General features: G+C 62.3%; 62 protein-coding genes and 1 tRNA gene (1 of these 63 cut by a window edge). 40 read left to right on the plus strand and 23 right to left on the minus strand.

From position 1 onward, the window contains the following. Both RJ527_04395 and RJ527_04400 read right to left on the minus strand, forming a co-directional pair. Positions 1-424: the start of a dipeptidase gene (locus tag RJ527_04395; GenBank protein ID WND76990.1), read on the minus strand. 596 nt of this gene lie to the left of the window's left edge; 424 of the gene's 1,020 nt are visible here — the first part of the coding sequence; its start codon is at positions 422-424; its stop codon lies off the left edge, out of view. Beyond that, positions 414-896 (minus strand): dCMP deaminase family protein, encoded by a 483-nt coding sequence (locus RJ527_04400; GenBank protein ID WND76991.1) that lies wholly within the window; start codon positions 894-896, stop codon positions 414-416. The genes RJ527_04395 and RJ527_04400 overlap by 11 nt, the downstream gene beginning before the upstream one ends. Before the next feature lie 250 nt (positions 897-1,146). On the opposite strand from RJ527_04400, the gene RJ527_04405 reads away from it, so the two are divergent. Both RJ527_04405 and RJ527_04410 read left to right on the plus strand, forming a co-directional pair. Further along, positions 1,147-2,022 (plus strand): GNAT family N-acyltransferase, encoded by an 876-nt coding sequence (locus tag RJ527_04405; protein WND76992.1) that lies wholly within the window; start codon positions 1,147-1,149, stop codon positions 2,020-2,022. After that, positions 1,950-2,867 (plus strand): lysophospholipid acyltransferase family protein, encoded by a 918-nt coding sequence (locus RJ527_04410; GenBank protein WND76993.1) that lies wholly within the window; start codon positions 1,950-1,952, stop codon positions 2,865-2,867. Before RJ527_04405 ends, RJ527_04410 begins: the two co-directional genes overlap by 73 nt. On the opposite strand, the gene RJ527_04415 is transcribed toward RJ527_04410, so the two are convergent. The 4 genes from RJ527_04415 to RJ527_04430 form a co-directional block, all read right to left on the minus strand. Next, entirely contained in the window at positions 2,847-3,872 is a 1,026-nt protein-coding gene (locus tag RJ527_04415) for a site-specific DNA-methyltransferase (protein WND78013.1), read from the minus strand. The two genes, RJ527_04410 and RJ527_04415, sit on opposite strands and share 21 nt — an antisense overlap. A gap of 232 nt (positions 3,873-4,104) precedes the next feature. Then, positions 4,105-4,743: a ribonuclease HII gene (locus RJ527_04420; GenBank protein ID WND76994.1), complete on the minus strand. Its 639-nt coding sequence runs from the start codon at positions 4,741-4,743 to the stop codon at positions 4,105-4,107. A 12-nt stretch (positions 4,744-4,755) separates the two neighbouring features. Further along, positions 4,756-6,342, minus strand: a complete 1,587-nt coding sequence (locus RJ527_04425; GenBank protein ID WND76995.1) for a cation:proton antiporter — start codon at positions 6,340-6,342, stop codon at positions 4,756-4,758. A 56-nt stretch (positions 6,343-6,398) separates the two neighbouring features. Beyond that, positions 6,399-7,487, minus strand: coding sequence for a PA0069 family radical SAM protein (locus RJ527_04430; protein ID WND76996.1), 1,089 nt, complete (start codon positions 7,485-7,487; stop codon positions 6,399-6,401). A 145-nt stretch (positions 7,488-7,632) separates the two neighbouring features. On the opposite strand from RJ527_04430, the gene RJ527_04435 reads away from it, so the two are divergent. The 4 genes from RJ527_04435 to RJ527_04450 all read left to right on the plus strand — a co-directional run bounded on the left by RJ527_04435 (position 7,633) and on the right by RJ527_04450 (position 9,596). After that, positions 7,633-7,854 carry a hypothetical protein gene (locus RJ527_04435; GenBank protein WND76997.1) on the plus strand — a complete coding sequence of 74 codons (222 nt, stop codon included), beginning with the start codon at positions 7,633-7,635 and terminating at the stop codon, positions 7,852-7,854. 161 nt (positions 7,855-8,015) lie between these two features. Beyond that, positions 8,016-8,138 (plus strand): hypothetical protein, encoded by a 123-nt coding sequence (locus RJ527_04440; GenBank protein WND76998.1) that lies wholly within the window; start codon positions 8,016-8,018, stop codon positions 8,136-8,138. Positions 8,139-8,205: 67 nt separating this feature from the next. After that, positions 8,206-8,988 carry a TIGR04283 family arsenosugar biosynthesis glycosyltransferase gene (locus RJ527_04445; GenBank protein ID WND76999.1) on the plus strand — a complete coding sequence of 261 codons (783 nt, stop codon included), beginning with the start codon at positions 8,206-8,208 and terminating at the stop codon, positions 8,986-8,988. Continuing rightward, positions 8,985-9,596: a TIGR04282 family arsenosugar biosynthesis glycosyltransferase gene (locus tag RJ527_04450; protein WND77000.1), complete on the plus strand. Its 612-nt coding sequence runs from the start codon at positions 8,985-8,987 to the stop codon at positions 9,594-9,596. Before RJ527_04445 ends, RJ527_04450 begins: the two co-directional genes overlap by 4 nt. A gap of 75 nt (positions 9,597-9,671) precedes the next feature. On the opposite strand, the gene RJ527_04455 is transcribed toward RJ527_04450, so the two are convergent. Continuing rightward, a complete protein-coding gene (locus RJ527_04455) occupies positions 9,672-10,103 on the minus strand; it encodes a DoxX family protein (GenBank protein WND77001.1) in 432 nt (143 codons plus the stop codon). 168 nt (positions 10,104-10,271) lie between these two features. On the opposite strand from RJ527_04455, the gene RJ527_04460 reads away from it, so the two are divergent. Continuing rightward, complete coding sequence (locus tag RJ527_04460) at positions 10,272-11,159, plus strand: LysR family transcriptional regulator (GenBank protein WND77002.1); 888 nt, start codon at positions 10,272-10,274, stop codon at positions 11,157-11,159. 2 nt (positions 11,160-11,161) lie between these two features. On the opposite strand, the gene RJ527_04465 is transcribed toward RJ527_04460, so the two are convergent. The 6 genes from RJ527_04465 to RJ527_04490 form a co-directional block, all read right to left on the minus strand. Next, entirely contained in the window at positions 11,162-11,650 is a 489-nt protein-coding gene (locus RJ527_04465; GenBank protein WND77003.1) for a hypothetical protein, read from the minus strand. A 186-nt stretch (positions 11,651-11,836) separates the two neighbouring features. Beyond that, on the minus strand, positions 11,837-12,331 hold the full coding sequence (locus tag RJ527_04470; protein ID WND77004.1) for a hypothetical protein: 495 nt from the start codon (positions 12,329-12,331) through the stop codon (positions 11,837-11,839). Between the two features lie 307 nt (positions 12,332-12,638). Continuing rightward, entirely contained in the window at positions 12,639-12,917 is a 279-nt protein-coding gene (locus RJ527_04475; GenBank protein WND77005.1) for a hypothetical protein, read from the minus strand. A gap of 155 nt (positions 12,918-13,072) precedes the next feature. Next, on the minus strand, positions 13,073-13,600 hold the full coding sequence (moaB, locus tag RJ527_04480; protein WND77006.1) for a molybdenum cofactor biosynthesis protein B: 528 nt from the start codon (positions 13,598-13,600) through the stop codon (positions 13,073-13,075). Then, on the minus strand, positions 13,569-15,452 hold the full coding sequence (locus tag RJ527_04485) for a transglycosylase SLT domain-containing protein (protein ID WND77007.1): 1,884 nt from the start codon (positions 15,450-15,452) through the stop codon (positions 13,569-13,571). The genes moaB and RJ527_04485 overlap by 32 nt, the downstream gene beginning before the upstream one ends. A 289-nt stretch (positions 15,453-15,741) precedes the next feature. Continuing rightward, the gene (locus tag RJ527_04490) at positions 15,742-16,641 is read right to left on the minus strand and encodes a uracil-DNA glycosylase (protein ID WND77008.1); all 900 of its coding nucleotides are present in this window, start codon (positions 16,639-16,641) and stop codon (positions 15,742-15,744) included. 145 nt (positions 16,642-16,786) lie between these two features. Here RJ527_04490 and RJ527_04495 point away from each other — a divergent pair, with 145 nt between their 5' ends. The 3 genes from RJ527_04495 (at position 16,787) to RJ527_04505 (ending at position 20,218) form a co-directional block, all read left to right on the plus strand. After that, entirely contained in the window at positions 16,787-18,424 is a 1,638-nt protein-coding gene (locus RJ527_04495; GenBank protein WND77009.1) for an electron transfer flavoprotein-ubiquinone oxidoreductase, read from the plus strand. 194 nt (positions 18,425-18,618) lie between these two features. Beyond that, a complete protein-coding gene (locus tag RJ527_04500) occupies positions 18,619-18,825 on the plus strand; it encodes a hypothetical protein (GenBank protein ID WND77010.1) in 207 nt (68 codons plus the stop codon). 271 nt (positions 18,826-19,096) lie between these two features. Further along, entirely contained in the window at positions 19,097-20,218 is a 1,122-nt protein-coding gene (locus RJ527_04505) for a hypothetical protein (protein WND77011.1), read from the plus strand. Between the two features lie 111 nt (positions 20,219-20,329). On the opposite strand, the gene sthA is transcribed toward RJ527_04505, so the two are convergent. The 4 genes from sthA to RJ527_04525 all read right to left on the minus strand — a co-directional run bounded on the left by sthA (position 20,330) and on the right by RJ527_04525 (position 23,426). After that, complete coding sequence (gene sthA / locus RJ527_04510; protein ID WND77012.1) at positions 20,330-21,733, minus strand: Si-specific NAD(P)(+) transhydrogenase; 1,404 nt, start codon at positions 21,731-21,733, stop codon at positions 20,330-20,332. Positions 21,734-21,835: 102 nt separating this feature from the next. After that, entirely contained in the window at positions 21,836-22,561 is a 726-nt protein-coding gene (locus RJ527_04515; protein WND77013.1) for a sulfite exporter TauE/SafE family protein, read from the minus strand. A 199-nt stretch (positions 22,562-22,760) separates the two neighbouring features. Beyond that, entirely contained in the window at positions 22,761-22,964 is a 204-nt protein-coding gene (locus RJ527_04520) for a cold-shock protein (GenBank protein ID WND77014.1), read from the minus strand. 210 nt (positions 22,965-23,174) lie between these two features. Continuing rightward, on the minus strand, positions 23,175-23,426 hold the full coding sequence (locus tag RJ527_04525) for a hypothetical protein (GenBank protein ID WND77015.1): 252 nt from the start codon (positions 23,424-23,426) through the stop codon (positions 23,175-23,177). Between the two features lie 149 nt (positions 23,427-23,575). Here RJ527_04525 and RJ527_04530 point away from each other — a divergent pair, with 149 nt between their 5' ends. The 8 genes from RJ527_04530 to RJ527_04565 all read left to right on the plus strand — a co-directional run bounded on the left by RJ527_04530 (position 23,576) and on the right by RJ527_04565 (position 29,882). Beyond that, positions 23,576-25,273 (plus strand): tetratricopeptide repeat protein, encoded by a 1,698-nt coding sequence (locus RJ527_04530; protein ID WND77016.1) that lies wholly within the window; start codon positions 23,576-23,578, stop codon positions 25,271-25,273. Continuing rightward, complete coding sequence (locus tag RJ527_04535; GenBank protein WND77017.1) at positions 25,274-26,164, plus strand: 4-(cytidine 5'-diphospho)-2-C-methyl-D-erythritol kinase; 891 nt, start codon at positions 25,274-25,276, stop codon at positions 26,162-26,164. Between the two features lie 100 nt (positions 26,165-26,264). Next, a tRNA-Gln gene (locus RJ527_04540) sits at positions 26,265-26,341 on the plus strand. 405 nt (positions 26,342-26,746) lie between these two features. Next, positions 26,747-27,472: a hypothetical protein gene (locus RJ527_04545; GenBank protein WND77018.1), complete on the plus strand. Its 726-nt coding sequence runs from the start codon at positions 26,747-26,749 to the stop codon at positions 27,470-27,472. A gap of 362 nt (positions 27,473-27,834) precedes the next feature. Further along, on the plus strand, positions 27,835-28,233 hold the full coding sequence (locus RJ527_04550; protein WND77019.1) for a hypothetical protein: 399 nt from the start codon (positions 27,835-27,837) through the stop codon (positions 28,231-28,233). A gap of 2 nt (positions 28,234-28,235) precedes the next feature. After that, a complete protein-coding gene (locus RJ527_04555; GenBank protein WND77020.1) occupies positions 28,236-28,475 on the plus strand; it encodes a hypothetical protein in 240 nt (79 codons plus the stop codon). A 20-nt stretch (positions 28,476-28,495) separates the two neighbouring features. Then, on the plus strand, positions 28,496-28,798 hold the full coding sequence (locus tag RJ527_04560; protein ID WND77021.1) for a hypothetical protein: 303 nt from the start codon (positions 28,496-28,498) through the stop codon (positions 28,796-28,798). Between the two features lie 358 nt (positions 28,799-29,156). Beyond that, complete coding sequence (locus RJ527_04565) at positions 29,157-29,882, plus strand: hypothetical protein (GenBank protein ID WND77022.1); 726 nt, start codon at positions 29,157-29,159, stop codon at positions 29,880-29,882. Positions 29,883-29,969: 87 nt separating this feature from the next. Here the strand turns inward: RJ527_04565 and RJ527_04570 are convergent, their stop codons facing one another. The 4 genes from RJ527_04570 to RJ527_04585 form a co-directional block, all read right to left on the minus strand. Next, positions 29,970-30,407, minus strand: coding sequence for a hypothetical protein (locus RJ527_04570; GenBank protein WND77023.1), 438 nt, complete (start codon positions 30,405-30,407; stop codon positions 29,970-29,972). A 50-nt stretch (positions 30,408-30,457) separates the two neighbouring features. Then, complete coding sequence (locus RJ527_04575) at positions 30,458-30,811, minus strand: Rap1a/Tai family immunity protein (GenBank protein ID WND77024.1); 354 nt, start codon at positions 30,809-30,811, stop codon at positions 30,458-30,460. A 62-nt stretch (positions 30,812-30,873) separates the two neighbouring features. Continuing rightward, positions 30,874-31,551 (minus strand): transmembrane anchor protein, encoded by a 678-nt coding sequence (locus RJ527_04580; GenBank protein WND77025.1) that lies wholly within the window; start codon positions 31,549-31,551, stop codon positions 30,874-30,876. A gap of 17 nt (positions 31,552-31,568) precedes the next feature. Continuing rightward, on the minus strand, positions 31,569-32,261 hold the full coding sequence (locus RJ527_04585; protein WND77026.1) for a HupE/UreJ family protein: 693 nt from the start codon (positions 32,259-32,261) through the stop codon (positions 31,569-31,571). 80 nt (positions 32,262-32,341) lie between these two features. Between RJ527_04585 and RJ527_04590 the strand changes: the two genes are divergently transcribed. The 19 genes from RJ527_04590 (at position 32,342) to RJ527_04680 (ending at position 51,749) form a co-directional block, all read left to right on the plus strand. Then, positions 32,342-32,620, plus strand: coding sequence for a metal-sensing transcriptional repressor (locus RJ527_04590; protein ID WND77027.1), 279 nt, complete (start codon positions 32,342-32,344; stop codon positions 32,618-32,620). A 23-nt stretch (positions 32,621-32,643) separates the two neighbouring features. After that, entirely contained in the window at positions 32,644-33,963 is a 1,320-nt protein-coding gene (locus RJ527_04595) for an MFS transporter (GenBank protein WND77028.1), read from the plus strand. Beyond that, a complete protein-coding gene (locus RJ527_04600; protein ID WND77029.1) occupies positions 33,953-34,393 on the plus strand; it encodes a YqaA family protein in 441 nt (146 codons plus the stop codon). Before RJ527_04595 ends, RJ527_04600 begins: the two co-directional genes overlap by 11 nt. Positions 34,394-34,407: 14 nt before the next feature. After that, positions 34,408-35,661, plus strand: coding sequence for an efflux RND transporter periplasmic adaptor subunit (locus tag RJ527_04605; protein ID WND77030.1), 1,254 nt, complete (start codon positions 34,408-34,410; stop codon positions 35,659-35,661). Continuing rightward, positions 35,658-36,791 (plus strand): ABC transporter permease, encoded by a 1,134-nt coding sequence (locus RJ527_04610; GenBank protein WND77031.1) that lies wholly within the window; start codon positions 35,658-35,660, stop codon positions 36,789-36,791. Before RJ527_04605 ends, RJ527_04610 begins: the two co-directional genes overlap by 4 nt. Positions 36,792-36,793: 2 nt before the next feature. Then, entirely contained in the window at positions 36,794-37,519 is a 726-nt protein-coding gene (locus RJ527_04615) for an ABC transporter ATP-binding protein (protein WND77032.1), read from the plus strand. A 72-nt stretch (positions 37,520-37,591) separates the two neighbouring features. Continuing rightward, positions 37,592-38,545, plus strand: a complete 954-nt coding sequence (locus RJ527_04620) for an MBL fold metallo-hydrolase (GenBank protein WND77033.1) — start codon at positions 37,592-37,594, stop codon at positions 38,543-38,545. Between the two features lie 36 nt (positions 38,546-38,581). Further along, a complete protein-coding gene (locus RJ527_04625) occupies positions 38,582-39,613 on the plus strand; it encodes a Cj0069 family protein (GenBank protein ID WND77034.1) in 1,032 nt (343 codons plus the stop codon). Positions 39,614-39,830: 217 nt separating this feature from the next. Next, entirely contained in the window at positions 39,831-41,105 is a 1,275-nt protein-coding gene (locus RJ527_04630; protein WND77035.1) for a TniQ family protein, read from the plus strand. A gap of 60 nt (positions 41,106-41,165) precedes the next feature. After that, complete coding sequence (locus RJ527_04635) at positions 41,166-41,807, plus strand: TnsA endonuclease N-terminal domain-containing protein (GenBank protein WND77036.1); 642 nt, start codon at positions 41,166-41,168, stop codon at positions 41,805-41,807. Continuing rightward, positions 41,804-43,672 carry a Mu transposase C-terminal domain-containing protein gene (locus RJ527_04640; protein WND77037.1) on the plus strand — a complete coding sequence of 623 codons (1,869 nt, stop codon included), beginning with the start codon at positions 41,804-41,806 and terminating at the stop codon, positions 43,670-43,672. The genes RJ527_04635 and RJ527_04640 overlap by 4 nt, the downstream gene beginning before the upstream one ends. Beyond that, on the plus strand, positions 43,669-43,848 hold the full coding sequence (locus tag RJ527_04645; protein ID WND77038.1) for a hypothetical protein: 180 nt from the start codon (positions 43,669-43,671) through the stop codon (positions 43,846-43,848). Before RJ527_04640 ends, RJ527_04645 begins: the two co-directional genes overlap by 4 nt. Positions 43,849-43,896: 48 nt before the next feature. Continuing rightward, the gene (locus RJ527_04650; protein ID WND77039.1) at positions 43,897-45,249 is read left to right on the plus strand and encodes an IS1380 family transposase; all 1,353 of its coding nucleotides are present in this window, start codon (positions 43,897-43,899) and stop codon (positions 45,247-45,249) included. A 301-nt stretch (positions 45,250-45,550) separates the two neighbouring features. Next, positions 45,551-46,540, plus strand: coding sequence for an efflux RND transporter periplasmic adaptor subunit (locus RJ527_04655; GenBank protein WND77040.1), 990 nt, complete (start codon positions 45,551-45,553; stop codon positions 46,538-46,540). 16 nt (positions 46,541-46,556) lie between these two features. Further along, positions 46,557-48,287, plus strand: coding sequence for an ATP-binding cassette domain-containing protein (locus RJ527_04660; GenBank protein ID WND77041.1), 1,731 nt, complete (start codon positions 46,557-46,559; stop codon positions 48,285-48,287). Continuing rightward, the gene (locus RJ527_04665) at positions 48,284-49,429 is read left to right on the plus strand and encodes an ABC transporter permease (GenBank protein WND77042.1); all 1,146 of its coding nucleotides are present in this window, start codon (positions 48,284-48,286) and stop codon (positions 49,427-49,429) included. The genes RJ527_04660 and RJ527_04665 overlap by 4 nt, the downstream gene beginning before the upstream one ends. Positions 49,430-49,432: 3 nt before the next feature. Next, a complete protein-coding gene (locus RJ527_04670; GenBank protein ID WND77043.1) occupies positions 49,433-50,539 on the plus strand; it encodes an ABC transporter permease in 1,107 nt (368 codons plus the stop codon). A gap of 115 nt (positions 50,540-50,654) precedes the next feature. Then, positions 50,655-50,990, plus strand: a complete 336-nt coding sequence (locus tag RJ527_04675) for a hypothetical protein (GenBank protein ID WND77044.1) — start codon at positions 50,655-50,657, stop codon at positions 50,988-50,990. Between the two features lie 54 nt (positions 50,991-51,044). After that, positions 51,045-51,749, plus strand: coding sequence for a TniB family NTP-binding protein (locus RJ527_04680; protein WND78014.1), 705 nt, complete (start codon positions 51,045-51,047; stop codon positions 51,747-51,749). A 128-nt stretch (positions 51,750-51,877) separates the two neighbouring features. On the opposite strand, the gene RJ527_04685 is transcribed toward RJ527_04680, so the two are convergent. Beyond that, positions 51,878-52,189: a helix-turn-helix transcriptional regulator gene (locus RJ527_04685; GenBank protein ID WND77045.1), complete on the minus strand. Its 312-nt coding sequence runs from the start codon at positions 52,187-52,189 to the stop codon at positions 51,878-51,880. 55 nt (positions 52,190-52,244) lie between these two features. On the opposite strand from RJ527_04685, the gene RJ527_04690 reads away from it, so the two are divergent. From RJ527_04690 to RJ527_04700, 3 genes are all read left to right on the plus strand, one after another. Continuing rightward, positions 52,245-53,102: a hypothetical protein gene (locus RJ527_04690; GenBank protein WND77046.1), complete on the plus strand. Its 858-nt coding sequence runs from the start codon at positions 52,245-52,247 to the stop codon at positions 53,100-53,102. A gap of 283 nt (positions 53,103-53,385) precedes the next feature. Further along, positions 53,386-54,594, plus strand: coding sequence for a PfkB family carbohydrate kinase (locus tag RJ527_04695; GenBank protein ID WND77047.1), 1,209 nt, complete (start codon positions 53,386-53,388; stop codon positions 54,592-54,594). Continuing rightward, complete coding sequence (locus RJ527_04700; protein ID WND77048.1) at positions 54,591-55,184, plus strand: 7-cyano-7-deazaguanine synthase; 594 nt, start codon at positions 54,591-54,593, stop codon at positions 55,182-55,184. Before RJ527_04695 ends, RJ527_04700 begins: the two co-directional genes overlap by 4 nt. Before the next feature lie 799 nt (positions 55,185-55,983). Here RJ527_04700 and RJ527_04705 read toward each other — a convergent pair. Further along, positions 55,984-56,226 carry a hypothetical protein gene (locus RJ527_04705; GenBank protein WND77049.1) on the minus strand — a complete coding sequence of 81 codons (243 nt, stop codon included), beginning with the start codon at positions 56,224-56,226 and terminating at the stop codon, positions 55,984-55,986. Between the last annotated feature and the right edge of the window lie 43 nt (positions 56,227-56,269).

Below are 56,269 nucleotides of genomic sequence, written 5' to 3' on the forward strand. Positions count from 1 at the left end.
CCGCATCCGTGCGTTCCAGCGCCCCGTCGCCGACCCGGCATTTCACGTTGTAGGTCAACTGCACCATGCCGAGGCCGAGCGCCTTGTAGGCATCCAGCAGGTCAAGATCGTCCTCGACCGCGTCGGTGCCCTGGAAATGGAACACGATGGCCATGTCGCCGGCCTGCTTGGCGGCCTCGATGTCGGCGGCCCGGCGGGCCAGACGCAGACGGTCGTGGCCTTCGATGAAGCGGTGCCAGCGCCCGAAGATGCGCAGCGCCTGTTCCGCCGTTTCGCGGATCGCGATGGTCGGGACGGCGGCGGTCAGGCCGCCGTCCATGTAATAGGTGACGTTGGCCGGATCCATCAGCAGCGGGCAGACACCGTCGATGACGACGGCGTCGCGGTGCAGGGTCCGGGCGTGTTCGGCGGCGTCAGTCATCATCGCCGGCAGCCGGCTTGTCCGCCGAGACCAACCCCAGTTCGACCCCGGCCTCGTCCAGCATGTCCTTGGTGATGCGCTCGTCCTCGGACCAGCGTTCGGCGAAACCGGCGTCCGACAGGCTGCCGGCATCGACCACCACGCGCTTGATCCCGACCTGGACGATGGCCCGCGTGCAGTCGGCGCAGGGAAGGTGCGTGACGTAGATCGTACAGCCCTTCAGCGACATGCCGATGCGCGCCGCGTTGTAGATCGCGTTGCGTTCCGCGTGCTCGGTCCATTTGTACTTCAGGGGGCGGGAATGGCGGTTCTCGACCTCGTCGTCGATCGTGCGGGGAAAGCCGTTGAAACCATACGGTCCCGGCGTTTTATCATCCCCGACAATAACGGCGCCGACCTGGGTCGAGCGGTCCTTGGACCAGGTCGCGACCTCCTTGGCCAGGCGCAGGAATCGAATATCCCATTTCTCGCTCATCGGCTGATCCCCAATTCATCCCCGTTGCAGGCTCCCGTACCGCCGAAGGTTGCCATATCACGGACGGATGGGCCACGACAAAGGCGTTGCAACGGGTTCCCCCTGTCATCGAACCGTCACGCCGCCGTTAACAAAGCTTCTTTTGTCTTCGCCTGAACCGTCTGTCATCAGATGTGAAATTGTCCCTGGGCGATGAATGCGTACCCGACCACTCAAGATATGCCGTACCGGCAATAGGGACCGCGATATCATGAACATGCTTGCCAAACTGGCCGTTCCCATTCGGGCGCTGCCCAAGTTCGCACACTCCCGGCGCGCCCCGGCGCCCCCCGCCGCCCCCCGCCCGGTCGACGTGCATGCACGCAACCTGGAAATCCGCCTGGCGGAAACGCCGGAGGAGATCGAGGCCGCGCAGCGCCTGCGCTACAACGTGTTCTACCGCGAGATGGGGGCCATCCCGACCGTCGACGCCGCCCGCCACGAACGGGACGCCGACCCCTTCGACGATGTCTGCGACCATCTGTTGGTGCTCGACACGGACCGCTCGCAGCCCGGCCGCCCCTTCGTCTGCGGCACCTACCGGCTGATCCGGGGCGCCGTGGCCAAGGCGAACGGCGGGTTCTATTCGGCCCATGAATACGACCTGACGGCTTTGCTCCGCCACGAGGGCGAGCTGGTCGAACTCGGCCGTTCCTGCGTCCATGAAGATTACCGCACGGGGGCCGTCATGCAGCTTCTGTGGCGCGGCATCGCGGAATACCTCGCCGCCTACGACATCAAGCTGATGTTCGGCTGCGGCTCGCTGCCCGGCACGGACGCGGAAGCCCTCATGCCGGCCCTCAGCTATCTGCACCATTTCCACATGGCGCCCAGCGACATCCGTGCCCGGGCGCTCGACGACCTTTACGTGAAGATCGACCGGGTGCCCCTGACCCGGCTGGATCAGAGAGCGGCCCGCGCCATGCTGCCGCCGCTTATCAAGGGATACATGCGTGTCGGCGGCTTCATCGGCGACGGCGCGGTTATCGACAACCAGTTCAACACGACGGACGTATGCATCATCGTACCTACGGACCACATCACCGAGAAATACCTGCGCCACTACAAGCCCTGTGGGACGCGCTAGGCGACGCCGGTCCCGTCGCCGCCTCGGGCCTTAGGTCCGCGGGCCGTATTTCGCTTTTCCTGGCCCTGACGGGCGCCCTGCTGCCGCTCGCGGTGGCGGCCTATCCGTTCGGCGCCGCCGCCGTCCGTCGCGTCGCCCTGATCTGGTTCCGGGGCGTGGCGCGGCTGGCCAGCCTGCGCGTCAAGGTCAACGGCGCGCCGCTCGGACAGACGGGCACGCTCTATGTCTGCAACCATGTGTCCTATCTGGACATCCCGGTCCTGGCCCTGCTGACCGATGCCGCCTTCGTCGCCAAGGATGACGTCAAGGACTGGCCCCTGTTCGGGCTGTGCTCCAAGCTTTACCGCACCCTGTTCATCCGCCGCGACGCGCGCGAAGCCTTGGGCCAGCGCGCCGAGATGGCGGATCGTCTCGCCGGCGGCGACAGCCTGATGCTGTTTCCCGAGGGCACCTCGTCGGACGGCATCCATGTGCTGCCGTTCAAAAGTGCGCTGTTCGCCGTGGCCGACGCGGCGCCGGGGGCGGATCAGCCCCGCGTGCAGCCCGTGTCCATCGCCTATACCCGCTATGCCGACGGCCGGCCGCTCGACCAAGGCCTGCGCGCGCTTTACGCCTGGTACGGCGACATGACGTTGCTGCCGCACTTGATTTCCGTGTTCGGGCTGCGCGGCGCGATGGTCGAGGTCACGTTCCACGCGCCGGTGCAGGCCCGCGATTTCAGGGGCCGCAAGGCGCTGGCCGCCCATTGCCATGACAAGGTGAGCATGGGCGTGACCCGCGCCCATTGGCGCCGGGTCTACGACATTCCCATGGAATCCGGAAAGCTAGTGGAGTTCCGCCCGTAGCTTCTGGCGGAACAGGTCGATGGGCACCAGTTCGTTGCCCAGCTCCACATGCCAGAATTGCCAGCCGTTGCAGGCCGGCGCCTTCTGCACATGGGCGCCCACCTGATGGATGGAGCCGCGGAATTCGGCCGAGCTCAGCGTGCCGTCGGCGCGCACCCGCGCCGTGTGGCGGCGCTGATGGTCGGTCAGGGTCTGACCCGCCTTGAGCAATCCGCGTTCGACCACCCAGCCGAAGGGAATGCGCGGCTGTTCGCGCTTGGCCGGCGTGGTCAGCAGCGACGGTTCGGCCAAGGGCTCGATCCCGGCCAGGCGTTCCTTGGCCAGGGCGGCGTATTCCTGATCCCGCTCCAGCCCGACATAGCGCCGGTCGAGCATGCGCGCCACGGCCCCCGTGGTTCCCGTGCCGAAGAACGGGTCCAGGATCATGTCACCCACGTCCGTCGAGGACAGGATGGTGCGGTAGAGCAGCGCCTCCGGCTTTTGCGTCGGATGGGCCTTCTTGCCCTGGGCGTTCTTCAGGCGCTCCGCCCCCGTGCACAGCGGAATGGTCCAGTCGGAACGCATCTGCAAGTCGTCGTTCAGCGTCTTCATGGCTTCGTAGTTGAAGCGGTACTTGGCATCCTTGTCCCGCGCCGCCCAGATCATGGTTTCGTGGGCGTTGGTGAAGCGCCGGCCCCGGAAATTCGGCATCGGATTGGATTTGCGCCACACGATGTCGTTGAGGATCCAGTATCCCAAATCCTGCAAGATCGCGCCGACGCGGAAGATGTTGTGATAGCTGCCGATCACCCACAGCGTGCCGTTGGGTTGCAGCACCCGGCGCGCGGCGGACAGCCAGGCATGGGTGAACTCGTCATAGCTTTTGAAGCCCGAGAACCGGTCCCAGTCGGCGTCGACGCCGTCGACCCGCGAATTGTCGGGGCGGTGCAGTTCGCCTTCCAATTGCAGGTTGTAGGGCGGGTCGGCGAAGACCATGTCGACGCTGCCTTCCGGCATGGCGTTCATCAACTCGACACAGTCCCCGACATGAATGGTGTCGGCGTAGGCTTCCGCGGCCAGGGTGGCGGACTCACGTTCGGCGGCGGCCGCCTTGCGGCGCGCGGTGGCAGGCTTTCTCGTCATTGTCAGACTTTCCCAGGTCCCCAGTATTCGGGGAGCATGGCCAGGGCCGGAGTCCCGGTCAAGAAGTATTTGGATTCAAATACTTAGGAGAGAGTCCTGACGGCATATATGGGAGTCACGACTCCTCATCGCCCAAGATGTTGCGGATCGGCTTGTAACTTTTCCGATGCTCCGGCGTCACGCCCAGACGCTCCAGGGCCGCCTTGTGCGCGGCCGTGCCGTAACCCGCGTTGCGTTCCCAGCCGTATCCGGGAAACCGATCCGCGAGACCGGCCATGAGGCCGTCGCGGGTCACCTTGGCGGCGATGGAGGCGGCGGCGATGGACAGCGACCGCCCGTCGCCGCCGATCAAGCATTCGACGATACAGCCCGGCGCAGACGGCAGGGGCGGCGGCCGGTTGCCGTCGACCAGGGCCATGGCCGGCATTTGGCCGAGGGCCTGAACCGCCCGGTCCATGGCCAGAAACGTCGCCCGCAGGATGTTGAGGGTGTCGATTTCCGCCGCCGAGGCCTGGCCGATGCCGATCACCGCATGAGGGGCGAGTTCGATCAGCAGGCGCTCCCGCGCCGCGGCCTTCAGGCGTTTGGAATCGTCCAGTTCCGCCGCCAGGGACAGGGGCAGACCCGCGCGGTCGAGGATCGCCGCCGCCGCGACCACGGGCCCGGCCCAGGGGCCGCGCCCGGCCTCGTCGATGCCGCAGACCACGCCGTGCCCGGCGGCCAGGGCCCGGTCTTCATGGGTAAAATCAGGCACGGCCGGACACCGTCACCTGTCCTTCGCCTTGGCCTTGGATTTGGCGGCGGGCTTGGCCTTCGCAGCCGGTTTTTCCGCAGCCTTGGGCGATGATGTGGGCTTTTCGTCATCCGACGGCGTTTCGGCCGCGGCCGGCACGGCCGCAGGCTTGACGGCGACCGCGTCGGCCTTCTTGCGCCGTGCCCGGCGCAGGCGCTGGCGGCGCAGCAGCAGGGCGCCCTTGCGCAGCTGGCGCATGGTACGCGAGCGCGCGGTGCCGATGGTCTCCGACAGGATTTCCGTCTCCGGCGCATAGACCAGGCGGACCAGTTCGCTGCCGGACGACACCCCTTCATGGGCGAGGGCCTGAATGCGCCGGGCCGTGACGACCCACAGCGGCGACAGCGCCAACGACATCACCGTGACCGAGACGACAAGCCGGGAGTCGTCGGCGTTCAGCACCCCGGCGGACACGCCGACCACGGACAGCAGGAACGAGAATTCACCGATCTGCGCCAGCATGACGCCGGACAGGAACGCGCGTTCCCAGGGCTGGCCGAGCGCACGCAGAAAGCCCACGTTGATCACCGTCTTGAACACGCTGACCAGGAAGAACAGCAGCAGCACCCGGCCCAGATTGTCCCAGATGAAACTCATGTCGAGCAGCAGCCCGATGGACAGGAAGAACACCATCATCAGGATGCTTTGGATCGGCACCACCGTGTCCGTGATGGCCTGGCGCAGGGTCGAATTGCCGACGATCAGCCCGGCGATGAAGGCGCCGTAGGCCGCCGACAGGCCCATGACGCCGGCGATCGACGCCCAGCCGAAACAAAAGGCCAGCGCCGCCAGCGGGCGCAGGTCGACGTTGGGCAGGATGCGGTCGGTAAACGGCAGGACGACCTTGCGTCCGCGCGACAGGTACCAGATGAGCCAGGCCAGGAAGCCGATCGACAGCACGATCTTGGGGATCGTCGTCCATTCGAAATCGCCGCCCCTCATGGCGTCGACCCACAACAGCATGGGCACCACGGCCAGATCCTGGGCGATCAGGATTCCGACCGTGACCCGCCCCGTGCGGGTGCGCAGTTCGCCCAGGTCCTCCAGCATCTTGACCACCACCGCCGTCGACGACAGGGCGACCATGAAGCCCAGCAGCACGGCAAGCGGCGTGGACCAGCCGAACACCTGCGAGCACAACAGCGTCACCGCGACCGAGGCCGTGATCTGGAATGCCACCGTGAACACGGCGAGCCGCCACATGCGGCGGAACGAACGCAGCGACAGTTCGAGCCCGACCAGGAACAGCAGCAGCAACACGCCCATTTCGGCGAGCAGTTCGAGGGAGCCGCGATCCTTCACCACGCTGAGCCCCGACGGCCCCAGGATCACCCCGGCCAGGATATAGCCGACGATGGCCGGTTGGCGCAGGCGGGTCATCAGCATGCCGCACAGCAATGCCGCCAGGACGACGAGGGCAATGCCGGTCAGGTCGTTGCCGTGGGCGGCGTCCGACGCGGTCATGGCCTTTTCCGTGACCTCGGCCACCGCGTCGACGGCGGCGGCGCCGATCTCGGCGATCTTTTCCGGAAGCTCTTTCGGGGGCGCCTGGGGTTCCATCGGGACAGGGTAACATTTCCGTGCAACTGCGCCAGATGGTGATTGTGCCGCCCCCCTTAGAACAGGGACATCTGCGCCGACGGCGGCGTCGGCGGGCGGAACAGGTCACAGCGCAGCGGCCGGCTGCCGGACCGTGCCCGGTCCAGGCCCGCGCGCTTGAGCGCCGCCTTGAAGCGCGCCGCGAGCAACTGCGCCTCGACCCCCGTGCCGGTATAGCGGGTTCCCCATTCGGCGCGGTAGAGGGCGCCGTCGCGACTTGCCCGCACGCGGTTCAGAACCCGCTCCGCCCGGTCGGGGAAATGGGTTTCCAGCCATTCCCGGAACAGGTCCGCGACCTCGCCCGGCAGGCGCAACAGGGTATAGCCCGCCGCCGTCGCCCCGGCGGCGGCGGCCTCGGCGATGATGGCGTCCAGTTCCATGTCGTTGAGGGCCGGAATCATGGGGGCGGCCAGCACGGTCACCGGCACGCCCGCCCCGGCCAGGCCGGCGATGGCGCCGAGCCGCTTGGCCGCCGTCGGCGCGCGCGGTTCAAGCCGCCGCGCCAGCCCCCGGTCCAGGGTCGTCACCGAAACCGCGACCGACGCCAGCCCCTTCGCCGCCATGGGCGCCAGGATGTCGATATCCCGCAGCACCAGATCCGATTTGGTGGTGATGGAAACGGGATGATTACAGGCGGCCAGAACCTCGAGCACGCCGCGGGTGATGCCGAACCGCCGTTCGATCGGCTGATAGGGGTCCGTGTTGGCCCCCAGTTGCAGGGTCTGGCAACGGTAGGACTTGGCCGCCAGTTCGCGGCGCAGCAATGCCGCCGCGTCATGCTTGGCGAACAACCTGGTTTCGAAATCAAGCCCCGCGGACAGGCCCAGATAGGCATGGCTTGGCCGCGCGAAACAGTACACGCAGCCGTGCTCGCACCCCCGATAGGGGTTGAGCGAGCGGTCGAAGGGAATGTCGGGCGACGTATTGCGCGCGATCACCTTGCGCGCCGCATCGGGAAGGACCTGAGTGCGCAGCGGCGGCAGGTCCCCGTCATCGCCCCAGCCGTCGTCCACGGCTTCCCGCGTCAGGCGCTCGAAACGGCCGTCCTGGTTGGAAACGGCGCCCCGCCCCTTCATGGCAGAGCCGAATTTAGGCGATCCGGACATGGGATGAGGATATCGCGACAAAAGAACAATACAAGAACATTTATACTGATGTTGACTGAATGCGATATCGCGCGCCGACCGCCGAGTTCCCTCGCTTGCGCCTGCCAACTCCTATATGCTCGTCACTGGCAGCAAGGAGATCGAATTGCCCAATTTCCACATCTATCCCGTCGCCGACGGTGATTCGTTCTGGGTCAAGGCGTCAAGCAGCGAAGAAGCCCGCAAGCTGATCACCCTGAACGTGCCGGACGCCCCCAACGCAACGGAAGCGTCGCAATACCGTTGCGAGGAGGACGACCAGAAATCTCCTCCCCATGGGCTGATCTATCATCAGCAGGGCCGCCCGATCACCATCACCAAGCGCTAAACCGCCGACCTCCCCACACGGCGGACCGGCGGGCCGTCGCCCCGCGCACCTGGACAAGAGTCCCGGTGACAGAACCGTCATGGTTTGTTAGAGTTTCATTCAGGTTACGGGCCGGGCGTTTTCCGGCCCGCCGTGGAATAACGTGGTCTGGGCATGGGTACATGAGCAAGATCAAGGACATCATCGACGGCATCCTCGACGGCCTGGCCGAACTGCTGGCTCCGCCGCCGGCGCCCGTGCCGATCCCCGTGCGCAACCGCCCGCAGCAGCGCCCCCGGCGCTGACACCCGGCCTTTCCGACGCCTGTCATGAACCCCCGCCGATGACGCGCCGCCATCGGAGCCCGACGCCGTGAGCGACCTGCCCCCCGATCACCCGCCGACGGAAGGCCCGGCGCCGGACAATCCGGCCGACAGTGCGCCGGACGCCCCGCCCGCCGCCGAACGCGTCGCCGTGCCGCCGACCCTCAGCGTCATCATCCCGACCTTGAACGCGGCCACGGATTTGGGCCGCGCCCTGGACAGCCTGTCCGGCGCCGGCATCGATTTCGAGGTCATCGTCGCCGACGGCGGCTCCACCGACGGAACCCAGCGCATCGCCCGCGCCTTCGACGCCAAGGTCGTCGCGGCCCCGCGCGGACGGGGACCGCAGTTGGCCGCGGGGGCGGCGGCGGCGGCGGGATCGTGGCTGTTGTTCCTGCATGCGGACAGCGCCCTTCAGCGCGGCTGGCAGATCATCCTGCGCGGCTTCACCGGCAACCGGGACAACCATTTCCGGGCCGGATATTTCCAATTGATCCTGGACGACCCGGCGCCGCAGGCGCGACGGGTCGAAGATCTGGCCAACTGGCGGGCCAAACATCTGGGCCTGCCTTACGGCGATCAGGGGCTGGTGATCTCGCGGCCGTTCTACGATTTCCTAGAGGGCTACAAACCCCTGCCGCTGATGGAGGATGTGGATCTGGTGCGCCGCATCGGCAACAAACGCCTGACCCCCCTGCCCTCGGCCGTCACGACCTCGGCCGTGCGCTATCGCAAGGGCGGCTGGTGGCTGCGCCCGCTGCGCAACCTGTTGTGCCTGGGCCTGCATTATGCGGGCCTGCCGCCGCGCTGGATCGAGCGTCTGTACCGGTGACGCGCAAGACCCTGCAAAACCATCTGGTCATCTTCGCCAAGGCGCCGCGCCTGGGCCGCGTGAAGACACGCCTGGCGCGGCATATCGGCGGCGTCGGCGCCTGGGCCTTCTACCGGGGCATGCTGGCGGGGCTGACACGGCGGCTGGGCCGGGATCCGCGCTGGCGTTGCTGGCTGGCCGTGTCGCCGGACCAGAGCATTTTCGACCGGGGCCTGTGGCATGCCGCCGCGCCGGGATGCCGCTCCTTCCTCAGCCAGGGCGGCGGGGATCTGGGCGCGCGCATGGCCCGGGTCATGGCGCTGCTGCCGCCGGGGCCCGTGGTGCTGATCGGATCGGACATTCCGGGTATCCAGCCCAAGATGATCGCCCGCGCGTTCAAGCGGCTGGGCCGCCACGACGCCGTGTTCGGCCCGGCCCCCGACGGCGGCTATTGGCTGGTCGGGCTGCGTCGCCGGCCGCGCTTCATCGATCCCTTCGGCGGCGTGCGCTGGTCCACGGACCAGGCCCTGGCCGACAGCCGGGCCAACCTCGCGGGCCTCAGCATCGCCCTGATCGACGAACTGGAAGATGTCGACGACGGCCCGTCCTTCGCCCGCCGCAAAACCTGAGCGACCCGGTACACAGGAAAAAGGCCCGGCATCGTTGCCGGGCCTTTCCCGTTGGGGCGCGGATGTGGATGGGGATTACGCGGCCACCAACTGTTTGATCCGCTCCAGGCTCGGGCTTTTGGCCAGGGCCAGGGCACCATCGCCGATCAGGGCCTGGACCAGGGCGGCAATGGTCAGAAACAAGGGATATTCCCAGCCCCCGCCCTGGGCGGTGAACAGCCAGCCGTTGCCGGCATGCACCCACAAGGCCCCGGCCAGAACCGGCACCAGGGCCAGCGCCACGACACGGGTCTGGATACCCAGGATCAGGGCGATCCCGCCCAGGCTTTCGGCGGCGATGGTGGCATAGGCGGTGAAACCGGGCAGGCCCAGGCTTTCGAAGAACTGCACGGTGCCTGGAATGGTGAACACCACGACCTTGAGATACAGGCTGTGGGCGATGAACATGACGCCGAGCGAAACACGAAGCAGCAGGGCGGCATAGGGGGCGGTTTTCTGATCAATCATCGGAATGACTCCTGGTCAATTCGGTTAAAGGTTCGGTGGTCCTTGTGGGGGGACGCGGCCCCATCGCCGCGTCGGTGGCGGAACCCTATGCCTTGCTTGAGTGCAAATAAATTCTCAGAAATTGCCAACTTTATTTGCAAAAATGCAAAATTACGCCAAACTTCACCCATGCGCGATTGGGACGACCTGCGGTTCTTCCTGGCCGTCGCCCGGACCGGCAGCCTGTCGGGGGCGGCGAAGGCGCTGGGCGTCAATCATTCGACGGCGTTCCGCCGCATCGAGGCCTTGGAGGGCCGATTGGGCGTGCGCCTGTTCGAACGCCACCGCGAAGGCTACGCCCTGACCCTGGCCGGCGACGAGATGCGCGACGCGGCGGAGCGGGTCGATGCCGAGATCGACGCCATGGAACGGCGGGTGACCGGCCGCGACCTGCGTCTGAGCGGCCCCCTGAGCGTAACCACCACGGATGACCTCGCGACCTGTCTGCTCGGCCCACCGCTGGCCGCGTTCCAGGCCACCTTCCCGGGCATCGCGTTGAGCGTCATTCTAGACAACCAGTTCTTCAATCTGTCGAAACGCCAGGCCGATGTCGCCCTGCGCCCGACCAATGAGCCGCCCGACACCCTGGTCGGCCGCCGGGTCTCTGCCCTGGCCTTTGCCGTCTATGCGACCCGGGGACAGGCGCCGAAGGGGCGCGGACAGAAAGCCCTGGCAGCCCGGCCCTGGATGGCCTTCGACGATTCACTGAGCCATCTGGCGGCGGCGCAATGGATGGCGCGGGAATACGGAGAAGCCCCGGTGGCGCTGCGTTCCAACAATTTTCTGACGCTGATGACCGGGGCAGTCCAAGGCATGGGGCTGGCCTTGCTGCCCTGCTTCATGGCCGATCCCGAGACCGCCCTGGAACGGGTCACGAAGCCGATCGACGACGCGCAATCCGCGCTATGGCTGTTAACCCACGCGGACCTGCGCAACACACAGCGAGTGCGCGCCTTCATGGAGCATATGGGCGACGCCTTGGCGGCCCAGCGGGCGTTGCTGGAAGGCCGGGGCTGAGGTCAGGCAGCGGCGGCGCAGGTCGGCGGTGGGGCCTCGGCCTTGCTGCCATGGGCCTGCAAGCGGACGTCGTTGATCAGGGTGCGGCCCAGGGCCCGGTTGAAACGCCCCGTCAGGCGCTGACCCAGGCTGCCGGTCAGGGCTTCCTTCCAGGTGTCCTGATACAGCACGTTGCGCGAAACCTCGCCGTTGACCGCCGAAACCAGCCTCGGCATGAGCCGGCAGACGGCGTCCCGCGCGTCGCCGTTCGGCACGTCGATGGCGATCGATACGATTACCACCTTGTCCTCGTTCTTTTTCTTTTTGAGCGTCCAGCCGCCGATATGGACCGCGATCGGCGCCATGCGGACCACGGACGGCCCCCGGTCGGAAGCACGTTCCCCGCCCCCCGGGAGAGAGACGTCGAACCCCGTCCCGATGGCGGCAACCGAGCCCACCGTGCCCGCCGCGACGGTGCTGGCGATCAGAACGCTTTTGATGAAACCGGGCATCCTTCCCTCTCCGAAATGCCTTCGGAAGTTCGGCCGCACCCTCGATATGGTTTTTTTGATGGACCGCGCGGGCCTTCATTTACCCAACGTGGTCTTGAGAATACTTCGCTCAGCCCTACTGACAAGCACGCCAAAGGTCTAGGTCCGGCAGGGAAAACCCGCCCACCCGGCATCGGCGGGCGACCGTCAGGTCGCGTCCGGACAGGTGGTCGGCGGGATGTCCTTCTTGTCCTGATAAGCGGTCAGGAACACGTCATCGACCACGCGCTCCCCCAGTGCCTTATTGAAGCGCTGCTGCAATTGGCTGGTCAGATTTTTGGGAATCGCATCCTGGGCGTTACCGGAATAGTTGACCAGATTGGCGAAGGTCGTGTTCAGGGAGGACACGAGGCGCGGCATCAACTGGCACACCTTGGCCGCGTTGTGCCCGCCGGTCACCCGCATCCCGACGGACACCAGCAGCAGCTTGGCCTTTTCTTTGCTTTTCAGGCTGTAGCCGCCGACCTGCACGGCCTGTGGGCGCATGCGCACCGTATGCAGTTTGTCGTCCTTGACCATGGCGGCGGACGAGGTCGCGGCGCTCGGCTCCGAACTGACCCAGATACCGATCCCGGCGATGCCGCCGATCACCACGATCGACGCAGCAACGCCGATCAACAGGCTTTTCATGAACTTGTCCATCGGGCCCCCTTAGACGCGGCAAATCCAGCGCGGGAATGATACCAAAACGATAGTGACGTGGGCGGGCAAAAACGCCGGTTCCACCGCGATCGGAAGGATACGCGATAAAACTTTCAGGAAACTGACGTTTTCAGGATTCGTGGATCCGGGTTGTCCACAGCACGCGCCGGGGCCTGTGGATAACCGAACGGGGGAAAAGGGGGCGAATCGGCCTTCCGCGCCGCGACAAACGGCCGCCGGCGGAGCATGCCCCCGCCGGCCGGCGTTTCGGTTCACGCAGCCCGCGGGACCAGCGTCCCGCGGGGCCTTATTTGCTCGGCGCCAGGAAGCCCACGGCCTTCGCCACGCTGTCGCAGGCGACGTCGTTGATCTTCGTCTTGGCGGCCATCTTGGCCTTGTCGATGTTCTTGTTGAAGCCCCTCACCGCCGCCTTGTCGAGACCACCCTTGGCCTTCTTGAAGTCCGCTTCCGCGGTCTTGATGGCGGCCATGGGATCGGCCATGCAGTCATTGGCGCGGGCAGCCGTGGTGACGGCGGCAGACGACAGCATCACGGCAACCGCCGCGACCGGCAATGCGACACGCATCTCTTGAAAACTCCGATGGATCGTTGCGGCCCGTGTTGGCCCTGCCGTCCCGGCACCGGGCGCGCGGCCGCTTTCAGACGCGGATTTGGCGCCGGATCGGACCTTTCGTCAATATGGATTTTTTGCGCTGGGCCGATGCAAAAAGCGCATGAAACCTAGGCCATATGCTCTTTCAGGCGCGGCATCAGTTCGACGAAATTGCAGGGCTTGTGGCGGATGTCCAACTGATGCACCAGGATCTCGTCCCAGCCGTCCTTGCAGGCCCCGGTCGAGCCCGGCAGCACGAAAATGTAGGTGCCGTTCGCCACGCCCGCGCAGGCCCGCGATTGGATGGTCGAGGACTTGATCTTCTGAAAGCTGATCCAGCGGAACATCTCGCCGAAGCCGGGGATGATCTTTTCCGCAACGGCCTCAAGGGCTTCCGGGGTGACGTCGCGGCCCGTGACCCCGGTGCCGCCGGTCGAGATGATGCAGTCGACGGCGGGATCGTTGATCCATTGGCGGAACTGGTCGGCGATCACGGCGGCATCGTCCTTGACGATGGCGCGGGCGGCCAAGTTGTGCCCGGCCCCGGTCAGCCGCTCGACCAGAGTGTCGCCCGATCGGTCGTCGGCCAGGGTGCGCGTGTCCGATACGGTCAGGACCGCAATGTTAACGGGCAGAAATTCCGTCTGTTGGCTCATCGAAAATCGCGACCTCCACCTTGCCGTGGCCTAGGGCTTTGTAGACCGGCCATTGGCCGGCGGCAAGGGCGTCGAGGGACGGTTTGTCCTGGCCCAGGCGGTCGCGGTAGATCCACAGGTTGGCCAGCACCCGTTCGACGAAGTGGCGGGTTTCGAAGGCCGGAATGGTTTCGATGAACAGCAGCGGATCGTTCGTATATTCGATGCGCCGCCGCCATTTGTTCAGGTTGCCGGGTCCGCCGTTCCAGGCCGCCGCCAGCAGCAGCAGGTCGCCCTGGATATGCGGTTCGGCAAGCAGCATGCCGATGTATTTCTGGCCGAGCCGCAGGTTGAGGTCAGGGTCATAGAGCTTGGGCAGGCGGTGGCGGTGGAGCGATGAATCCTGCGCCACGAAGCTGGCCGTGCGCGGCATCAACTGCATCAGGCCGCGGGCCCCGGCCCAGCTTTTGGCCTTGGGGTTGAACTTGCTTTCCTGGCGGATGACCGCATAGACCAGCGCCCGGTCGACCGTGAAGCCGCCCGACGGCAGCCACGCGGGCACCGGATAGGCGGCGCCGTCGAACCCGCCGCCGTCCGGGAACAGGCGGTCGGACAGGCGCACGGCCAATCCGGCCATGCCGCCGGCGTCGGCCAGGGCCAGGATGGCGAGGGCCTGGTTCTTGTCGGAAATGCGGGCCAGGTTGCGCAGTTCTCGCTCCGCCCCCAGGTCCTGACCGGCCTGCACCAGGGCCATGGCCCGGCGGCCGCGCGGGGATTCGACGATGCGCCCGATGGCCTCTGCGACGACGGGCGGCGACGACCATTCGTAGGCGACCTCTTGGCCCAGGATACGGGCGGCAAGCAGGCCGTAGAACGTGCGCGCGTGGCGGGCGGCGCCGTTAAGATAGTGCGTAACCTGTTCCGGCTTGCGGGTGACCAGAAGCCCCCGCGCGGCCCAGAAGTTGGCCGCCCCGTCCATCCATTCATCGTCGAAGCCGATGTCGGCGGCGGCGCGGAAATGGGTCGTGGCCTTGACGTAATTGCCGGCCTGCCAGGCAATCAGCCCCAGGGTCCAATGGCCGTCGGGCAGATACTTGCCCGACCGCTGCAAGGCGCCGTCCAACCATCGGGCGGCCCAATCCGTGCGTCGATCGAAGAAGTAGCGCGTCCCCAACTGTACCTTGGCCTGGTCCATCTCGGCAGTGGAGAACAGGTGCCGGGCGTCCGGCGATTCGATCAGGCGCTTGGCGATCAGGGTGTGGCCGCGGCGCAGGGCCTTGGTGATGCGGTACTTCAGGGCCCGCGAGCGGCGGGCGTCGGCGCGGCTCAGCCGCTTGGTCGGCAGCACCTTGGCCGCCTTTTCCTCGTCGTCCTGTTCGGACTGTTCGGCCTCGGCGGCGGCCACGGCCTCTTCCTCGAGGAACGTGGGCTGGCTCGGCAAGACGTCGGGCTTGTCCGGCAGGCGCCAGTTCTTCGGCCGGCGGCGCAGCGACAACTGATAGATGCGCCCGGCCTGGGGATGGTCGGCGTACTCGGCCATCCAGGCCTTCAATTCCTTGTAGCTGGAGCGGTACTTGCGCGGGTGCAGGTAGCGCTGGGCCAGGACATGCCCCATCAGCAGCTTGTCGGACAGCTTGGCGATCAGGCGGTCGGCCTCTTTCCAGTCGCCGCCTTCCTGAACCTCGAAGATGCGCTGATAAAGCTGCGTGTCGGCATCCGAAAGAACCCGGGGAACCGCCGCATTGGGCGTCGCGGGAACGGGCGCCATGGTCGCGGCGTCACCGCCGTCGATGGAAGCGAGGCTCCCGGCGACGGCAGGCATCGAGCAAGCCATGAATTGGATGGCGAGAGCGGCCAGAACGGACGCACCCACAGATTTAACCCCGGCCATGAAGTCCCTAACTTAATCGGCCCGCCTATGGTGGCGGTTTCGCGTTACTCCCCGATGAGCCGCGACGTTATAGCGTCCTGTCCCCGGCGCCTCAACCTTCCGGCGGCCCTACGCGGCCTCGTCATCCCGCGCAACGCCCCCGCCGGCATCCAAGTTCAGGCCTTGGCGCCGCCCCGTGACAATCTGCATTGTCCCACATTTTGTGGGGCCATGAAAGCATGACCACACATCTTGAAATTATGGTTAACGCAAGGACGTCATGCCGCCCGGTTCAACCGCCGCCGAGGTCCGCGATTTTTTGTTTCAGCATCAACAGATCGCGCCAGGCGTCCCGCTTCATGGCCGGCGAGCGCAGCAGATAGGCCGGATGGTACAGCGCCATGGCCGGGATCGGGCCCGCCATCTTGGGCGTGGCGTAGTCGAACCACTTGCCGCGCAGCCGCGTGATGCCCTGGGTCTGGGCCAACAGGGTCTTGGCCGAGGGGCCGCCGACGCAGACCACCACGCGGGGGCCGACGATCTCGATCAGGCGTTCGACGAAGGGCAGGCAGATCGCCGCTTCCGACGGCGTCGGCGTGCGGTTGCCGGGCGGCCGCCAGAACACGGTGTTGGAAATCAGCACCGCCCCCTCCTCGTCCGCGCCGTGGCGGTCGAGGCCGATGGAGGCCAGCATGGCATCGAGCAATTTGCCCGAGGGCCCCACGAAGGGCAGGCCCTGGCGGTCTTCCTCGGCCCCCGGGGCCTCGCCGACCAGGAGCACCCGGGCCTTGGGGTTGCCGTCGAAAAAGCACAGGTTGGACGCCGTGGTCTTGAGCGCGCAGCCATCGAACCCTTCGAGCGCCGCCCGCAATTCGTCCAGGGTCTCGGCCTTGGCCGCCTGGGCGACCGCGTCCTTGACCGCCGCCTGGTCGGACACCTGGGCCGGGGCCGACGGCCTGGTCAGCGGCCCGCGCGCCGGGGACGCCACGCCGCGTGCCGGGCCGGGCGACATGGGCCCGTCGCTCAACCCCGGCCGGACGGCCGCTGGCGCCGCGGCCTTGGCGGCCAGCATCCGCGCCTGCTCGGCGAAGCGGTCCTGGGGGGCGTCGGCGATGGCTTCGTCGACACCGGCCTCCAGATACCACTGCAACAGCGCCTTCAAGGCGACGGGATCGGTTGCGGTCTGGGTCATGGCGAAAGCCTACCACAAGCTTGCGGGCGCGTTATCCCCTTTGAATCCACAAGGCGAGTTGCAGCGGACGCCCAAGGAATGCCATAACCAGCGTTCGCAGACGCACATTGCGAGCAACATCAATTAAGACGCGAGGACGACGAGGATGGAACGGGAATCCATGGAATTCGATGTGGTGATCGTGGGCGCGGGGCCGTCGGGCCTGGCCGCCGCCATCCGCATCTGTCAGCTGGACCCGGAGGTTTCCGTCTGCGTCGTCGAGAAAGGCTCCGAGGTCGGCGCCCATATCCTGTCCGGCGCGGTGCTGGAGCCACGGGCCCTGAACGAGCTGATCCCCGACTGGAAGGAAAAGGGCGCGCCGCTGAACACGCCGGCCGGCAAGGACAAGTTCATGCTGCTGGGCCCGGCGGGGGCGCTGCGCCTGCCGACGCCGCCGCAGATGAAGAACCACGGCAATTACATCGTCTCCCTCGGCCTTGTCTGCCGCTGGCTGGGTGAACAGGCGGAAGCCCTGGGCGCCGAGGTTTATCCCGGCTTCGCCGCCGCCGAGGTGCTGTATCACGACGACGGCACGGTGAAGGGCATCGCCACGGGCGACATGGGCCTGATGCGGGACGGCACCCCCGGCCCCAACCACCAGCCGGGCATGGAACTGCACGCCAAGTACACCCTGTTCGCCGAGGGCTGCCGGGGGCATCTGACCAAGACGCTCGAACAGAAATTCGATCTGCGGTCCAAGGGCCCGGAAGGCACGCCCGCCGACCCGCAGACCTACGGCATCGGCCTGAAGGAGCTGTGGGAGGTCAAACCCGAGAACCACAGGCCCGGCGAGATCCTGCACACCATCGGCTGGCCGCTGGATTCCAAGACCTACGGCGGCTCGTTCCTCTATCACCTGGAAAACAACCAGGTGGCGCTCGGCTTCGTGGTCGGCCTGGACTACCAGAACCCCTACCTCTCGCCCTATGACGAATTGCAGCGCTACAAGACCCATCCGTCGATCGCGCCGATCCTGGAAGGCGGCCGGCGTATTTCCTACGGGGCCCGCGCGCTCAACGAAGGCGGCTATCAGTCCGTGCCGGGGCTGAGCTTTCCCGGCGGCTGCCTGATCGGCTGCACCGCGGGCTTCCTCAACACGCCCAAGATCAAGGGCAGCCACACGGCCATGAAGACGGGCATGCTGGCCGCCGAGGCGGTGGTCGCGGCGCTCAAGTCCGGCGCCAATCCGGCCGACGGCCTGCCGGCCTATACCCAGGCGGTGCGGGACAGCTGGGTGTGGAAGGAACTGTACAAGGCGCGCAACATGCGGCCCAACTTCCACTGGGGCATGTGGGCCGGCCTGATCCTGGGCGCCATCGACACCTTCCTGTTCTTCGGCCACGCGCCCTGGACCCTGAAGAACCGGGCGGATCATTCGGCGCTGAAGAAGGCGAAGGACTGCAAGCCCATCGACTATCCGAAGCCCGACGGCAAACTGACGTTCGACAAGCTGTCGTCCGTGCAGCTGGCCGGCACCTTCCACGAGGAAGAACAGCCCTGCCATCTGACGCTCAAGGACGACGCCGTGCCCATGGCCGTCAACTGGGCCGAATACGCCGGGCCCGAGGCCCGGTTCTGCCCCGCCGGGGTGTATGAGTATGTCGAGGTCGACGGCAAGACGCAGTTCCAGATCAACGGCCAGAACTGCATCCACTGCAAGACCTGCGACATCAAGGACCCGACCCAGAACATCAACTGGGTCACCCCCCAGGGCGGCGAAGGGCCGAACTACCCGAACATGTAGGCCGCAAAAGCCGCCGGTCCCGCACCACCACCGACCCGCGTTATGTGACCCGGGTCACTGCCGCCGCCGTCGCGGCGGCGTACATAGCTCTACAGAGCAAGCCCCTCCTAAAATCCGGCCCAGACCGGACCCGATATGGCGCTGATGCACCGACTGGGAAGAAGGGCTGTCCACGAGATGGATGAGATCGGTACATGCCTATGTTTGAATTTGAAATCTATAACAGCGACGTTCTCGACGCCCTGAAAGCCGGCGGCCGCCATAAGGTATTCAAGGACGAATGGGCGGACACCCATTTCATCGAGTTCTCGGGCACTGACGAGACCGACGCCCGCCGCCGCGCGGAACGCCGCTATCCGGCCAGCCAGGGCTTCGTCATCGCCGGGGTCAAGGAAGTCTGACCCGCCGCCCCCGGCCCAGCCCTGCCGGTTGTTTTACGCAAATTTAGATTTGGAGCCTCGTGACGGGCTGTTGGCGCATGTCTGCTTCTAGCCAGGAGGGGACTTGCCATCGCATAAATTGCCAAGTTGCCAACGCGTTGCGGACGTTCGCGACGTCCGCTGTTAGAATTGCCGATATTATCGGTCCCGTGTGACTGTTGATCCTGTGGCAATCGGGAGTGAGCTCCAGAACGTTCCTCAACAATCGGATTTTCGGGATAAACTTTGGTCGATGACAGAGCCTGAGCCCACAGCCCTGACAGAGGATGACCTAGCGAAACGGCGCGTTCCGTGCCTTATCGCCTATCTCCATCCGTTCCGCATAATCGAAAGCGACGCCCTCTCCCCATGGAACGTCACGATTGAACAAGTGAACCGCCAATCTTGGGACTATGCAGCTCTGCACGAGATCGCTGGCGGGATAGATGTTGGCCTACCTGCTCCCTATCACCTCGTACTGGCGCGGGATGGTGCACTGGCACTACCGCCAATAAAAGATCTCTGGCCCGATCAAGCCGCTGTTGAATTCTTTAATCGGTGCTTGGCCGGCCTCCTCATCGGCGGCATTTATTGTGAGGCTATTACGCCCGATGGCCTCGACACGGGCTCAATCATCGACTGGCGATACGTACGCAGTCACAAGTCCGGTCCGGCAGCCCCAAACCGATTTCACGAACAGATCCGATACGGTCATGCCAGCACCTTGGAAGCCATCGCGCTGCATCGCCCGCGCACAATTTCTATGACCATTCTGACGGCCGCGATGAAGACCGGGCTCGATGTGCTGGGTCGAGTGAGCAGCATGCGCGGAGAGTACCTCTTGAAGGGCGCAACGGGGATAGCTCGGAGAGACTGGGGCGCTGCGCTCGCAAACCTTTGGATTGTCGCGGAACAGCTCACGTCAGAGCTTTGGTCGAGGGAAGTTGTAAACCCCACGCTTTCCGAGGATCCTAGCAAATCACGACGGGACCAGCTTGGCGACACTCGAACGTGGACCGCATCGGCACGCATTGAACTGCTTTTCCAAAAGCGACTGCTGACGTTGGACACCTTCAAGGCGCTAAGCGTTGCGAGGAAGGCTCGCAATGACCTCTCTCATGAGGGCAAGCACCCCTCAGAGGATGACGCTCGAAGTGCCTACGAGGGCGTCTGCGGGCTCCTGTCTGTCGCATTGACCGGAGAACGTCCACCCTTACTCGACCTCGACCTTGCCGATCACGCCCTCTCCGATCCATTTGCTCCGCCGGAGCCCTTAAAGGGCGCCCCTGAGTTCTGGATGGAGATACCCAAGCTACCGGGCGAACTGGAATTGGAAAAGGCCGAGGCATCGTTGCGGGCGCGAAAGCGTCAGTAGTGATGATCTTCGTGTGTGCGGTATCCACCCTACGACGACATTCCGCCCGGCGACTTAAACGCCCGCTCTGGGTCAAAAGCCGACCTAACCCGTTCCCCCCCAGCGCCCTGCTCACCCGATCCGATTGATCCCGTCGAAGGCCGCCGTCTTGTAGCATTCGGCGAAGGTCGGGTAGTTGAACACCGTGTCGATCAGGTAGTCCATGGTGCCGCCCAGCGACATCACCGCCTGGCCGATGTGGATCATCTCGCACGCCCCGTCGCCGATGATGTGCACCCCCAGAAGTTTCCGCGACTGCGGATCGAACAAGAGTTTCAGCAGGCCCGCCTGATCGCCGACGATCTGGCCGCGGGCGATTTCCTTGTAGGCGGCGCGGCCGACCTCGTAGGGGATTTCCGCCTCGGTCAGTTCCTGTTCGTTCTTCCCGACCACGGAAATTTCCGGGATCGTGTAGATGCCGTAGGGCAGCAGGTCGGGGAAGCTGCGCGCCTGGACGCCGAAGGCATGGCAGGCGGCGAGGCGGCCCTGCTCCATGGAAGTTGAGGCGAGCGAAGGAAAGCCGATGACGTCGCCGACCGCGTAGATGTGATCGACCCCGGTCTGGTAGTTGGCGTTGACGGCGATACGCCCGCGGCTGTCGGCGGCGACGCCGGCCGCGTCCAGGTTGAGGTTGTCCGTCGCGCCGGTGCGGCCGATGGAATAGAGCACGGTCTCGCAATTGATGTGCTTGCCGCTTTTCAGCGCGATATGAACCTTCTGGCCCTGGTCGCCGTCGACCAGGTCGATGCCCGAGACTTCCTCGCCCATGCGCAGGGTCACCCGTTCCTGGCGCATCAGGTGGACCAGGGTGTCGATGATTTCCTCGTCCACGAAGGGCAGGATGCGGAGCCGCTTGTCGATCACCGTGACACGGACGCCCAGCGTCGCGAAGATGGTCGCGTATTCGATGCCGATGACCCCGGCGCCGATCACGGTCAGGCTTTTCGGCAGGGTCTCGAGCTCAAGAATATCGTCCGAGGTGAAGATGTGTTTGCCGTCGAAGGCGATGTTGTCGTCGCGCGTGGTCGTCGTGCCGACGGCGATGGCGACCTTTTCGGCCGTGACCTGGGACGGCGGGCCACCGGCGCAGGGGGTCAGTTCGATGCGATGCGGGTCGAGGAACGCGGCCGTGGCCTCGATGATCTTGATGCCGTTGCGCTGCATCTGGTGACGGGTCACGTCGATGCCGATCTGGCGCACATGGTCGGCGCGGCCCAGCAGGTCGGCCATGGTGACTTCCTGCTTCACCTTGTAGGACGAGCCGTAGACGCTGCGTTCGTTGTAGCCGGAAAAATGCATGGTCGCGGCGCGCAGCGTCTTCGACGGGATCGTGCCGGTGTTAAGGCAAACCCCGCCGACCACGGTCTGACGTTCAGCCAGCGCCACCCGCTTGCCCAGCTTGGCCGCCTGCACCGCCGCGCGCTGGCCCGCCGGGCCGGAGCCGATGACGAACAGGTCGTAGTCGTAGCCGCTCATGAAATCCCCCGAGGCAGACATCCACGAAATGCAGGTTAAGTGGCGGGAACCCCTTGAGTCCATTGGATTTCGTGGCTTGCGCATCCTGAGATGCGCGGGATGCTATTTAATCGCCGTCCACAGCAGCGCCAGACCGGAGCAGAACAGCATGACATCCATCACGTATTCGAAGGTCTTCAGGCTGAGATGCGCCATCACCCGCTTGCCCAGATAGGCGCCGACCATCATCGATCCGCCGACGATCAGCCCCTGCACGATCATCGGCCCCGGCAGGGCCCCTGCCTGCTGGAACGTCGCGACCTTGGCGACCATCAATGCCAGGGATGCCGCCGCCTCCGTCGAAATAAGCGCCCCCTTGGTCAGGCCGACCGCGAGAAACGCCGGAATGCTGAGCGGCCCGGTCGACAGCACGATGCCGCTGAGATAGCCGATCACCCCGCCAATAACGGCCAACTGCCAATAGCGGATGCGGATATCGCGGGCCTGCATCCAGCGCCGCCCGGGAATCATCAACAGGAAGAATCCGCCCAGCACCACTTCGACCACCGCCGGCGGCAACACCAGCAGGGTCCGCGCCCCCAGGGCCGCCCCCGGCACGCCGAGCACGGCATAGGCCCAGAAGGCCCGCCAATCGACCTCGCGCCACCAGGCCACGGCCTTGCCGATGTTGCCCAGCACGGCGGCGATGGCCATGATCGGCACCGCCTGCTGCGGGCCGAACTGATAGACCAGGATCGGCATCAGCACGATGGAGCCGCCGGTGCCGACGACGCCGCTGAGCGTTCCCGCGGCGACACCCGCCAGCAGCAAGAAGATATAGCCGGTCAATCGATGGTCCCCCGCCGTCCCCTGAATTCGGGCCGGATGGTAACCGACGGACGGCTGTCACAAAAATGCAAAGAACGGGCAGCGCGCGGTTTCCGCGAAATCGGCCGCAAAAGGAAAGGGTCATCCCCCTTGCGGAGGATGACCCTGGAACCGTACTTCAACCCAGTTGAAGCTTGGATCTAGTCTGGATCCTTTCGGATCAAGCTTCCTGCAGGTTCACGGCCTTGGGGCCGCGGGCTTCGTTCTGGACTTCGAAGCTCACCTTCTGGCCTTCGGCCAGACCGGACATGCCGGACTGTTCGACAGCGGTGATGTGGACGAAAACGTCCTTCGAGCCATCTTCCGGCGTGATGAAGCCGTAGCCCTTCTGCTGGTTGAAGAATTTAACCGTTCCAGTGGTCATGTACTTACAGTCCTGTACTAGTTGCCGGGCGGATGGCGCCACGACATGGTGAGATACCGGAACAGCAACCGCGCTTTCCGGGTGATCGACGCTTCCTGGGGCTGGTGGGGTTTTTGGATCCGAAGGGTCCGGTCACCGCCTGCCAAAACCGGCTGGGGCATAATCACGTCAGGATTCGTACTTTCGAACGCTCTTAAACACAAGCGAATTTTAACCGTTAACCGCGGCGGACAGCCATTTAACGGCCAATTCGGCGGCACTTCGCGCGGTGCCTTCGTCGGCGAAAACGCGTTCCCCGAAACCGGCGGCGCCGGACCAGCCGCGGGGGTCTTCCGGGTCGCGGCGGTACTCCTCGAAGCCATGAGTGCCGTCGGCGCGGCGGAACAGATCGACGCAGCGCGTGCCGTCGCCGTTTTCCAGGGACGCAAGAACCAGGGGCCGGATGGATCGGGGATCGGTCATGGGCTTATTATGCGCGACTGCCCTTTTTTCGCCAAAGGATACAGCGACAAGGTATAAGGCCGCGAGATATGGCGGCCCGGACCGGTGTCGGCTAGACTGATTTCCGGTTACCGCCCGTCCCCATTTGATCCCGAGGTTCGAGACCGCCCGTGACCCCATCCCGCCGCCTTCGCCGTTCCCTTGCCGCCGGCGTGATCTGCGCCGCCGCCCTGGCCGTCTCAACCGGCGCCGCGAACGCCAAGCCGGACGCCAAGGAGGCCTTAAGCGCCAACACCTTCATCGGCAACTATCTCGCCGGCCGCCAGGCCCAGCGCGAGGGCGACCTGGGCGCCGCCGCCGAGTTCTACGGCGCCGCCCTGATCCAGCGCCCGGCCACCCCCGGCCTGCTGCGTCAGACCTTCATCGTCAACCTGATCGAAGGCCGCGTGGCGACGGCCGTCACCCTGGCCCGCGACTATCTGAAGGAAGACCCGGACCAGACCATCGCCCAGTTGGCCGTCGCCGTCGATCACATGAAGTACAAGCGCTTCAAGGACGCGCAAGCGTTGTTGAGCAAACTGCCGGATGAAGGGCTTTCCGTGTTCACCAAGCCGCTTCTCATCGCCTGGTGCCTGTACGGCCAAGGCAAGGCCGAGGACGCGCTGGCCGCCCTGAAGCCGCTGGAGGACAAGAAGGGGATCGAGAACCTGGTGGAAATCCACGAGGCGCTGATCCTGCAACTGACCGGCAAGACCGAGGACGCGGCCAAGCTTTTGACCGGCGTCATCGAGCGGCAATCGCCGCCGTCATCCCGCGTCACCCATCTTCTCGGCGCGCTTCTGGAACGCGCCGGCGACACCGAGCGGGCCAAGGCGATCTATAACCTCTATCTCGGCGAACATCCCGTTTCGCGGCTCATGGACACGGCCATGACACGCATGGAGGCGGGCAAGAAACCGCCGCTCGCCATCAAGAACGCCCGCGATGGCGCTGCCGAGGCGCTGTACGACATCGGCTCGTCCCTGCGCCGGCAGAACGCGCATGAAACCGCCATTGCTTTGATTCAGCTGTCGCTTTACCTGAAACCCGATTTCCCCGTGGCGCGCTTCATCCTGGCCGACATCCTACAGTCGGACCAGCGCCTGGAACAGGCGGTGAAGGAATACGACGGCGTGGATGGGGCCTCGCCCTACGGCTGGAGCGCCCAACTCCAGGCCGCCGCCCTGCTGGGCGACCTGGGCCGCTCCGACGCGGCGGTCAAGCGCCTGGACAAACTGGCCAAGCTGCGCCCCGACCTGCCGGACCCGCATCTGCATTTGGGCGATGTCTACCGGCGCATGGAAAAGTATCCGCAGGCGGCCAAGGCCTATTCGGCGGCGATCGAGCGCGTGAAGACCCCGCAGACCCATCACTGGAGCCTGTATTACGCGCGCGGCATCGCTTTCGAGCGGGCCAAGCGGTGGAAGGATTCGGAAAAGGACCTGCTGAAGGCGCTCGACCTGCGCCCGGACCAGCCTTATGTGCTGAACTATCTGGGCTATACCTGGATCGACCAGGGCGAACAACTCGACCGCGCCACGGACATGATCAAGAAGGCCGTGTCGCTGGCCCCCAACGACGGCTTCATCGCCGACAGTCTGGGCTGGGCCTATTACCGCCAGAACCAATACGACAAGGCGGTGGTCGAACTGGAACGCGCCGTGGAACTGCGGCCTCAGGACCCGGTGATCAACGACCACCTGGGCGACGCCTACTGGAAGGTGGGGCGCAAGCTGGAAGCGCAATTCCAATGGAAACGCTCGCTCTCCCTCGCCCCGGACAAGGACCTGATCCCCAAGATTCAGGCCAAGCTGGACAAAGGTCTGTAGGTGGCTGACGCCATCGTTAGCGTCGCGGCGCCGGCCAAGCTGAACCTGTACCTGCATGTCACGGGGCGGCGGGACGACGGCTATCACCTGCTCGACAGTCTGATCGCCTTCGCCGACGTGGGCGACGAGATCAAGGCACGGGCCGCCGCCGACGGCTCGCTGACCCTGACCGTGCGCGGCCCCTTCGCCAAGGACCTGGCCGACGAAACCGATAACCTCGTGCTGCGCACGGCCAGGCGCCTGCGCGAGGCGGCGGGGATCGACGCCGGCGCCCATCTGGTTCTGGAAAAGCGCCTGCCCGTGGCGTCGGGCATCGGCGGCGGATCGGCCGACGCGGCGGCGGCGCTGAAGGCGTTGTGCCGCCTGTGGGGCGTCGAGATGGCGGACGCCGAGATGCGCGCCCTGGCCCTGGAGCTGGGGGCCGACGTCCCCGTGTGCTGGGTCGGGAAACCCGCCTTTATCGGCGGCATCGGCGACGAGATCACGGCCGCCCCGCCCCTGCCCGCGGCCCCTTTGATCCTGGTCAACGCCAAGGTGCCGGTCTCGACCCCGGCCGTGTTCAAGGCCCGGACCGGCGGCTTTCAGGGCCCGGACCGATTCCGGGAAACACCCATCGACGCGGCTCATCTGGCCTATCTTCTGAAGGCCCGCAGCAACGGTTTGACCGAGGCCGCCTGCGCCTTTTGCCCGCCCGTGGCCAAGGTACTGGCCGCTCTCGACGCGACGGAGGCACCGCTTCTGACGCGCATGTCCGGGTCGGGCGGGACCTGCTTCGCGCTGTACGAAACGACGGAGGCGGCGCTTGCCGCCGCCGCACGGCTTTATGACGCGGAACCGGACTGGTGGGTCGCCGTCGGCCGCCTGGCGCCGCCCGCCGACGGGCTGAACTGAGCCGAACTCACCGTCGTTTCAGCCCCCCGCATCCCTTGCCCAGGGCCAACAGATGGTCTAAGAAGTCGGCCCGTCCCTGTAGGGACGGACACCCGGCGATTGGGGCGTGGTGAAGTGGCTTAACACACCGGTTTTTGGTACCGGCATTCCCAGGTTCGAATCCTGGCGCCCCAGCCATTTTTCTGACAAGCAATTCAATAGCTTATGTTGTCGGAAACATTTTAGTTTGTCCAATCACAGCTTAGATTGTCCAAATGACAATTTAACTTGTCCGCTTCCGCACCAAAATTCCTTCATATAGAAAACGGTAGAAAGCGCCGGAGGCGTCCGGATTTTCCGTCGATTTTTTTTGCCTTCCAACCGTTTCCCGGAAATTTAGAAGCCGAGCAATGCTAAATCCGTTCCGGATTTGTCCGCGCTTGAAATCGGGCGCCGCATCCAGTATCTAAGGCGCAAGCGACAACCATACCTCACATAGCCGCGGCCACCCGCGGACATCAAAGCGCGACAGCGAAGCTGGCCCGCGCTTTTTGTGCTTGTCGTTTGCTCTCAAAAACCCAAATCAATCGGGAGGCAGAAGTCATGCGCAATGACATTGCCAAAGTCATCGTCGAGCGCCCACGCCAGGGCGGTCACGGCGCGCGCAAGGGGCGCGCCTTGCGTAACCTCGAACTGGCGCGGAACGTGGTCGGCATGAAGCGTGCGGCGTCCGAGTCCGGCGACCGTAAGACGCTCAACGAGAACCTCGCACCGCTCCGGCGTTATTTCGGCCGTCAGGTCGGGCGCCCCTGGAACAAGGTGTGGTCGGAGGTCTGCGCCAACCTCCGGGTCACATCGACCGTGCAACAACATGTCCGCGACCACATTTGCGACTTCGTCGCACACGAAGGTGTTTCGCGGCGCGACGGCCAAGTGTACGTGCACTCGTACTGGGGCGGCAAAAGACCACTGGAAAACTCCATATTTGAGTTCTGGGTCGACCCGGCAACCGGGATCCTTCGCCGAAACAAGAGACAGCAAACCTACCGCATGAAGCAGAAGGCGCGCCAAGCAGCATGGGTCGCGGAATTGCGCAAACGGATGGTCGAACGCGACACCTGGCATCAGTTCCACCTTTTGGACGATGGCGCTTGGTGGGAAGTTGCGCTGGAACAGGAACCCCCGAAACCGCCGGTAGTCGATGTTGTCTTGAGCGCGGGTTTGTCCGCCCTCTCGCCTGGGCGACTGTACGGCCGTTCAGGCGTCTACGCCGTCGGCAAGCGGCAGCTTTCAAAGAAAGAGATCAAACGCCTGAAGCTACCTCGCTAGTCCAGAGCCTGAGGCGCGATAAGTTAGGCTTCAACAAGGTTCTGCATTTGGACGAATAGCGGACTAATGAACTTTGACCTTCCCCTGTCTGCAATTGACCCTACGCGGACACATCCGTCGGGCGTCCCCAGGCCCGCAATCGCTGTTACGATGGCGCTTCGAACGAAGACCGTTCCCTTCGTCCCGCGCATGGACGACAATGCCCGGGCGAGCCAGGGAGGACAACAAGGGTGCGGACCGTTCGGATCGATGGCGTCCGGCGCGGCGGCAGAGCGACAACGGTTCTTGCTTGGGGACTGTTTCTCGCCGCAGCCGCATATGTCGCGACGGTTCCCGGTCAAGGTAAGTTTCAATCCGTTCCGGTGATTGCTGTTGTCGCCGGGTTGCTGGCCCTGGCCATCGCGGCTTCCGTGAACGCCTGGGCGATCGCGCGCGGGCGCGGGGGCCTGTCGATTGAGCCTGACGGGCTTCGGTGCTTCACCTGGTGGGGCGGGGCGCGGTTCCATCCGTGGGATGCTATCGAGCGGTTCGACGTTCTGTTCGTCGATCCCAACGACGGCCAGTCCAGGGAACAGGTGGGGTTCTTCCGGAAATCGGATAACGCCCCCGGCCGGTTCGTGCCATTTTCCGGTGCGCTGGACCTTCCGAACCGCGATGCGGTCGCCATCCTGGAGCATGTGCGGCAACTGCCGCCGGAAGCCCGCGCGGCCTTGCCCGACAACCTGGAGACCCTGCGTGCCCAGGCGCGGGCGGCGGCCTGAGCTTGCGCGCATTCTTTGCCATTGTCGCCGTCCTGTTCGCGGCACTACCGGGCGCCTGCGCCATGTCGGCGGTCGATGCGCCCCACGGCACACCGTCATGGCGCGAGGGCTGGGCCGACGGGTGCAACTTCGCGCGCGGGATGTCCGGCTGGGGCACGGGCTGGACCGTCGATGTCACACGCCGCCAGTCGGACGCCGACTATGCGGCGGGGCTCAACGCCGGGGCGCGGTATTGCGGATAATGATGTAAAAGGAACGGACAATGCACAGACATTCGATCCTAGTCGCCACCTCCGGCGCGCTTCTTCTCCTTGCGGCCTCCGTCGCCGATGTCGACGCAGGCAGCGGCGGCACGGACGATCCTCTGGCCGTCCTGAAACGCATCTACGTCCTGCCGAATCCCTATTTCGACGCCTTCCATGACCGGGAAGAGCGTCCAAAGTTCTATACCCGCCGCATTCATGAACAGGCCCTCAGGATGGAGGCCTGCGTCTACCGCCAGTTCAAGATGGAGCATCTGGACTACGACTTCATCGTGCCGGGCCAGGTGTCGGAAACATCTTAGTTTGTCCAATCACAGCTTAGATTGTCCAAATGACAATTTAACTTGTCCGCTTCCGCACCAAAATTCCTTCATATAGAACACGATAGAAAGCGCCGGAGATGTCCGGATCTTCCGTCGAGGTTTTTTTGCCTTCCGACCGATGCCCGGAAATTTAGAAACCGAGCAATGCTAAATCCGCTCCGGATTTGTACGCGCTTGAAATCGGGCGCCGCATCCAGTATCTAAGGCACAAGCGACAACCATACCTCACATAGCCGCGGCCACCCGCGGACATCGAAGCGCGACAGCGAAGCTGGCCCGCGCTTTTTGTGTTTGTCGTTTGCTCTCAAAAACTCAAATCAATCGGGAGGCAGAAGTCATGCGCAATGACATTGCCAAAGTCATCGTCGAGCGCCCACGCCAAGGCGGTCACGGCGCGCGCAAGGGGCGCGCCTCGCGTGACCTTGAACTTGCGCGGTACGCGGTCGGCATGAAGCGTGCAGCGTCCGAGTCCGGCGACCGCAAGATGCTCAACGAGAACCTCGCGCCGCTCCGGCGCTACTTTGGCCGCCAGGTCGGGCGCCCTTGGAACAAGGTGTGGTCGGAGGTCTGCGCCAACCTTCGTGTCACCTCGACCGTGCAACAGCATGTCCGCGATCACATCAGCGACTTCGTCGCGTACGAAGGTGTTTCGCGGCGCAACGGCCAGGTGTACGTCCACTCGTACTGGGGCGGCGCAAGACCACTGGAAATCTCCTTGTTTGAGTTCTGGGTCGATCCGGCAACCGGGATCCTCCGCCGGAACAAGAGACAGCAAACCTACCGTATGAAGCAGAAGGCTCGCCAAGCAGCATGGATCTCGGAACTGGGCAAACGGATGGTCGAACGCGACGCCTGGCATCAGTTCCATCTTTTGGACGACGGAGCTTGGTGGGAAGTTGCGCTGGAACAGGAACCCCCGAAACCGCCGGTCGTCGACGTTGTCTTGAGCGCCGGGTTGTCCGCCCTCTCGCCGGGCCGACTGTACGGCCGTTCAGGCGTCTATGCGATCGGCAAACGGCAACTCTCTAAGAAAGAGATCAAACGCTTGAAGCTGTCCCGTTAACCAGCTAATGCGCCGCATGATCGAAGGGCGGGACAGAAACAGAACCATGGCAGCGCGAATTTCGGCGCCCCGACCTGTTGAATGATATTAGATCATTCGCTTAATCTCGACGTACTCGCCGCGAACGCGAAGCGTGACCGTAACGTCCTGGCGCCCGCGATTGCGCCAGAACCAGCCGTGGTTGCCGTCGAAAGCGGCCTCCAGGGTGCCGCTGTGGTTCTTAACCTTGCGGTCTTTCTTGTAGCTGATGTTCTTGCCGCCGCCGTCGCCGTGCAGGTCGTAGTTCACCGCGCCGTTTTTGACCGTCCACGAAAACTCCGCCTTTCCTCCCTTGGCCATGGTCAATTTGACCTCGGCCCCCTGGCCGGGCTTCAGCGTGATCGACACTTCATCCTTCCAGGCCGCTTCATTGCTTTGTGCCTGAGCCTGCCCGATTGCACCCGGGATACCGACATGGTGAGGCAGGGACAGGGCTGAGCCGATCAGCAGGGCCGCGGTCAGGCCGTGAAGAAGACGAGATTTCATGATTTAAGTTTCTCCGTTCGATAAAGGGCGCGGACAATGGATCCGCCAATCTAAGGACAGGGCCAACGCTGGGCATAGGCCCGCGCGAGGCTGACATGGGCTTCTTCTTCAGGGGGCGTCGGGTTCTTTTCAAGCCAGGCCATTCCAACGATCACCAAATAGACGGATGACGCATTCTCCGGAATACAGGCCCGCATGCCATGAATATCACCCGTTTTCAGTTTACCGCGAACATGGGCGATGAGCTTCTCGCATTTGTCGAACCGGCGGGACGCGTCATGATCTGCGCTCGTCACAAGGCATATCGATTCGAGTTGATCGACACCGATGCTTTCGGCTGCCTTCGCATCGGCGAAAGACACCATCATTGCGAAGACGATCCCGGCTCCGAGGTGTCGCAACATCGTCCTTTTCCCAGTCTGTTGGCCGCCGGGCGGCGCGGGCCGTGTAGTGGCCTGCATCGCCGTTAGATCAGTCGTTTGAGCTCCAAGTAGTCGCCCCGAACCCGGAGCGTGACCTTGATGGGCTGATTTTCCCGGTTGCGCCAGAACCAGCCGTGGTTGCCGGTAAAGGCCGCCTCCAGCCTCCCTTCATGGCCCGGCACGCCCCGGCCTTTCTGATAAGCAATGGACTTGCCGCCGCCGTCGCCGTGCAGGTCGTAATTGGCAACGCCGCCGTCGACACTCCAATGGAACTCCGCCACGGCCCCTTCGTCCATCACCAGTTTGACCTCGGCGCCCTGACCGGGCACCAGCGTGAAGGAGATTTCCTCCTTCCATGTCGGGGCCTGGGCCTCCGCCGTCTTTTGCGGCTCAGCCGGTTTCGCCGAATCGGCGGAAGGTGCTGCGACTTGCGCGGGCGCCGACGGTTTCGGCGGCTCCGCGGCCGGCGTCATGGGCTGCTGCTCCATGGCGGCGGTCTGCTCCTGATCCGCCTTGGCTTCCGCTTCCAGTTGCGTCTTGATTTCGCCCATCTCGGTCAGCCCCAGGACACGGCCGATGCCGGTGGGGTCGATGGCATATTCGGCGGGCAGGACGATCGTGACCAGAATGACGGCCGCCGAAACCAGGGCATAGAACGTCGAACGCAGAAGCCTGCCGGTCGTCGGCAATTCGCTCTGAGAAGGGATTTCGGAATTGAACATGGATTGACCTTTCGGGATTAGGAAACGAAGTAACCGGTGAGCTGGTAGCCGATGAGAATGAACCCGGCGCTCATCATCGCGACGTTCACCGTATAGGCGCGGCGGATGAAGCTGTCGGTGCGCCGCCACCAACCCATCAGCACGAGGATCGCAGCGAGCGCCGTCAGCTGGCCCAGTTCGACGCCGACGTTGAAGGCCAACAGATTGGGGATCAGGCCGTCTTCGGCAATGTCATAGTCGATGATCTTCGAAGCCAGACCGAAGCCATGGCAGAACCCGAAGATCAGGGTCGCCCATTTGGTGTTGGGCTGGAAGCCGAACCAGCGCTGATAGGCGCCCAAGTTGTCGAGCGCCTTGTAGACGATGGAAAAACCGATGATGGCGTCGATGATGTAGCTGTTGATGCCGAAGTCGAACAGCACGCCGAGCAGCATGGTCGTCGAATGGCCGAGCGCGAACAGGCTGACGTAGATGGCGATGTGCTTCATCCGGTAGAGGAAGAAGATCACCCCGAACAGGAACAGAATGTGGTCGTAGCCCGTCACCATGTGCTTGGCGCCCAGGTACGAAAACGGCAGGAGCAAAACACCCGAGACTTCGAGGATATAGCCCTTGTCGCCCTGGGCGACGGCGTGGGCCTGCGCGGCATCAATGCTTGCGAGGCAAAGGAAAAGGGCGCCCAAGGCCGCCCCGGCGAGTGTTCTGATCATTGTGGCCCTATCTGCGGTTTGCATCGTTAGCGGTACATCATTGGCTTGACCATAACCTATCCAGGGGGATAGGATCAAGCATGGACGGAACGCACAGACATCAAAGTCACCCGGTTGTGATCAACCGCCTGAAACGGGCGCACGGCCACCTTCGCAAGGTCATTGAAATGATCGAGGCCGGGCGGCCGTGCCTGGACGTTGCGCAACAACTTCATGCGGTCGAGAGCGCAGTGGCGAATGCAAAGACCACGCTGATCGAAGACCACCTGGACCACTGCCTGGACACCGTCGTCGGCCCCATGGACGCCGACCAGCGCCAGGAGATCGCCGATTTCAAGGCGATCGCCAAATACCTCTAGTTACGGATCGAACGGGCGCGGCCATGCTGGGCGTCCTTGCCAACAGAACCTATCGCAACCTTTTCCTCGCCCAGGTGATCTCGCTTGTTGGGACCGGGCTGGGCACGGTTGCGCTGGCCCTGCTGGCTTTCAATATCGCGGGCGACAAGGCGGGTGCAGTCCTGGGCACGGCGTTATTCATCAAGATGGCCGCCTATGTGGGGCTGTCGCCCATTGCGGGCGCGCTCGCGGGCCTGCTGCCCCGGCGGGCGTTCCTGGTGTCGCTCGATGCCGTGCGCACGGGCATCGCACTGATGCTGCCTTTCGTGACCCAGACCTGGCAGATCTACCTGTTGATCTTTTTCCTGCAGGCGGCCTCGGCGGCCTTCACCCCGACCTTCCAGGCCACCATTCCGGACGTCCTGCCGGACGAAGGCGAGTACACCAAGGCACTGTCCCTATCGCGTCTGGCTTATGATCTGGAAAACCTGCTCAGCCCGGCGATCGCGGGCGCGCTGCTTACCGTGATGACCTTCCACGATCTCTTCGTCGGGACGGCCTTGGGTTTCGTCGCTTCCGCGCTTTTCGTCCTGTCGGTTTCCCTGCCGTCGCCGAAGACGGCTCAACTCCGCAGCTTCCGCGACCGCCTGTTCCGGGGAACGCGGATTTTCTTCGCCACGCCCCGGCTGCGCGGGCTGATGGCGGTCAACCTCGCGGTTGCCGCGGGCGGTGCCTTCGTGATCGTCAACACTGTCGTTTTCGTGCAGTCCCGGTTCGGGCTGACGGAGCAGCAGACGGCCCTGGCCCTGGCGTCGTTCGGCGGCGGGTCCATGCTGGTCGCACTTGCCCTGCCGCGCCTGCTGGCCCGCGCGCCGGACCGATTGGCGATGCTGACCGGCGTTGCGGTCCTGGCCGCCGGCACTGGCTTGGCCTCGATGGCAGGAGACTTCGAACTTTTGCTCGGCCTGTGGTTTGTCCTCGGCGGCGGATACTCCCTGGCCCTCACGCCGTCCGGACGGTTGCTCCGGCGCTCCACGCATCCTGAGGACCGCCCGGCGGTGTTCGCAGCGCAGTTCGCCCTGTCCCATGCCTGCTGGCTGATCACCTATCCCCTGGCGGGATGGGTGGGTGCCGCGTTCGGCCTGCCGGTCAGCGCCTCGGTCTTGGCCGGTGTCGCCTTCGCCGGCGTCGTCGGGGCGGCCCTGTTGTGGCCCAGGACCGACCGGGAAGTCGTCGAGCACGACCATCCCGACCTGCCCGACGGCCATCCGCATCTGGCCGAGGGCGACCACCGAGGCGATCACCGCCACGCCCACGCCTACGTCATCGACGACCTGCACTACATGTGGCCCCATGGCCGGTGACCTTGCGGCCTACGGCGGGCTGTTCCTGGTCGCCTTCCTGGCGGCGACGATCCTGCCCGCCCAATCGGAGATCGGCCTCGCCGGCTTGATCCTGTCGGGCGATTACAGCATCGGCCTGCTGATTGCCGTGGCGAGTCTTGGCAACACCCTCGGCGCCGTCGTCAACTGGGCGCTCGGGCGCTGGGTCGAACACTTCCGGGACCGCAAATGGTTCCCGGCCAAGCCGCAGCAGTTGGACAAGGCCGTCGGCTGGTATCACCGATATGGACGGTGGAGCCTGCTCTTGAGCTGGATGCCGTTCATCGGCGATCCGCTGACCCTGGCGGCGGGCGTGCTGCGGGAGCCGTTCTGGAGTTTTCTCGCAATCGTCGCCTTCGCGAAAACGGCCCGCTATATCGTCGTCGCCGGAATCACGTTGGGCAGCGTATAATCAAGAGACTGATCTTGACGTCGATCAATGTGCCTTACGACCAATCGTGGAATATCTACGCGCGTAAATCGCGAAGGGCCAAGACCCGCAGCCATTCAGGAATCATCATGAAACGTGCTCTCAAATTAGGTTTGGTCGTTCTCGCGCTGGTCGCAATAGGTGCGGCAACGGCCGCCTATATCCGCTCCCGTCCATTCACCGTTGCCGTGGCCGCCATAGAGCAAGACGTCCCCGTTCAGGTCTTCGGCCTCGGGACCGTTGAAGCGCGGATCATCTCGCACATCGGTTTCGAAGCGGGCGGCGCTCTGGTTGAAATCAACGCAGATCACGGCGACCGGGTCGAACGCGGCACCATTCTTGCCCGGCTCGCCGATGCGGAAGCGAAGGCTCGTGTTGCGAAAGCAGAAGCCGCACTCGCCCAAGCCAAAGCCAATCTAGAGCGCGCCCTGGCTCGGGTACGAAGTGCTGAAGCCACCTTGGTACAGAAACGCAGCATAAAGGAACGGCGCCAGGCATTGGTCGGCAGCGGCACGACCTCGAAGGAGGCTGCCGAGGACGCTCGTGCCGCCGCGGATGTCGCCGCCGCCGAATTGGCCGTCGCCCAGAGCGACGCAACCGTTGCGGAAGCAGCCATCAAGGACGCGGAAGCGCAGGTTCAACTCGAGACCGCAGTGCTTGGCAACCACGTTCTGTCGGCACCCTACGACGCGCTGGTAATAGGCAGGCGCATGGAATTGGGCGCCGTTGTCGCGCCGGGTGAAGCCATCTTCTCGCTGATCGACCCAAATTCTGTTTGGACCCGAGCCTTCGTCGACGAATCCCAGGCTGGCGACCTGAAACTCGGGCAGCCTGCGGAAGTTCGCCTGCGGTCTCTGCCGCGCCAAGTATTCACAGCGCATGTCGACCGTATCGAAATCGAAAGCGATCGCGTCACCGAGGAACGCCGCGTCTACCTGAAGTGCGACCAGTGCCCCCCCAACGTCTTCCTGGGGGAACAAGCCGAGGTCTACATCACGGTGACACGGCTCGAGACCGCCATGCCGGTGCCGGAGACGGCCATCGACCGGTTCGATGGAGTACACGGGATCGTATGGACCGTGATTGACGGCGCACTGCGCCGCCAGCGGGTCACTTTTAGCCATCGCTTGCTCGATGGCCGGGTAGTGCTAACCGACGGCTTGCCAGCCGGCGCCGAAGTGGTGATCAATCCAAGAACGAAATTCCGCGAGGGACGTGCAGCCCAGATTTCCAAGGCGGCCACGCCATGAACCTAGCCGCCCGTGATCTATGGCACAATTTCAGCCGTTTTCTGCTGACCTGTATTGGGCTTGGACTGTTGTTGGGCGTTGTGCAGTCCATGGTCGGCATCTACCGCGGGATTGTGGTCGAAGGCGCGACCATGGCCAGAGCCGCGGGCGCTGACTTATGGGTCGTGGAAGCCGGATCTAGAGGACCGTTCGCAGCATCATCGCGGATTCCGGGTGACACGCGCGAGGCCGTGGCACGAATGCATGGCGTCGAGGCGGCCGGAAGTCTCACTTACCAATCGGTCGAGGGATTCCACGCAGGGAAAAAGGTTCGTTTGTACTTGGTCGGGTATGAGCTCGGCCGTCCCGGCGGACCGGCGGCGATTGCCGCTGGCCGGAACATAGCACGTAGTCACTACGAACTTGTCTTGGACCGCCGTGCAGGCATTGGTCTGGGCGAGCGCATACAACTCGGCCGCAACAGCTTCACCGTTGTCGGACTGACCGAAAACTTGGTCAGTTCAGGTGGCGATCCTGCCGCTTTCATTACCTTGCTGGACTCCCAGGAATTACAGTTCGAACTCGCCCCGCCGGCGGCACGCCGAGAAATTGCCCGCGGCACCGGAACGGGAAGCACAGACACGGTGAACGCCGTTGTGGCACGCGTTCACGCCAATGTCCCGGCGGATGAGGTCGCGACAACGGTAAAGCGTTGGAAGCACCTGGCGGCATTGACCGAGGCGGAACAGGAAGATGTCCTGACGCGCTCCGTGGTCGAGCGGGCCGCCCGCCAGATCGGCCTGTTCACAGTCATCCTGATGCTGGTGTCGACGGTGATCATTTCGCTCATCGTCTACACGATGACGCTGGACAAAAGGCGCGAGATCGCGACGCTTAAGCTGATCGGCGCCCCGGACCGGCGCATCGTCGGGATGATCATCCAGCAGGCTCTGGCGATGGGTTTGGTCGGCCTTCTGTTTGGCGCCACGATGGTCAATCTCATCGTCGATTTTTTCCCTCGGCGCGTCGTCCTGTTGCTGCCCGACGGGCTCGCCCTGGCAGGCATCGTCGTTTTGGTCTGCTTGCTGGCAAGCACGATCAGCGTGCGGTATGCCCTGAAGATCGACCCCGCGACGGCACTGGCGGGCTGACGATGGATCAAGCCGTCCCACCGCTTGTCGAGCTCCACCAAGTGTCGAAGCATTTCGGAGAAGGCGACACACGTGTAGACGCGCTCCGCGAGATCGATTTGAACGTCGCTCCCGGCGAACTGATCGGTCTCGTCGGACCGAGCGGATCAGGAAAAAGTACGCTGCTCAACGTGATCGGCTGTATTCTGGAACCAAGCAGCGGATCGATGCATCTCGACGGCGACTTGGTCTATGACGGCCGTTGGCTGCGCGGAGACCTGCGCCGCCTCCGCCTCGACAAGATCGGTTTCATTTTCCAGTGGCATAATCTGCTGCCCTTCCTCAATGCCGTAGACAACGTCGCGGTCGTTCTCGATCTTATCGGCGCAGAACGAGATACGGCCCGAGGGCGAGCAGAGGAATTGCTGGAATACCTGGATATCGGAAAGCGGCGCGACGCCATGCCCGCGAATCTCTCCGGCGGCGAGGCGCAGCGTGTGGCAATTGCCAGGGCCCTGGCCAACGAACCTCGCATTATCCTGGCCGACGAACCCACGGCGGCACTGGATTCCGAACGCGCCGCCATCGTCATGGACCTGTTGCACCGGGTCGCACGCGAGCGTCAGGCAGCGATCATCGTGGTGACGCACGACGAGAAGGTGTTCAATCGCTTCGACCGCATCGTCCGCCTACGCGACGGGCGATTGGAGAGTGAAGCCACTCCAGCTGCTTCTACAGCGGACGATTGACCTGGAACCCCCAAGACGAAGCCGAACGCCAACAACGAATAATGGGCACCAATCGAGTTGCGGAGGAAGTGTGTGAATACAGCGTCTATCAAATGCTTTGCGCTGGCGGTCCTTGCCATCCTAACGAGCGGCGCTGTATCGGCGCAGGCCGCTGACATCCTGCCGCCCCCGGAACGCGTTTCGGAAAACGTCTATGCCTGGATCGGCCCCCTCGACGGCCCCAACACGCAAAACCAAGGCTACCGCATGAACCTCGCCTTCGTCGTCGGCACGGATGCCGTCGCCGTGTTCGACACGGGCTACACGCGGGAAATGGGCGATGAGATGATCGCTCATATCAAACGCGTGACTGCGCTGCCGATCCGCTACGCGATCAATTCCAACTCGCAGCCGCATCGATATTTCGGCAACGATGCGTTCCATGCCATCGGCGCGGAGATCATGGCGACGCCAGAGGAACTGGCCCGCATGGAAGGCATGGGTGGCATGTTCGCCATGTTCAGCGCTCAGGCCCTGGGTCTCAAGGACGGTGCGGTCCCCGCACCAATAGCGCCTGTACAAAAAGTAACAAGCTCCCGGACGCTCGACCTCGGCGGTGGAATCACCTTGCGCATTCTGCCGGCAGGTGGGAACCACACGCCCAACTCGCTGATCGCCGATGTTCCCTCCGACAAGGTCCTTCTGGCCGGCGACGTTCTGTATGGAGAACGGTTGCTGGCAGTCCTGGATGTCAGTCAGCCGAAGGAATGGATCGATACCTTCGACGGCTTGCGTCGGTTCAAGGACTATCTGTTCGTCCCGGGCCATGGCCGGCCCGGACCACTCGCCATTTTCGAGGGGCCGACCTACCGCTATCTCTCCAACATATGGGACTACATGTGCAAAGCGGTGGGCGCCGGCGTCGACTTGGATTCGGCGGTCAAGTCCTACGACCAATCCGCCTATTCCGGACTTGTGAACTTCGATAATCTCAGTGGACGGAACGCCAGCTGGACCTATCAGAAGGCCGAGTTCGCCTGTTTCTGATGACCTGTTGCCGCGTACCTTTGAGGAAAGCCGAACATGCGGAAGCGCGTCGCCATCCTGTTTCCCGCCCCGGAGGGATCTCGGAACGTTGTCCTGGAAGATACGCGGTTCGCTGAAACTGCGGCGGCGTTACGTGCGACGGGTTTGGACGTTGAAGCGGCACCCTATGCGGATCAATTCATCGACGATGCCCGCGACCAACTTCTGGGCGTAGACGGCGTCTTGGTCTGGGTCAATCCGGTTGAAGGAGAGCAAAATCGAGCGCTGCTTAACGGATTATTGTCGGACATCGCCGAACGGGGGGTATTCGTCAGCGCCCATCCCGACGTCATTCGAAAGATGGGCACCAAGGCAATCCTCTATCAGACCCGCTCCATGCCCTGGGGCTGCGACACGCGCCATTACACTTCCCTTGAACAGATGCAGGCGGAACTGCCGGAGCGCCTGAGCCGGCACGGCGCGGTCGTCTTGAAACGAGTGCGCGGGAACGGCGGCAATGGCGTCTGGCGGGTGGCGCCCGCAGATCCCGCCGCCACCGTTACGCTAACCTCCCGGCTCCACGTGCGCCACGCCAAGCGGGGCAGCACCGAGGAGGAAATGGCGCCCGAGGAGCTATATGCCATCTGCGCGTCCTATTTCGAAGACGGAGACGGAATGATCGACCAGCCCTATCAGGCGCGCCTGGCCGACGGCATGGTGCGCTGTTACATGGTCCACGACCGTGTCGCGGGGTTCGGCGAACAACTGATCAACGCGCTGCATCCGGCGGTGCCGGACCCGGGCGAGCGCCTCTATTTCCCGCCGACGCGACCGGATTTTCAGCCGCTGAAGACGATGCTGGAAACGGACTGGCTGCCCGAACTGTGCCGCCGCCTTGACCTCCAACCGCATGATCTCCCGATCATCTGGGATGCCGATTTTCTTTACGGCCCGAAAGATGCGGCGGGCGCCGACACGTTCGTTCTATGTGAGATCAACGTCAGTTCCGTCTATCCGTTTCCCGACGACGCGCTGAAGCCGATCGCCGAAGCGGCATCCGCCAGATTGGCAGTTCCGCCGAAAACTTAATCCTCTTGCTGGTGATTTCATCCACTTCCGGCAAAAAGCGGACACCACACCAAAGTCGTCGCAATAACTCCTATTCGAGAAAGCAGACGTCTGATTCTTCAGATAAGCCCGTTCCAAATTTCCCTTGCACACGAACCTTCGCATCACTAAATACCCGCCGCTTTAAATTGTCCTGACTTGGGCAAAGGCTGCCGCCCATGTTTGCGGCTTAACCACATTGAACGGCCCCTGGCCATTCCGACCGCGACCGGTCGATGATGAGACGTTCTCGTCTTGGTTCTCGCGCCTGGCTTGGGCCAACGGGCTGGAACCTGGCGAGCTGTATCGCATCGCACTACCCGGCGGACGGATGCATCGAGCCGATCTGGACAGGCTCGCCTGCGAAGACCTGATCGCCGGTTTATCGGCCCACACGGGTATCGAGCGAGGTGACTTGCTCAAGCGGACGCTGAAAGCCTGGTCCGGCCGGTTGTATGGAGAAGACGACGGCCGCAACAAGCTGCTTTGGCTGCCCGCCGCCGGCGTGCATCAAAAGTCGAAGTCGTTCGGTCAACAGGCCTGCCCCGCATGCCTACAGGATGACGCTGTGTCACACCTCCGCTCGGTGCACCGATTGGCATTCGTCACCAGCTGCCCCCATCACAGCCGCCTGCTGATCGATAAATGCCCTGAATGCACCGCGCCAATTCAACCGCTCTACGGATCACCTCACCTAGGATCAGTTTGTCTTTGTTGGAATTGCGGTTTCGATCTTCGGCGCGCGGAGCCGCCGGAGGTCCATACGCATCGCGCCCAAGAAGAGCTGGTCCGCATTGCACAAGGCGATTGGGGCGAGCTGGGTGGGTTCGGCCGCGTCTATCCGCTCGCCTATTTCCGAATTCTCTGGATCGTTTATCGCCTACTGGCAACAGGCCGGTTTGCCTACCCGCTACGTGAGTGGACACGCCGAAACCTCGGCACGCCTGACGTACCACCATCTGCCATACCGCGCATCAAAGAGATAGAACGATTGCCGGCCCACAGCCGCCATGTCCTTACTCAGCAAGCCTACGCATTGCTCGGCGATTGGCCGTTCCGGTTCGTCGCCGCTTGCAAAGGTGTCGGCATCACGTCGCGTGTGCTCCTGAAAAACCCTGCGCAGGTACCCTTCGCATTATGGGCGCCAGCGTCGAGCGAGCTTCAAGACGGCAACTATCAACCGGCACCATCCGAAGTCGCGGCGGCGAGGGCATTCTTGCAAAGGCAAGACACGCTACCGACACGCGGCGCCTTGAGCCAAGTCCTCGGCTGCAAATCCAAGCACATCGATGAACTCGCCGTTCCCGCCGGCGACCACTGCGCCTACGGGACGAACCGCTATTGGAAACTGGACGGCGTCAGTCCCGAGGTTCGCGCGGCCGCACGCGCAGCCGCCATACATGAAGGACATAACGTCGGCCCCTGGGTCGATCAGATATTACGCGAGGCGCTCAAAAGGCGAGGCTTAGTATAAAAATACATGTTGGGGATTGCAGCCCGGAAAAATCACTACATATAGTATTTAGGAGGAGAGATGCCGGTTAGAAAAATTCCCATCAGCAGCCGGAGTCTGACGGGTCGCCACGCATACGGGCGCGGCAAAGATGCTGTTGGATTTGAATCGTCTCTCGAGCGGGATTTCATCTCGCTGATGCGTTTCGATATCAATGTCACGGACATCGAAGAGCAGCCCGTCCGGATTGCGTTCCAGGACAGTGCCGGCAATCATCGCCACTACACACCGGACTTCCTGGTTCATCGACGTTCCGGCACCTCGATGCTCGCCGAGATCAAACCTGCCAAGTTCGTGACGGCCGACCTCGACGACAAATTCAATGCCGCCAGGAATTTCGCCCGCAGGCGGGGTTGGATGTTCGAGGTATGGACGGAACAGCAGATCCGCATTCCCCGGTTGGAGAACGCCAAATTCCTCGTCCCCTACCAGCAAGCGGAGCCGCCGGCAGGGGCGCGCGACCGCTTACTGACCGCACTAGGTGAAACAGGTCGGACGACGGTTACCCGCCTTCTCGATGCGACATGCCGCCAAGAAGATGACCGTGCGGAGACGCTATTTGCTCTGTGGCATTTGGTCGCGACAGGAACGGTCGCCGCGGGCATGGACGATCCCCTAACTCCGGCAAGCGAAATTCATTTGAATGAAGGCAATCAACGATGAGCACGCCGCTGAGTTTCGACGTCGGCAGCGAAGTCCAGTTTCTTGGACGTGCCGCCGTTATCACTTCCCAGCCCAGCTTCGACGAGGTCATGGTGCAGTTCGTCGATACAGGCGAAATCAAATCAGCGAATGTCGGACAGCTCAAAAGCAAAGAAGCATCTGTGATCGACAAGCCCCGGGTCCTGGACGCCATACCGGAGAGCGACCTGGATACGGCGCGAGAACGATACGAGGCGATCAAACCGCTGCTCGATGTTACCCACGGAAAAGGCGAAGCCTTCAAGGCCCGCGCCGAGGAAATCGGCGTCAACGAGAAGACACTGCGCCGCTGGTGCGCTGACTATCAGGCGAGGGGTTTGCTATCCGATCTAGCACCCAACCGCCGGGGCAAACGGAAGCGGCGTTTGCCAAAAAAGGTCGAGACCATCATCCAGGACGTGATCGAGAACGTCTATCTCACCAAACAGAAGGTGACGGCGAAGAAAGCCATCGACGAGGTCGTTCGCCGATGCAAGGCGGCCCGATTGAAAGCACCGCACCCGAACACGATCCGCGCTCGCATAAAGGCGGTTAAAGAAAGCGAGCGGGTCAAACGCCGTCAAGGCGCCAAGGCCGCCCGCGACCAATTCGCCGCAGTAAAGGGTGAGTTTCCGGACGGGAACTTCCCGCTGGAAACCGTTCAGATCGACCACACGAAGCTGGACATCATCCTGGTCGATGACGATACCCGTTTGCCGATCGGCCGTCCGTGGCTCACCGTCGCCATCGACGTCTTCAGTCGAATGATCACCGGGTATTACATCTCTCTCGACGCGCCGAGTTCATTCTCCGTGGGAATGTGCATCCGTCATTCAGCGCTGCCCAAAGACGCCGAGATTGAAAAGCTGGGGATCGACGGCAAGTGGCCGGTATGGGGTCTGATGCGGACCCTCCATGCCGACAACGGCAAGGATTTTCACAGCAACCTGATCAAAAAATCCTGCGACGAATATGGGATCAACATCGCCTGGCGGCCGGTAAGGCAGCCGCACTTCGGCGGGCATGTCGAACGGTTGATGGGGACAATCGCCAAGGAAATCCACGCCCTGCCAGGTACGACCTTCTCCAACATCCAGGAGAAGGGTGAATACAACTCGGCGAAACAGGCATCAATGACGCTGGATGAACTGCACGCCTGGTTCGTCACCTATGTGGTCGGTGTCTATCACCAGCGCGTCCACAAAGGCATCGGCATGAGCCCGATTGAAAAGTGGCGAGAAGGCGTCCTAGGAACCGGCCGGCGGAAAGGCACCGGGCTCAACGCGCCAATCAGCGATCCGGAGCGGTTCGCCATCGACTTCCTCCCGCTCGAAACCCGCACGGTTCAACGCGAAGGAATTGCTTGGGACGGCGTCAAATACCGCGCCCCCAGCATCCTCGGTTGGATCGGGGAGAAACAAGGGGGACGGAGCGTGAAGTTCACCATCAGACGGGACCCCCGCGACATCAGCCGCATCTATTTCCTCGATCCCGAACTCAAGGAGTATCTCGAGGTTCCTTACCGGGACCAGACGCATCCCTCGATCTCCCTTTGGGAGCTTCGGGCCGCCAAGAAATACCTGAGAGACCGAAACGCGGAGGTCATCGACGAAGACGCCATCTTCGCCGCGATCGAGGAGATGGGACGCATCGCGGAGAGCGCCACGACCGAAACCAAGAAAGCCCGACGAGCTAAACAGAGGAAGAAAGTCCATGCACGAGAAACGTCAGATCAACGGCCGGGCCTTTCGCTCGTCGTCGATAACTCCGAGGCCATCGAAGAAGACGAAGGTAAATTCGACATCGGCGATGCCGACCTTGAAGGCCGTTGGGAGGATTGGTCATGACTGAGCCCGCAAGAAGCGAACTGACATCATTCGAGCTGTTCGGCCCGGAGCCGCGGGAGAGATTGCATCGGATCTGGTCGTCCTGCTGGATCGACTACCCGATTGCCCTGCAGGCATTGAAACGCCTTGACCCGCATTTCCCAAGTAACACTCTGATTTCGCTGTCCTGCTCGTGATATTCCGCATATAAATCATAGTGTTGATGGCCGTGAGAGGCGCGTTTCATGGATCACCCAAAGGGTGCGAGCTCGCAGCGGGCAGATCGGGTGGATTTCGACCGCCGTGTACGGCTTGAATTTCGCGGCACGCAGCTAAGTTCCGACGGTGGCCTTCTGGTGATGCGCGAGCTGGATGACGCGCTTGGGCTGTCCGATCTGGCGGCAACAGCATTGCGCGACACCCGACGCGGCAAGAACACGATCCATCGGCTTGACGGGCTTTTCCGGCAGTCGGTGTTCGGGCGACTGGCTGGGTACGAGGATGTAAACGACGCCGACCGCCTGGCCCTCGATCCGGTCATGCGCCAGGTCGTGGGTGGAAGGGCTGTCGATGCGCAGGCGGCCTCGGCCTCACAGATGGGGCGGTTCGAGACCGAGACACTCGCTCTGGCCGAGAACCGTGCCGCGCTGGCCGACCTGAACGGGCAATGGATCGACCGGTTTCATGACCGCAATGGGCTGAAGTACATCGTGCTGGACATGGATAGCTCGGTCAGCCCGACCCATGGCGACCAGGAAGGTGCCGCCTGGAACGGGCATTTCGATTGCACCTGCTATCACCCGAACTTTCTGTTCAACCAGTTCGGCATGCTGGAACGCTGCGCCCTTCGCAATGGCAACGTCCACAGCGCAGACGGCTGGCGGGACGTCCTCGATCCGGTGATCGCCCGGTATGCCACGCGGGACATCCTGCGGTTCTTCCGGGCCGATGCCGCCTACGCGATCCCGGCGATCTATGAGCGGCTGGAAGAAGCCCGGTTCTTCTACACCATCCGGCTGCCTGCGAACAACGTCCTGCGCGAGAAGATCGCGCATCGGCTGAAACGGCCCGTGGGGCGGCCTTCCCTGACCAAGGTCAAACGGTTCTTCGAGGACTTCGAGTATCAGGCGGCGTCCTGGGACAAGCCGCGCCGAGTGGTCGCCAAGATCGAATGGCACCCGGGCGAGTTGTTCCCGCGTGTCGGCTTCATCGTCACCAACATGCCCATGGACCCGGACTGGATCGTGCGGTTCTACAACCAGCGCGGCACCGCCGAGCAGCACATCAAGGAAGGCAAATACGCCTTCCGCTGGACGCGGCTGTCATGCCGGAAGTTCCGCGACAACGAGGTGCGGCTGCAACTCCACGCGCTGGCCTACAACCTGGCCACCTTCCTGCGCTGCATCGAACTGCCCGAAGCCATGGCGGACTGGTCACTGACCAGCCTGCAACTGAAGCTGATCAAGATCGGGGCGCGTGTCGTCCGTCACGCCCGCGCCATCACCTTCCAACTGGCCGAGGTGGCCGTCACCGGCCCGATGGTGCGCGCCATCCTCGCCGCCATCCGCCGCCTTCGAGCGCCTCCGTCATGCGCATGACAGCGATCCACGCCCAAACTGAACGAAAGCGGCAGGACAGGTCTGCCCGCTGCGCTGAAAAACACCACCGTCAAGCCAGATCACGGCGGCTTCGCGCTCTGATCCGCCCTGTTTCCAGCAGCCCGCTCGACCGCAGGCACCGCTCAGGACGGAAAATGCTTGTCCAGCGGCCAGGTTCAGGCGATCTTCAAGTCAACCGGTACGCCACTTGGGGAATGTCAGTTGTAGACGACCTCGTCCGCATGGAGCTCGTGGGGCTCCTTGCGACCCAGGCAGTGCTCGATTGAAGCGGAGGGGACCTATGAAACGTTGGCAGCGCGCGGCCTTAATGGTTTCGGCGATCGTCGTTGTGGCGGTCGCGGCAGCGGTTAGCTGGAAGTACTACGGCGACCCGCACGAAAACAGTGGACACTTGGTACTGCTTGGCAACGTTGATGTTCGCCAAGTCAACCTCGCCTTCAAAGTGCCCGGGCGCCTGGCCACGATGACGGCCGAGGAAGGTGATGCCGTCGAGGCGCGACAGACAGTCGCATCGCTGGAGAGCGAAGACTTCGAAGATGAGCTTCGTCTTGCGCGCGCTCGCGTCCAAGGCCAAGAGGCCGCACTCGCCGAACTGGAAACAGGCACACGTCCAGAAGAAGTCGAGCAGGCGCGCGCACTCGTTCGGCAACGCGAAGCGGCGCTGCAGCTCGCCAGAGCGACGCTGGACCGTCAGGAGAAGCTAGCCGCGCGCAACGTCGCATCTCATCAGGTTCATGATGAGGCGCAAGCGCGCCTTGACGAGGCGCGAGCGCAACTCAGTGCGGCCAAGGAAGCCCTCGAATTAGCAGTGACCGGACCGCGTCAGGAAGACATCGACCAAGCGCGGGCCCAACTCTCCGCCGATCGGGCGGCCCTCAGTCTTGCGGAGCGGCGCCTTGCCGATGCAACGCTCACAGCCCCGAATGATGGGATCATCCTGACCCGCGTGCGAGAGCCCGGCGCAATCGTAGCGGCCGGCGAGACGATTTACACGCTGACCCTGACATCACCCGTATGGGTGCGGACCTATGTCGACGAACCCGATCTAGGCCGCATTCACGCGGGCATGCCGGCCGAGGTGCATACCGACTCGGGCGGTACCTATGAAGGTCGGATCGGCTTCATCTCCCCCGTGGCCGAGTTCACGCCGAAGACGGTAGAGACGCGTGAACTGAGAACCAGTCTTGTCTATCGCCTGCGTGTGATTGTCGAAAACTCGGACAATGGTCTCAAACAGGGCATGCCGGTCACTGTCGTCCTCAAGGTGTGAGAATAGGGGTTAGACGGTGAGCGAGTACCTCGTCCAAATTGATGGCATCACAAAGCGCTTCGACGACTCTGATACAGCCGCGCTAGATGCCGTCACGACGCGGATCGAAGCGGGCCGGGTCACTGGTCTGGTCGGGCCAGACGGCGCCGGAAAGACAACCCTGTTGCGTCTAATCGCCGGTCTGCTTTTGCCCAATGACGGCGAACTCACGGTTTGCGGCCTCAACCCGACCAGAGACCCCACTGCGCTGCGTCGCGTGGTCGCCTACATGCCGCAACGCTTCGGGCTCTATGAAGACCTTTCGGTCATCGAGAATCTGGAGCTTTACGCCGATTTGCGTACCGTCGTGGGTACCGAGCGGAAACAAAACTTTGAAAGGCTCTTGTCCTTTACCGGACTTGCGCCTTTCACCAATCGGCTGGCGGGCGCACTTTCTGGTGGTATGAAGCAGAAGCTGGGGCTGGCCTGCGCGCTCATCAAGCGACCTCGGCTCCTCTTGCTCGACGAGCCGAGCGTCGGCGTCGATCCCATTTCGCGACGCGAGCTCTGGCACATGGTTTACGAGCTCGTCGATCAAGGCATCGGCGTCATATGGAGCACCGCCTATCTTGACGAGGCGGAACGCTGCGCGGCGGTCCTTCTGCTGAGCGAAGGCAAGCTGCTCTACCAGGGCCCCCCACATGAACTGACACGCACTGTCGAAGGACGCACTTTCGTCGTGCAAAACATAGGCATCGACCGGCGCGCTATGCTTGCGCGCGCTCTTGACCAACCGGCCGTGATCGATGGCGTCATTCAGGGGCGCAATGTGCGGCTCGTTCTTGCCCAGGATGCCGATCCGCCAGCGGCTGCCGACATCGAAGCCGGACCTGAGGCGACAGTTGCTACGGTCTCGCCCCGCTTCGAAGATGCTTTCATGACCCTGCTCGGTGGTGGGCTTAAAGGCCGTTCGCCCTTCGGGGGCGGCAGAGGCGCCAAACGGCATGATGCGGGTGTGGTCGTCGAAGCTCAGGAGCTCACGCGGCGCTTCGGAACGTTTACGGCCGCCGACCGGATCAATTTCCAGGTGGCCCGGGGCGAGATTTTCGGCTTGATCGGACCGAACGGTGCCGGCAAATCCACCACCTTCAAGATGCTATGCGGCTTACTGCGCCCGTCCTCCGGCACAGCAAGGGTTGTGGGGCTCGATCTTGCCAGGGCGCCGAGCAAGGCGCGGGCTCGGCTCGGCTACATGGCTCAGAAGTTCTCGCTCTATGGCGACTTGAGCGTAAGCCAAAACCTGGATTTCTTTGCCGGGGTTTACGGTCTTGGCGGCCAACGGCGCCAGGATGCAATCGAGCGTATGGTCGAAACATTTGCACTGGACCCACATCTCGACGCCAACGCCATCACTCTGCCGCTCGGCTTCAAACAGCGGCTGGCGCTTGCCTGCGCTGTCATGCACGACCCCGACGTACTGTTTCTCGACGAACCCACGTCGGGAGTCGACCCCCGGACCCGGCGCGAGTTTTGGTCGCATATCAATGCGATGGTTGCGAACGGCGTCACAGTGATGGTGACGACTCACTTTCTCGACGAGGCGGAGTATTGCGATCGCATGGCGCTGATCTACCGCGGTCGCATGATCGCCACCGGCGCGCCTGATGACCTTAAAGACCGCGTTCGCTCGGCTGATCATCCTGAGCCGACCCTCGAAGACGCTTTCATCGCCCTGGTCGAGGATGATGACCGGAAGGCAGCGGCATGAGAGAGGTTCTGATCTGGAACAAGGCGAAGCGCCTGCGTGTCGCGGGACTGATTCGCAAGGAGACCCGCCAAGTGGTGCGCGATCCAAGCAGCATCCTCGTCGCGGCCGTGCTGCCGCTTATCCTGATTTTTCTGTTCGGCTATGGCGTCACCTTCGACCCGCGTTTCTTCACGATAGGTTTGGTGGTTGAGCAACCCACGCCCGAAGCTGGCAGCTTCACGGCAGCGCTCTCCAATTCACCCTATTTCAGAATCCAAACAGCCCGGGACCGCAGGTCGTTCGAGCAAGATCTGGTCGCCGGTGACTTACACGGCATCGTCACGCTGCCGGCGAGCTTTGCTGAACAGGCCTACCGTGGCGAGACCGCGCCGATCCAGGTGATCGTCGACGGCAGTGATCCAAACACGGCCGACTTGGTACGCAACTATATCCAGTTGCTCTGGGCAAATTGGCTGGAACAAGAATCAATCAGCCGGGGACCGCACCTTCTGCCGACGGCGGTGGAACTTGAGCCGCTGGTGTGGTTCAACCCGGAAATTTCCAGCCGCAACTATCTGGTGCCTGGATCGGTCGCCATCATCCTGACGCTGATCGGCGCGCTGTTGACGGCTCTCGTGGTCGCCCGCGAGTGGGAGCGCGGCACCATGGAGGCTTTGCTTGCGACGCCAATCGGCATCGTTGAGCTTCTCGTTGGCAAGCTCGTGCCCTACTTCCTTCTCGGCTTGGGCTCGATGGCGCTGTCGACCGCCACGGCCGTGCTCTTGTTTGGAGTGCCGTTTCGCGGCTCGTTTCTGCTTCTCGGGCTTGTTTCGGCTCTTTTCATGTGGGCAGCCCTCGGCCAAGGGTTGCTGATCTCCACGGTGACCCGCAATCAGCTTGTGGCCGCGCAAGCCTCCATCCTGTCCGCCTTTCTACCGGCCTTCTACTTCTCGAACTTCGTGTTCGAGATCGACAGCATGCCATGGCCGCTGCAACTGATCAGCTATGCCGTGCCAGCGCGCTACTTCGTCTCAACCCTGCAGACACTATTCCTCGCTGGCGATATCTGGAGCGTGATCTTGCCCGATCTAGTGGGTCTATTCGTCATTGCCGCGGTATTTTTCGCGCTTACGGCGGCCAAAACGCGAACAAGGCTCGAATAAGTCATGTGGCGACGCACCCTCGCACTAATCGTCAAAGAGTTGCTGGCAAGCGCTCGAGATCCGCATACCCGTTGGGTCGTCTTGTTTTCGCCCCCCTTCCTGCTGCTGATCTATGCATTTGCCATTACCCAGGAAGTCAAGAACGTGTCGATGGCAATCCTCAACGAGGACATCGGTCTGGAGTCGCGGGAACTTATCAGCCGCTTTGAAGGGTCCACAACCTTCGACCGGCTCCTTTACCTGAAGGGGGTTTCCGAGATTGCGCCGGCCATAGAGTCCCAGGACGTGATCTTGGCGATCTACATCCGATCGGACTTTTCCCGCCGGATCGCTGCTGGAGAACCTGCCACGGTTCAACTGCTGCTGGACGGCCGGCGATCGAACGCGGCACAAATCCTTTTGGGCTACACGACGCGTATTATCGAAAGGCTTAACAGTGAGTTCGCCGAACGCGGAGGCACGGGCCCGCCAGCTATCGTCATCGCCAGGGCTTGGTTCAACCCCAACTTCGAACCTCTTTGGTCCGCGGTTCCCGCCCTGTTCGCCGTTTTAACGGCCGTCGTCGGCTTCATGGTTTCATCGCTCGCCGTCGCACGCGAGCGTGAGCTCGGCACCTTCGAACAGCTCCTGGTGTCGCCTCTTCGGCCCATCGAGATATTGGCTGGCAAGACAGTACCGGCGCTCCTCATCGCGCTCGCCAGCGCAACCGCAATGCTGGCGCTTGGATGGCTCGTGCTGGACGTACCCGTGAGAGGCTCGCTTCCGTTGCTTTACTTCAGCATGACCATCTATCTCGCCGCCATCATCGGTATCGGCCTGTTCATTTCTTCGATCGCTGCGACACAGCAACAGGCGGTAATCGGACTCTTCATCTACATGATGCCAGCCGTGCTGCTGTCGGGCTACGCCACGCCGGTGGAAAACATGCCTGACTGGCTGCAATGGCTGACTGAAACCAACCCGATCACCCATTTCATCGTCATCTGCAAAGGTGTGTTTTTGAAAAGTCTACCTGTTGAGGTCATCGTCCGTCATACCTGGCCCATGGCGCTGATCGCAGCAGCTACCCTGTCGACCGGCACTTGGTTATTCCGGCGCCGTGTGACCTGACCGCCATGTGACCGTTGAGCTGCATTATTGGGCAAGCCAATCCCCAAAGCGGACCACACGATGACTGCTGATACACATCAATACACTTCGTCGCCCACGAACGGTGCGTGGCTGAATGCGCTCCGCCGCTATCTCGTTTTTGTCGCAGTGGCAAATCTGGTTTGATGCGACATTTTACGTTTCCATCCAGAACAACCATGACGGTAAACCGGATGAAATTCATTCGGCCAGCCTTTTTCCAGGCAAACAATGGGCGCAACTTCCCGGTAATGTACGAGCGCAACTATTTCAAATTCTGGCATCCCTCGCTAACGAGGCCAGCGCCCGCGAACTGCATGATTACCAACTCAATCCCGATAACACACACCGCGGCCACACTATCCGCCTGACCGATTTGCCCGAAGATGATCCTATTTTTACACCGCTTAAAAATGACGGGGCAGGGGAATGACCGCTTGAGTGGCTCCTCAACCACCCGCGCGTCACGCGGCCGCCCTGCTGTCTCATCGTCGGGGAAACCAATCACGGAAAGACGACGATCGCTCGGAAGTTCGAACGGATGCACCAACCAGACCCCGGCGCCTCCGACGAAGCGAAATCCATGCCCGTCGTCTACGTGCAAGCGCCGCCCATGGCAGATGTCGCGGGCTTCTACGGCAACATATTGAACGCCGTCGGCGCGCCTTTCATGCCGACCTGGTCTGCTTCCCGAAAGCAGGACCTGGTCCTGAAGACGCTGACCAATCTGGGAACCAAGATGCTGATCGTCGATGAGCTCCACAGCATCCTGCAGGGGAAGATAGATCAACGCGGTGTCTTCCTGAACGTCTTGAAGCACCTGACCAACGAACTGCAGATCCCGATCGTAGGCTTAGGCACCAGGGAAATTCTGCGTGTCGTGCAAACCGACCAGCAGTTTGGCAATCGCTTCGAGCCCTTCACCCTGCCGAAGTGGGAACTCGGCCCCGGATACGCCACGTTTCTGGCTCACATATGTCGCCGTACCGGCATGAAGGACGTGTCGTTCATGAAGGACAAAGCGTTGGTTCGCCGCATCCACACCATGAGCGAAGGCCTTACCGGAGAGTCCTGGAAAGTCGTGTGCTTCGCCCTCGAACGGATGGAGGAGACCGGCCGGTCAGCGTTGGAGCCAAAAATTCTAGACGAGATCGATTGGACAGCGCCGAAGGATCGGAGGCGCCAGGCCTGAAGCGCTGTACGCTGTCGGAATGCTTTTTCCAATCTTATCTAGGACGACGCTCATCGGATCGAAGCTGTGACGATCAGAGCTGCCCTGGCGGGATCTCAGCTGTAAGAAGCAAAGAACTTTATCGCAGGTCAACGGCCAACCACCTGCTCAATTGCTTTAAGCAATTCCATAATTTGCATACGTTTCGATGGTCGGTGCCTTCCCAACTTGCCAGCAAGTTCGAGTATCGCCAATTGAATCTCCCGGCTTTCCCCAGAGGCGCCTTCTTCAAGCCAAAGCATCAACCGATCTTTCGTCTTATTTCCTAATTTTACCTTATTATTCAATACATTACTGATATGCCCTTGTGACAATCCGCAAGCCACGGCCAGCTCGGATTGCGTGACTTTTTGCTCGGCCATTTTCTCTGCGACATCTGGAATTATCGCGCTCGAGTTCATTGACGCAGATTCCTAAATTATGTAATATATATTTATTACATAATGGATATTTTGAATGCAATGCGTGATTTCCCTGAATGACGGACAAGCTCGGCGTTTGGAGTTGCCGGACGCCAATTCGTCAGTCTGGCCAGGCCTGCTCTGGGGAAAATTCGACGAGCCGCTCACTCCGGCGTTTTGGGCAAGTCAGGCTTGGATGTGGCAGCCTGGAACGACCCAAAGCTATCGGCTGGGCGGAACATTTTCTGAGGAAATCGTGTATTGCCTTCTCGGGGGCCACGGGGCACCAGCCGAAGTCGGCCTAGCCGCGGCCCGTAGAGTCTGCAATAGACTAAGGGATCTCGATGCCAAAAATCCAACTCGGACTGAATTCGAGAAATGGCTACGAGAACCACTACCCATCGGCGACAGGACAGTCAGGTATCGTTTCGCTGCTCAACGAGCGCGTTACCTGGAAGGAATTTTTGAGAAGTTGGATGATGTCGACTACGTCAGCCTCGCTGACGGCGAGTTGCGAAACGTTCTTCTAGATTTGCCTGGCATCGGCCCGAAGACCGCGTCCTGGATTGTCCGCAATTGGCGAAGCAGTAATGACGTCGCAATTTTGGACGTCCACATTGTCAGGGCATGCTCAGCCATCGGCATTTTCCAAGAAACACAAAACTTGGCGCGCAACTACAGTGAATTAGAAGGTCAATTCCTAGCATTTTGCCAAGCAACCCGCAGCAAGGCGTCGGCGATGGATGCCGTTATGTGGTCGACAATGCGGGGCTTGAGTAAAAAGCTGCTGCACCATCTCGTTGATCAAGCTAAAGTTGCCATTCAACCAAAGCCTGTACACAGATCGCGGGTCGAACCATGTCGGGAAACGATGAACGTCGGGGGGACGAAGGCGACGGCGGCGCGCCAGTAGGCGGATCTGATCCTTGTCAAAAAAAGCGGCGAGGGCCAATTAATAGCCCAAAGGCTCCAATATTGTCGCAGCTCACCGTGGGATCAGTTCTAGACGTCGATGTACAAACGATAGGGGCCACTCCCATCCTCGTCGTTATGGATCAGCAAAGAGCGATCGCAGGGTCCTTAACCTTTCTTGGTTATCTTGAGATCATCGATTGCATTCTGAACCGTGGCGTGTCCTACGAAGCTACGATTATTAGCATCTCAGGCGGAGTCTACGAGATAAGCGTAGAGCCCAAATGACCGTTCCTTTCGCGATCGTTGGGGGCGTTTACCATGAACGCTGCGCACAACCGCTTTGGAATGCTGTGTATGGTTCTGCTGGTCGAGCTGCTCATTGCGTCAGCTCATTGGTCGAGAGGCCAATTCATCTCTACACATATGTCGCCGATACGCTCAAAGAAGAGGTCAAGCATTTAGCGGGCGAGACTGAAGCGAAGCTCCACGCTGCGCCGGCCGATTTTCAGATCAGCTTTGACTATTTGCATCCGCTCTCGGTTCCCGTCATTCAGCCATCACCCGCTGCAATAGCCAAACATCCATCAATCTCAGTGTCTGCCGAAGTCGCGTTGCGGTTTGGGATGTTGGAGGGTGACGCAGTCGTTAACGCTGAAATAGCCGTATACGACCCCCAATCAGCATTTGAGGTGGCAAAATTCGGCGACAACGGTTCCCGTGCTGACCGCTTGGCAGTCGTGATGAATCGTAAAGAAGCTCGCTCCATGACCGGGTTTGAAGATCCTATTTTCGCAGCGAAGCATCTGTTGGAAGAATGTGGCGCTGAAGTGGTGATCGTAAAGATGGGCGGGGATGGCGCCCTAGTTATGACAGTTGATCAAACTGAACGCGTTCCACTTTACCGCACTGATCGAGTTTGGAAGCTAGGTTCGGGTGACGTTTTCTCAGCCACGTTTGCAGCCCTGTGGGCGTGTAAAAAAATGGATGCCCTTGAGGCAGCCGATTTGTCATCCCGAGCAACGGCAGCTTATTGCGAAAGCCGAGCACTTCCTGTCCCATCCGTGGACGCGTTGCGTAAAATGGAATGCGCTCCGGCCCAACTTGGGCAGGGAACAATCTATTTGGCAGGCCCCTTTTTTGATATCGGTCAGCGGTGGCTTGTAGAGGAAGCTCGGAGTTTACTTTCGTTGTTCGGAGCGCGCGTATTCTCGCCTGTGCACGAAGTTGGACCAGGACCAGCGAACGTTGTAGCCCCAGAGGACATTGCGGGACTTGAAGGTGCCGATGCAGTGCTAGCGATCGCAAACGGCCTCGATGCCGGAACGCTTTTTGAGATTGGATACGCGGTAAAGATGAAAAAGCCGGTGGTCGTCCTAGCTCAGAACATAAAAAGCGAAGACCTAAAAATGATCGAGGGAAGTGGTTGCATCGTAGTTGATGACTTTGTGACAACAATTTACCGCGCAATCGGAGAGTTACCTGCAAAATGAATGCGCTTTTGCTCTCTGGAGGGATGGACTCAACCTGTATTGCCTGGTGGAAGCGCCCGAACCTTGCAATCTTTATAGACTATGGCCAGAAACCCGCCGAAGCAGAGGAACTGGCCGCCAAAACAGTCTGCGAGGAAATTGAAATAGAACTTGAAGTTGTTAGAGTGGACTGCTCGGCGTTAGGCTCGGGAGATATGGCAGGAACTCCGAGCTTGGATATAGCACCAGTGCCTGAATGGTGGCCCTATCGGAACCAACTGCTTTTGACAATTGCTGGTGCTTGCGCTCTACGTTTTGGCGTCTCAGAGCTTTTAATCGGTGCGCTGAAAACCGACTCACAACATGCGGACGGCACAATAGAGTTCGTGGATGCCATGTCAAAGGTGATGGCATTGCAGGAAGGATCTATAAGCATAACTGCGCCGGCAATTGGCCTTTCGGCCGAAGAACTCGTGAAGGTGTCGGAGATTCCTAAAAGCACTCTTGGGTGGGCGCATTCCTGCCATATCGGAAATCTGGCTTGTGGCCAGTGCAGAGGGTGCAAAAAACACTTCAGTACATGGAAAAATCTTGGTTGGACCGCTCATTAAAGAACCGATCCCGCGAAAAGCTCCGGGGGAATGGGAGCCATTCTTTCCCAAGGCCATAGCAACCCACGTGTTTGATCGGCCGACAGCAAGTTCAGAGGTTTCATTCTCTGAGGTACTTGAAAGCCGGAGATCTAAATTGGGCGGTCAGGTTTCTTTGTCGGAAATTGCCGATTTACTTTGGTTTTCCATTGGTGCGCGAGGTTTTCACGATACGGGGAGGGCAAGCGTCCCCATTCAATGGTCTCCGACCCCCAGCTCAGGCGGATTGGCTGGAATAAGTGTCGTCCTGGTATCAGAAGACAGTCCGATGCAGTGTCTGTACGACCCAATTGCACATCGCCTATTAGAACTTGAGGTCAATTCTGATGAAGTGGCTCGAACCAATGCAAAGGAAGTCCGAGCCGTGGTCGGAAGTTATTCAGGTTGCACACTTCGTATGCTGGCAGACGCTCAGAAATACTCCGTGGCATACGAAAACCCTGAGAGCTTAATCTACCGAGACGCAGGCGCTATCACTTCAACCCTTTGTCTTTGCGCCAACTGGTTGGGGTTGACTTCCTGTCCGTTGGGGTTCCTCGGAAACGATTTCATTCGACAACTTGGGATGCCGCCTGATCGGTTTCTGGCAGTAGGGGCGGTACAAATTGGCTCTTCTCATCTCCTCAACGAGCCGTGACGCCATCATGTCCGGCCACATTGGGGCCTGAGAACGGTTTCTTCAGGAGCATGATACTCGTCAGGAGCTTCGTGCCCACGGTGCAAACTGCCGGGTTTCCAGATCCTCTGCATACGATCGAGATTAACGCAAAGAGCCCTGCCCCTTCATCTGCTCCAGGCGGAACTTGGCCGCCTCGGATGGGGATGGTGGATCTATGGGAGAGTGGGTGTCCTCGTAGGCCTCGACCAACTTAGCCAATCGCGCCAGTTCATCCCCTTCCGGCGTGCCGAACTTCGGATTGGCCTTCATCAAATCCGAAATCCGCGCGATGGATGCTTCCAATTCTGCGTCATTCGAGATCGAGACTATTTCACCGGTATTCATCGATGGCTTCCAACTGCTTATGAATGGCCTCTGGCAGGCAATA

This window comes from Thalassospiraceae bacterium LMO-SO8, assembly GCA_031655335.1.
Taxonomy (GTDB): domain Bacteria; phylum Pseudomonadota; class Alphaproteobacteria; order Rhodospirillales; family Casp-alpha2; genus UBA1479.

What these genes read in the sequence shown, in the direction of transcription:
- RJ527_04400 (WND76991.1), bottom strand. Translation starts at nt 896, where the DNA reads ATGAGCGAGAAATGGGATATTCGATTCCTGCGCCTGGCCAAGGAGGTC.
- RJ527_04405 (WND76992.1), top strand. Translation starts at nt 1,147, where the DNA reads ATGAACATGCTTGCCAAACTGGCCGTTCCCATTCGGGCGCTGCCCAAG.
- RJ527_04410 (WND76993.1), top strand. Translation starts at nt 1,950, where the DNA reads ATGCATCATCGTACCTACGGACCACATCACCGAGAAATACCTGCGCCA.
- RJ527_04415 (WND78013.1), bottom strand. Translation starts at nt 3,872, where the DNA reads ATGAACGCCATGCCGGAAGGCAGCGTCGACATGGTCTTCGCCGACCCG.
- RJ527_04425 (WND76995.1), bottom strand. Translation starts at nt 6,342, where the DNA reads ATGGAACCCCAGGCGCCCCCGAAAGAGCTTCCGGAAAAGATCGCCGAG.
- RJ527_04430 (WND76996.1), bottom strand. Translation starts at nt 7,487, where the DNA reads ATGTCCGGATCGCCTAAATTCGGCTCTGCCATGAAGGGGCGGGGCGCC.
- RJ527_04440 (WND76998.1), top strand. Translation starts at nt 8,016, where the DNA reads ATGAGCAAGATCAAGGACATCATCGACGGCATCCTCGACGGCCTGGCC.
- RJ527_04455 (WND77001.1), bottom strand. Translation starts at nt 10,103, where the DNA reads ATGATTGATCAGAAAACCGCCCCCTATGCCGCCCTGCTGCTTCGTGTT.
- RJ527_04460 (WND77002.1), top strand. Translation starts at nt 10,272, where the DNA reads ATGCGCGATTGGGACGACCTGCGGTTCTTCCTGGCCGTCGCCCGGACC.
- RJ527_04465 (WND77003.1), bottom strand. Translation starts at nt 11,650, where the DNA reads ATGCCCGGTTTCATCAAAAGCGTTCTGATCGCCAGCACCGTCGCGGCG.
- RJ527_04470 (WND77004.1), bottom strand. Translation starts at nt 12,331, where the DNA reads ATGGACAAGTTCATGAAAAGCCTGTTGATCGGCGTTGCTGCGTCGATC.
- RJ527_04475 (WND77005.1), bottom strand. Translation starts at nt 12,917, where the DNA reads ATGCGTGTCGCATTGCCGGTCGCGGCGGTTGCCGTGATGCTGTCGTCT.
- moaB (WND77006.1), bottom strand. Translation starts at nt 13,600, where the DNA reads ATGAGCCAACAGACGGAATTTCTGCCCGTTAACATTGCGGTCCTGACC.
- RJ527_04490 (WND77008.1), bottom strand. Translation starts at nt 16,641, where the DNA reads ATGACCCAGACCGCAACCGATCCCGTCGCCTTGAAGGCGCTGTTGCAG.
- RJ527_04495 (WND77009.1), top strand. Translation starts at nt 16,787, where the DNA reads ATGGAACGGGAATCCATGGAATTCGATGTGGTGATCGTGGGCGCGGGG.
- RJ527_04500 (WND77010.1), top strand. Translation starts at nt 18,619, where the DNA reads ATGCCTATGTTTGAATTTGAAATCTATAACAGCGACGTTCTCGACGCC.
- RJ527_04505 (WND77011.1), top strand. Translation starts at nt 19,097, where the DNA reads ATGACAGAGCCTGAGCCCACAGCCCTGACAGAGGATGACCTAGCGAAA.
- sthA (WND77012.1), bottom strand. Translation starts at nt 21,733, where the DNA reads ATGAGCGGCTACGACTACGACCTGTTCGTCATCGGCTCCGGCCCGGCG.
- RJ527_04520 (WND77014.1), bottom strand. Translation starts at nt 22,964, where the DNA reads ATGACCACTGGAACGGTTAAATTCTTCAACCAGCAGAAGGGCTACGGC.
- RJ527_04525 (WND77015.1), bottom strand. Translation starts at nt 23,426, where the DNA reads ATGACCGATCCCCGATCCATCCGGCCCCTGGTTCTTGCGTCCCTGGAA.
- RJ527_04545 (WND77018.1), top strand. Translation starts at nt 26,747, where the DNA reads ATGCGCAATGACATTGCCAAAGTCATCGTCGAGCGCCCACGCCAGGGC.
- RJ527_04560 (WND77021.1), top strand. Translation starts at nt 28,496, where the DNA reads ATGCACAGACATTCGATCCTAGTCGCCACCTCCGGCGCGCTTCTTCTC.
- RJ527_04565 (WND77022.1), top strand. Translation starts at nt 29,157, where the DNA reads ATGCGCAATGACATTGCCAAAGTCATCGTCGAGCGCCCACGCCAAGGC.
- RJ527_04570 (WND77023.1), bottom strand. Translation starts at nt 30,407, where the DNA reads ATGAAATCTCGTCTTCTTCACGGCCTGACCGCGGCCCTGCTGATCGGC.
- RJ527_04575 (WND77024.1), bottom strand. Translation starts at nt 30,811, where the DNA reads ATGTTGCGACACCTCGGAGCCGGGATCGTCTTCGCAATGATGGTGTCT.
- RJ527_04580 (WND77025.1), bottom strand. Translation starts at nt 31,551, where the DNA reads ATGTTCAATTCCGAAATCCCTTCTCAGAGCGAATTGCCGACGACCGGC.
- RJ527_04585 (WND77026.1), bottom strand. Translation starts at nt 32,261, where the DNA reads ATGATCAGAACACTCGCCGGGGCGGCCTTGGGCGCCCTTTTCCTTTGC.
- RJ527_04590 (WND77027.1), top strand. Translation starts at nt 32,342, where the DNA reads ATGGACGGAACGCACAGACATCAAAGTCACCCGGTTGTGATCAACCGC.
- RJ527_04595 (WND77028.1), top strand. Translation starts at nt 32,644, where the DNA reads ATGCTGGGCGTCCTTGCCAACAGAACCTATCGCAACCTTTTCCTCGCC.
- RJ527_04600 (WND77029.1), top strand. Translation starts at nt 33,953, where the DNA reads ATGGCCGGTGACCTTGCGGCCTACGGCGGGCTGTTCCTGGTCGCCTTC.
- RJ527_04610 (WND77031.1), top strand. Translation starts at nt 35,658, where the DNA reads ATGAACCTAGCCGCCCGTGATCTATGGCACAATTTCAGCCGTTTTCTG.
- RJ527_04615 (WND77032.1), top strand. Translation starts at nt 36,794, where the DNA reads ATGGATCAAGCCGTCCCACCGCTTGTCGAGCTCCACCAAGTGTCGAAG.
- RJ527_04625 (WND77034.1), top strand. Translation starts at nt 38,582, where the DNA reads ATGCGGAAGCGCGTCGCCATCCTGTTTCCCGCCCCGGAGGGATCTCGG.
- RJ527_04635 (WND77036.1), top strand. Translation starts at nt 41,166, where the DNA reads ATGCCGGTTAGAAAAATTCCCATCAGCAGCCGGAGTCTGACGGGTCGC.
- RJ527_04640 (WND77037.1), top strand. Translation starts at nt 41,804, where the DNA reads ATGAGCACGCCGCTGAGTTTCGACGTCGGCAGCGAAGTCCAGTTTCTT.
- RJ527_04645 (WND77038.1), top strand. Translation starts at nt 43,669, where the DNA reads ATGACTGAGCCCGCAAGAAGCGAACTGACATCATTCGAGCTGTTCGGC.
- RJ527_04650 (WND77039.1), top strand. Translation starts at nt 43,897, where the DNA reads ATGGATCACCCAAAGGGTGCGAGCTCGCAGCGGGCAGATCGGGTGGAT.
- RJ527_04655 (WND77040.1), top strand. Translation starts at nt 45,551, where the DNA reads ATGAAACGTTGGCAGCGCGCGGCCTTAATGGTTTCGGCGATCGTCGTT.
- RJ527_04665 (WND77042.1), top strand. Translation starts at nt 48,284, where the DNA reads ATGAGAGAGGTTCTGATCTGGAACAAGGCGAAGCGCCTGCGTGTCGCG.
- RJ527_04670 (WND77043.1), top strand. Translation starts at nt 49,433, where the DNA reads ATGTGGCGACGCACCCTCGCACTAATCGTCAAAGAGTTGCTGGCAAGC.
- RJ527_04675 (WND77044.1), top strand. Translation starts at nt 50,655, where the DNA reads ATGCGCTCCGCCGCTATCTCGTTTTTGTCGCAGTGGCAAATCTGGTTT.
- RJ527_04685 (WND77045.1), bottom strand. Translation starts at nt 52,189, where the DNA reads ATGAACTCGAGCGCGATAATTCCAGATGTCGCAGAGAAAATGGCCGAG.
- RJ527_04690 (WND77046.1), top strand. Translation starts at nt 52,245, where the DNA reads ATGCAATGCGTGATTTCCCTGAATGACGGACAAGCTCGGCGTTTGGAG.
- RJ527_04695 (WND77047.1), top strand. Translation starts at nt 53,386, where the DNA reads ATGACCGTTCCTTTCGCGATCGTTGGGGGCGTTTACCATGAACGCTGC.
- RJ527_04700 (WND77048.1), top strand. Translation starts at nt 54,591, where the DNA reads ATGAATGCGCTTTTGCTCTCTGGAGGGATGGACTCAACCTGTATTGCC.
- RJ527_04705 (WND77049.1), bottom strand. Translation starts at nt 56,226, where the DNA reads ATGAATACCGGTGAAATAGTCTCGATCTCGAATGACGCAGAATTGGAA.